The sequence below is a fragment of the Sulfitobacter sp. HGT1 genome, from assembly GCF_013282155.1.
Classification (GTDB): domain Bacteria; phylum Pseudomonadota; class Alphaproteobacteria; order Rhodobacterales; family Rhodobacteraceae; genus Sulfitobacter.
The window spans coordinates 115344-171183 of the sequence record NZ_BLWI01000005.1; the positions used below are offsets into that span (position 1 = coordinate 115344).

The 55840-nt window shown below is 52.4% G+C and carries 60 protein-coding genes (2 of these 60 only partly in view); 33 read left to right on the forward strand and 27 right to left on the reverse strand.

Features of this window, described 5'->3' with window-relative positions; translation table 11 throughout:
- Together HGT1_RS05040 and argE are read left to right on the forward strand one after the other, a co-directional pair.
- On the forward strand, positions 1-450 hold the 3' end of the coding sequence (locus HGT1_RS05040; RefSeq protein ID WP_176248835.1) for a M24 family metallopeptidase. It extends 732 nt beyond the left edge of the window; only the last 450 of its 1182 coding nucleotides appear in the window; its start codon lies off the left edge, out of view; its stop codon occupies positions 448-450.
- Positions 447-1601, forward strand: a complete 1155-nt coding sequence (argE, locus tag HGT1_RS05045; RefSeq protein ID WP_176248836.1) for an acetylornithine deacetylase — start codon at positions 447-449, stop codon at positions 1599-1601. Before HGT1_RS05040 ends, argE begins: the two co-directional genes overlap by 4 nt.
- Before the next feature lie 31 nt (positions 1602-1632).
- On the opposite strand, the gene HGT1_RS05050 is transcribed toward argE, so the two are convergent.
- Both HGT1_RS05050 and HGT1_RS05055 read right to left on the reverse strand, forming a co-directional pair.
- A complete protein-coding gene (locus tag HGT1_RS05050) occupies positions 1633-3063 on the reverse strand; it encodes an aspartate aminotransferase family protein (RefSeq protein WP_176248837.1) in 1431 nt (476 codons plus the stop codon).
- Positions 3064-3155: 92 nt separating this feature from the next.
- Complete coding sequence (locus HGT1_RS05055; RefSeq protein WP_255200098.1) at positions 3156-3818, reverse strand: GntR family transcriptional regulator; 663 nt, start codon at positions 3816-3818, stop codon at positions 3156-3158.
- Positions 3819-3983: 165 nt separating this feature from the next.
- Here HGT1_RS05055 and HGT1_RS05060 point away from each other — a divergent pair, with 165 nt between their 5' ends.
- From HGT1_RS05060 to HGT1_RS05085, 6 genes are all read left to right on the forward strand, one after another.
- Entirely contained in the window at positions 3984-5069 is a 1086-nt protein-coding gene (locus HGT1_RS05060) for a polyamine ABC transporter substrate-binding protein (protein WP_176248839.1), read from the forward strand.
- 87 nt (positions 5070-5156) lie between these two features.
- The gene (locus HGT1_RS05065; RefSeq protein ID WP_176248840.1) at positions 5157-6284 is read left to right on the forward strand and encodes an ABC transporter ATP-binding protein; all 1128 of its coding nucleotides are present in this window, start codon (positions 5157-5159) and stop codon (positions 6282-6284) included.
- A 2-nt stretch (positions 6285-6286) separates the two neighbouring features.
- Positions 6287-7162, forward strand: coding sequence for an ABC transporter permease subunit (locus HGT1_RS05070; protein ID WP_176248841.1), 876 nt, complete (start codon positions 6287-6289; stop codon positions 7160-7162).
- Positions 7159-7980: an ABC transporter permease gene (locus HGT1_RS05075; RefSeq protein WP_176248842.1), complete on the forward strand. Its 822-nt coding sequence runs from the start codon at positions 7159-7161 to the stop codon at positions 7978-7980. Before HGT1_RS05070 ends, HGT1_RS05075 begins: the two co-directional genes overlap by 4 nt.
- Entirely contained in the window at positions 7977-9305 is a 1329-nt protein-coding gene (locus HGT1_RS05080; RefSeq protein ID WP_176248843.1) for an FAD-binding oxidoreductase, read from the forward strand. Before HGT1_RS05075 ends, HGT1_RS05080 begins: the two co-directional genes overlap by 4 nt.
- 61 nt (positions 9306-9366) lie before the next feature.
- Complete coding sequence (locus HGT1_RS05085) at positions 9367-10686, forward strand: UDP-glucose/GDP-mannose dehydrogenase family protein (RefSeq protein WP_176248844.1); 1320 nt, start codon at positions 9367-9369, stop codon at positions 10684-10686.
- Here HGT1_RS05085 and HGT1_RS05090 read toward each other — a convergent pair.
- Together HGT1_RS05090 and HGT1_RS05095 are read right to left on the reverse strand one after the other, a co-directional pair.
- On the reverse strand, positions 10683-11348 hold the full coding sequence (locus HGT1_RS05090; RefSeq protein ID WP_176248845.1) for a flagellar hook capping FlgD N-terminal domain-containing protein: 666 nt from the start codon (positions 11346-11348) through the stop codon (positions 10683-10685). The two genes, HGT1_RS05085 and HGT1_RS05090, sit on opposite strands and share 4 nt — an antisense overlap.
- An 11-nt stretch (positions 11349-11359) precedes the next feature.
- Positions 11360-13417 (reverse strand): flagellar hook-length control protein FliK, encoded by a 2058-nt coding sequence (locus HGT1_RS05095; RefSeq protein WP_176248846.1) that lies wholly within the window; start codon positions 13415-13417, stop codon positions 11360-11362.
- Between the two features lie 116 nt (positions 13418-13533).
- Here HGT1_RS05095 and HGT1_RS05100 point away from each other — a divergent pair, with 116 nt between their 5' ends.
- The 6 genes from HGT1_RS05100 (at position 13534) to HGT1_RS05125 (ending at position 16843) form a co-directional block, all read left to right on the forward strand.
- The gene (locus HGT1_RS05100; RefSeq protein WP_176248847.1) at positions 13534-13818 is read left to right on the forward strand and encodes a rod-binding protein; all 285 of its coding nucleotides are present in this window, start codon (positions 13534-13536) and stop codon (positions 13816-13818) included.
- Positions 13802-14158: a flagellar biosynthesis protein FlgN gene (locus tag HGT1_RS05105; protein ID WP_255200099.1), complete on the forward strand. Its 357-nt coding sequence runs from the start codon at positions 13802-13804 to the stop codon at positions 14156-14158. Before HGT1_RS05100 ends, HGT1_RS05105 begins: the two co-directional genes overlap by 17 nt.
- A gap of 205 nt (positions 14159-14363) precedes the next feature.
- On the forward strand, positions 14364-15206 hold the full coding sequence (locus tag HGT1_RS05110) for a flagellin (protein ID WP_176248848.1): 843 nt from the start codon (positions 14364-14366) through the stop codon (positions 15204-15206).
- Positions 15207-15291: 85 nt separating this feature from the next.
- On the forward strand, positions 15292-15654 hold the full coding sequence (flaF, locus tag HGT1_RS05115; RefSeq protein WP_176249054.1) for a flagellar biosynthesis regulator FlaF: 363 nt from the start codon (positions 15292-15294) through the stop codon (positions 15652-15654).
- Positions 15651-16055 carry a flagellar biosynthesis repressor FlbT gene (flbT, locus tag HGT1_RS05120; protein ID WP_176248849.1) on the forward strand — a complete coding sequence of 135 codons (405 nt, stop codon included), beginning with the start codon at positions 15651-15653 and terminating at the stop codon, positions 16053-16055. The genes flaF and flbT overlap by 4 nt, the downstream gene beginning before the upstream one ends.
- Positions 16055-16843: a DUF1217 domain-containing protein gene (locus tag HGT1_RS05125; protein ID WP_176248850.1), complete on the forward strand. Its 789-nt coding sequence runs from the start codon at positions 16055-16057 to the stop codon at positions 16841-16843. Before flbT ends, HGT1_RS05125 begins: the two co-directional genes overlap by 1 nt.
- Here the strand turns inward: HGT1_RS05125 and HGT1_RS05130 are convergent.
- Positions 16840-18204: a FliI/YscN family ATPase gene (locus HGT1_RS05130; protein WP_176249055.1), complete on the reverse strand. Its 1365-nt coding sequence runs from the start codon at positions 18202-18204 to the stop codon at positions 16840-16842. The two genes, HGT1_RS05125 and HGT1_RS05130, sit on opposite strands and share 4 nt — an antisense overlap.
- Positions 18205-18287: 83 nt before the next feature.
- Here HGT1_RS05130 and HGT1_RS05135 point away from each other — a divergent pair, with 83 nt between their 5' ends.
- Genes HGT1_RS05135 through HGT1_RS05175 form a run of 9 tightly spaced genes read left to right on the forward strand, consistent with a single transcriptional unit; the run spans position 18288 to position 22852 of the window.
- Positions 18288-18674, forward strand: coding sequence for a FlgB family protein (locus tag HGT1_RS05135; protein WP_176248851.1), 387 nt, complete (start codon positions 18288-18290; stop codon positions 18672-18674).
- A gap of 8 nt (positions 18675-18682) precedes the next feature.
- Positions 18683-19075, forward strand: coding sequence for a flagellar basal body rod protein FlgC (gene flgC / locus HGT1_RS05140; protein WP_176248852.1), 393 nt, complete (start codon positions 18683-18685; stop codon positions 19073-19075).
- Positions 19076-19098: 23 nt separating this feature from the next.
- Positions 19099-19380 carry a flagellar hook-basal body complex protein FliE gene (gene fliE, locus HGT1_RS05145; protein ID WP_176248853.1) on the forward strand — a complete coding sequence of 94 codons (282 nt, stop codon included), beginning with the start codon at positions 19099-19101 and terminating at the stop codon, positions 19378-19380.
- Positions 19380-19649, forward strand: coding sequence for a flagellar biosynthetic protein FliQ (locus HGT1_RS05150; protein WP_176248854.1), 270 nt, complete (start codon positions 19380-19382; stop codon positions 19647-19649). The genes fliE and HGT1_RS05150 overlap by 1 nt, the downstream gene beginning before the upstream one ends.
- Positions 19650-20363 carry a flagellar hook-basal body complex protein gene (locus HGT1_RS05155; protein WP_176248855.1) on the forward strand — a complete coding sequence of 238 codons (714 nt, stop codon included), beginning with the start codon at positions 19650-19652 and terminating at the stop codon, positions 20361-20363.
- Positions 20364-20391: 28 nt separating this feature from the next.
- The gene (flgG, locus tag HGT1_RS05160) at positions 20392-21177 is read left to right on the forward strand and encodes a flagellar basal-body rod protein FlgG (RefSeq protein WP_176248856.1); all 786 of its coding nucleotides are present in this window, start codon (positions 20392-20394) and stop codon (positions 21175-21177) included.
- Positions 21174-21596 carry a flagellar basal body P-ring formation chaperone FlgA gene (flgA, locus tag HGT1_RS05165; RefSeq protein ID WP_176248857.1) on the forward strand — a complete coding sequence of 141 codons (423 nt, stop codon included), beginning with the start codon at positions 21174-21176 and terminating at the stop codon, positions 21594-21596. Before flgG ends, flgA begins: the two co-directional genes overlap by 4 nt.
- Before the next feature lie 9 nt (positions 21597-21605).
- Positions 21606-22334, forward strand: coding sequence for a flagellar basal body L-ring protein FlgH (gene flgH / locus HGT1_RS05170; RefSeq protein ID WP_176248858.1), 729 nt, complete (start codon positions 21606-21608; stop codon positions 22332-22334).
- An 11-nt stretch (positions 22335-22345) separates the two neighbouring features.
- On the forward strand, positions 22346-22852 hold the full coding sequence (locus HGT1_RS05175; protein WP_176248859.1) for a flagellar basal body-associated protein FliL: 507 nt from the start codon (positions 22346-22348) through the stop codon (positions 22850-22852).
- Between the two features lie 4 nt (positions 22853-22856).
- Here the strand turns inward: HGT1_RS05175 and HGT1_RS05180 are convergent, their stop codons facing one another.
- The 9 genes from HGT1_RS05180 to fliL form a co-directional block, all read right to left on the reverse strand.
- Complete coding sequence (locus HGT1_RS05180; RefSeq protein WP_176248860.1) at positions 22857-23279, reverse strand: hypothetical protein; 423 nt, start codon at positions 23277-23279, stop codon at positions 22857-22859.
- Positions 23276-24361, reverse strand: a complete 1086-nt coding sequence (flhB, locus tag HGT1_RS05185) for a flagellar type III secretion system protein FlhB (RefSeq protein WP_176248861.1) — start codon at positions 24359-24361, stop codon at positions 23276-23278. The genes HGT1_RS05180 and flhB overlap by 4 nt, the downstream gene beginning before the upstream one ends.
- The gene (locus HGT1_RS05190) at positions 24358-25131 is read right to left on the reverse strand and encodes a flagellar biosynthetic protein FliR (RefSeq protein WP_176248862.1); all 774 of its coding nucleotides are present in this window, start codon (positions 25129-25131) and stop codon (positions 24358-24360) included. Before HGT1_RS05190 ends, flhB begins: the two co-directional genes overlap by 4 nt.
- Positions 25128-27161, reverse strand: a complete 2034-nt coding sequence (flhA, locus tag HGT1_RS05195; protein ID WP_176248863.1) for a flagellar biosynthesis protein FlhA — start codon at positions 27159-27161, stop codon at positions 25128-25130. Before flhA ends, HGT1_RS05190 begins: the two co-directional genes overlap by 4 nt.
- 191 nt (positions 27162-27352) lie before the next feature.
- A complete protein-coding gene (locus tag HGT1_RS05200; RefSeq protein ID WP_176248864.1) occupies positions 27353-29233 on the reverse strand; it encodes a hypothetical protein in 1881 nt (626 codons plus the stop codon).
- Positions 29230-30099 carry a flagellar motor stator protein MotA gene (gene motA / locus HGT1_RS05205; protein ID WP_176248865.1) on the reverse strand — a complete coding sequence of 290 codons (870 nt, stop codon included), beginning with the start codon at positions 30097-30099 and terminating at the stop codon, positions 29230-29232. The genes HGT1_RS05200 and motA overlap by 4 nt, the downstream gene beginning before the upstream one ends.
- A 55-nt stretch (positions 30100-30154) precedes the next feature.
- On the reverse strand, positions 30155-30766 hold the full coding sequence (locus tag HGT1_RS05210; protein ID WP_176248866.1) for a MotE family protein: 612 nt from the start codon (positions 30764-30766) through the stop codon (positions 30155-30157).
- Positions 30763-31158, reverse strand: a complete 396-nt coding sequence (locus HGT1_RS05215; RefSeq protein ID WP_176248867.1) for a hypothetical protein — start codon at positions 31156-31158, stop codon at positions 30763-30765. The genes HGT1_RS05210 and HGT1_RS05215 overlap by 4 nt, the downstream gene beginning before the upstream one ends.
- 9 nt (positions 31159-31167) lie before the next feature.
- On the reverse strand, positions 31168-31656 hold the full coding sequence (fliL, locus tag HGT1_RS05220; protein WP_176248868.1) for a flagellar basal body-associated protein FliL: 489 nt from the start codon (positions 31654-31656) through the stop codon (positions 31168-31170).
- A 118-nt stretch (positions 31657-31774) separates the two neighbouring features.
- Between fliL and fliF the strand changes: the two genes are divergently transcribed.
- The 5 genes from fliF (at position 31775) to HGT1_RS05245 (ending at position 35990) form a co-directional block, all read left to right on the forward strand.
- Positions 31775-33418, forward strand: coding sequence for a flagellar basal-body MS-ring/collar protein FliF (gene fliF, locus HGT1_RS05225; RefSeq protein WP_176248869.1), 1644 nt, complete (start codon positions 31775-31777; stop codon positions 33416-33418).
- Entirely contained in the window at positions 33415-34005 is a 591-nt protein-coding gene (locus tag HGT1_RS05230) for a hypothetical protein (RefSeq protein ID WP_176248870.1), read from the forward strand. The genes fliF and HGT1_RS05230 overlap by 4 nt, the downstream gene beginning before the upstream one ends.
- On the forward strand, positions 34002-34295 hold the full coding sequence (locus HGT1_RS05235; RefSeq protein ID WP_176248871.1) for a FliM/FliN family flagellar motor switch protein: 294 nt from the start codon (positions 34002-34004) through the stop codon (positions 34293-34295). Before HGT1_RS05230 ends, HGT1_RS05235 begins: the two co-directional genes overlap by 4 nt.
- A complete protein-coding gene (gene fliP, locus HGT1_RS05240; protein ID WP_176248872.1) occupies positions 34292-35032 on the forward strand; it encodes a flagellar type III secretion system pore protein FliP in 741 nt (246 codons plus the stop codon). Before HGT1_RS05235 ends, fliP begins: the two co-directional genes overlap by 4 nt.
- Before the next feature lie 283 nt (positions 35033-35315).
- Positions 35316-35990, forward strand: coding sequence for a hypothetical protein (locus HGT1_RS05245; protein ID WP_176248873.1), 675 nt, complete (start codon positions 35316-35318; stop codon positions 35988-35990).
- On the opposite strand, the gene HGT1_RS05250 is transcribed toward HGT1_RS05245, so the two are convergent.
- The 6 genes from HGT1_RS05250 to HGT1_RS05275 all read right to left on the reverse strand — a co-directional run bounded on the left by HGT1_RS05250 (position 35987) and on the right by HGT1_RS05275 (position 42828).
- Positions 35987-37090, reverse strand: a complete 1104-nt coding sequence (locus HGT1_RS05250) for a flagellar basal body P-ring protein FlgI (protein ID WP_176248874.1) — start codon at positions 37088-37090, stop codon at positions 35987-35989. The two genes, HGT1_RS05245 and HGT1_RS05250, sit on opposite strands and share 4 nt — an antisense overlap.
- On the reverse strand, positions 37087-38091 hold the full coding sequence (locus tag HGT1_RS05255; protein WP_176248875.1) for a flagellin: 1005 nt from the start codon (positions 38089-38091) through the stop codon (positions 37087-37089). The genes HGT1_RS05250 and HGT1_RS05255 overlap by 4 nt, the downstream gene beginning before the upstream one ends.
- Positions 38092-38093: 2 nt before the next feature.
- Positions 38094-39548 carry a flagellar hook-associated protein FlgK gene (gene flgK, locus HGT1_RS05260; protein ID WP_176248876.1) on the reverse strand — a complete coding sequence of 485 codons (1455 nt, stop codon included), beginning with the start codon at positions 39546-39548 and terminating at the stop codon, positions 38094-38096.
- 43 nt (positions 39549-39591) lie between these two features.
- The gene (locus tag HGT1_RS05265; RefSeq protein WP_176248877.1) at positions 39592-40890 is read right to left on the reverse strand and encodes a flagellar hook protein FlgE; all 1299 of its coding nucleotides are present in this window, start codon (positions 40888-40890) and stop codon (positions 39592-39594) included.
- 101 nt (positions 40891-40991) lie between these two features.
- Positions 40992-41831: a flagellar motor protein MotB gene (locus HGT1_RS05270; RefSeq protein WP_176248878.1), complete on the reverse strand. Its 840-nt coding sequence runs from the start codon at positions 41829-41831 to the stop codon at positions 40992-40994.
- 97 nt (positions 41832-41928) lie between these two features.
- Positions 41929-42828 carry a rhodanese-related sulfurtransferase gene (locus HGT1_RS05275; protein WP_176248879.1) on the reverse strand — a complete coding sequence of 300 codons (900 nt, stop codon included), beginning with the start codon at positions 42826-42828 and terminating at the stop codon, positions 41929-41931.
- Between the two features lie 104 nt (positions 42829-42932).
- Here HGT1_RS05275 and pncA point away from each other — a divergent pair, with 104 nt between their 5' ends.
- Positions 42933-43535, forward strand: coding sequence for a bifunctional nicotinamidase/pyrazinamidase (pncA, locus tag HGT1_RS05280; protein ID WP_176248880.1), 603 nt, complete (start codon positions 42933-42935; stop codon positions 43533-43535).
- A 160-nt stretch (positions 43536-43695) separates the two neighbouring features.
- Positions 43696-44988 carry a nicotinate phosphoribosyltransferase gene (pncB, locus tag HGT1_RS05285; protein WP_176248881.1) on the forward strand — a complete coding sequence of 431 codons (1293 nt, stop codon included), beginning with the start codon at positions 43696-43698 and terminating at the stop codon, positions 44986-44988.
- Here the strand turns inward: pncB and HGT1_RS05290 are convergent.
- The 6 genes from HGT1_RS05290 to HGT1_RS05315 all read right to left on the reverse strand — a co-directional run bounded on the left by HGT1_RS05290 (position 44985) and on the right by HGT1_RS05315 (position 50664).
- A complete protein-coding gene (locus HGT1_RS05290; RefSeq protein WP_176248882.1) occupies positions 44985-45884 on the reverse strand; it encodes a DMT family transporter in 900 nt (299 codons plus the stop codon). The genes pncB and HGT1_RS05290 overlap by 4 nt on opposite strands.
- 88 nt (positions 45885-45972) lie before the next feature.
- Positions 45973-46395 carry an alternative ribosome rescue aminoacyl-tRNA hydrolase ArfB gene (gene arfB, locus HGT1_RS05295; RefSeq protein WP_176248883.1) on the reverse strand — a complete coding sequence of 141 codons (423 nt, stop codon included), beginning with the start codon at positions 46393-46395 and terminating at the stop codon, positions 45973-45975.
- Positions 46396-46781: 386 nt separating this feature from the next.
- Complete coding sequence (locus HGT1_RS05300) at positions 46782-47402, reverse strand: queuosine precursor transporter (RefSeq protein WP_176248884.1); 621 nt, start codon at positions 47400-47402, stop codon at positions 46782-46784.
- Positions 47403-47492: 90 nt separating this feature from the next.
- Positions 47493-48386 carry an esterase-like activity of phytase family protein gene (locus HGT1_RS05305; protein ID WP_176248885.1) on the reverse strand — a complete coding sequence of 298 codons (894 nt, stop codon included), beginning with the start codon at positions 48384-48386 and terminating at the stop codon, positions 47493-47495.
- Positions 48359-49294 carry a penicillin-insensitive murein endopeptidase gene (mepA, locus tag HGT1_RS05310; RefSeq protein ID WP_176248886.1) on the reverse strand — a complete coding sequence of 312 codons (936 nt, stop codon included), beginning with the start codon at positions 49292-49294 and terminating at the stop codon, positions 48359-48361. Before mepA ends, HGT1_RS05305 begins: the two co-directional genes overlap by 28 nt.
- The gene (locus HGT1_RS05315; RefSeq protein WP_176248887.1) at positions 49291-50664 is read right to left on the reverse strand and encodes an MFS transporter; all 1374 of its coding nucleotides are present in this window, start codon (positions 50662-50664) and stop codon (positions 49291-49293) included. Before HGT1_RS05315 ends, mepA begins: the two co-directional genes overlap by 4 nt.
- Positions 50665-50971: 307 nt before the next feature.
- Between HGT1_RS05315 and HGT1_RS05320 the strand changes: the two genes are divergently transcribed.
- The 3 genes from HGT1_RS05320 to yaaA all read left to right on the forward strand — a co-directional run bounded on the left by HGT1_RS05320 (position 50972) and on the right by yaaA (position 54237).
- The gene (locus HGT1_RS05320; protein ID WP_176248888.1) at positions 50972-51259 is read left to right on the forward strand and encodes a YggT family protein; all 288 of its coding nucleotides are present in this window, start codon (positions 50972-50974) and stop codon (positions 51257-51259) included.
- 122 nt (positions 51260-51381) lie between these two features.
- Positions 51382-53427 (forward strand): DNA helicase RecQ, encoded by a 2046-nt coding sequence (gene recQ / locus HGT1_RS05325; protein WP_176248889.1) that lies wholly within the window; start codon positions 51382-51384, stop codon positions 53425-53427.
- 30 nt (positions 53428-53457) lie between these two features.
- Positions 53458-54237 carry a peroxide stress protein YaaA gene (gene yaaA, locus HGT1_RS05330; RefSeq protein ID WP_176248890.1) on the forward strand — a complete coding sequence of 260 codons (780 nt, stop codon included), beginning with the start codon at positions 53458-53460 and terminating at the stop codon, positions 54235-54237.
- On the opposite strand, the gene HGT1_RS05335 is transcribed toward yaaA, so the two are convergent.
- Positions 54222-55840: the 3' portion of a response regulator gene (locus HGT1_RS05335; protein ID WP_176248891.1), read on the reverse strand. 553 nt of this gene lie beyond the right edge of the window; 1619 of the gene's 2172 nt are visible here — the last part of the coding sequence; the start codon falls outside the window, past its right edge; the stop codon is at positions 54222-54224. The genes yaaA and HGT1_RS05335 overlap by 16 nt on opposite strands.

Sequence of the window (55840 nt, forward strand, 5' to 3'; positions counted from 1 at the left end):
GCGACGTTTTTCGAGATTTCAGGCTGCTATCGCCGCTATCACGCACCGTTTTGCCGGACGCTGTTTTTGGGCACGCCGCCCGACTTTCTGAAGCGCGCGGAGGCTGCTTTGGTCGAAGGGTTGGAGGCTGGCCTGGAGAAAGCCCGTGCTGGCAACCGCGCTTGCGACGTTGCAAACGCGCTGGCTGCACCTCTGGAAAAGGCGGGAATCGAACGCGGTGCGCGCTGTGGTTACCCCATCGGGATCAGCTATCCGCCCGACTGGGGCGAACGCACGATATCGCTGCGCGCCGAGGATGAGACCGTGCTTGAGCCGAACATGACCTTCCATTTCATGCCCGGCCTGTGGATGAAGGATTGGGGCATCGAGATCACCGAAAGCATCCGCATCCGGGAAGATGGCGCTGCGGAAACATTCTGTAACCGTCCGAGGAAGATGTTCGTTAAATGACGTTGCAAGCCACTGTCGACCTGCTGGACCGACTGATCGCCTATCCGACCGTTTCGACCGATAGCAATCTTGAGATGATTGTTGACCTGTCCGGCAGGTTGCAGTCGCTTGGTGCGCGCACGCATATCTTTGGCGATGAAACGGGCACCAAGGCGACCCTGTTCGGGACGTTGGGGCCGGACGTGGCGGGGGGTATTTTGCTGTCGGGGCATTCCGACGTTGTGCCCGTCACGGACCAGGATTGGTCAAGCGATCCATTCAAGATGCGGCAGGCTGACGGGCTGCTTTATGGGCGCGGTACCTGCGACATGAAAGGGTTCATCGCGGCAAGTGTCGTGATGGCCGAACGCTATGCCGCGCTGCCGTTAAAGCGCCCTGTGCATTTCGCATTTACCTATGATGAGGAAACCGGATGTTTGGGGGGGCAGGCGCTGGTTCCTGAACTGAACCGCCTTGGCATCAAACCCGACATCGCCATCATCGGCGAGCCGACAGAGATGCGGGTGATCGAGGGCCACAAGGGCTGCTGCGAATATACCACGCGATTCGAGGGGCTTGAGGGGCACGGGTCGTCACCCGATCTGGGCGTGAATGCTGCGGAATATGCAGTGCGCTATGTCACGCGGTTAATGGCGCTGCGCGAGGATTTGCGGGCGAGGGTGCCAGTGGGCAGCCGGTTCGAGCCGCCCTTTACGACGATCAACATTGGCCGCATTCAAGGCGGTCATGCGCATAACGTGATTGTTGGCAAAGCCGAGGTGGATTGGGAATTCCGGCCTGTGCAAACCAGCGATTTGCGGTTTGTCAAAGACGCGATGGAAGCGTTTGTGGAACAGGATCTTTTGCCACAAATGCGCGCTGTCTATCCGCAGGCCGATATCTCGACCGAGACATTGGGCGAGGTCGTGGGCCTTGAGCCGATGACCGAAAACGCAGCGCGGGATCTGGTCGCGGGTCTGCTGGGGGCAAACAGCGCTGGCGTTGTTCCCTTCGGGACCGAAGCAGGGATTTTCCAGCAGATGGGTATGGATGTGATCGTGTGCGGACCGGGGTCAATTGCACAGGCGCATAAGCCCGATGAATTCGTCAGCCTTGATCAGCTTGAAGTCTGTCTGGGTATGTTGGAACGGCTTGGGCAGAAGTTGGTGTAGGGGCGCGTTTGCGTCGCGCCCCTGACCGTTATTAGCCCAATGGTGAATCTGCATCGTGGATGTGGTCTTCGGCGGCTTTCAACAGGCCGTCATCCTTGAGTGCGGTATAGGTTTCGTCCAACGCTTTCGTGGCGCGGGTCATGAAGATGTCGATTTCTTCGGGTGTGATGACCAGCGGCGGGGAAATGATCATCCGGTCGCCGACATGGCGCATCACCAGATTGTTGGCAAAGCACCGTTCGCGGCACATGTAGCCGACGGTGCCGGTATCGGTGGCAAATTTCGACCGGGTTTCCTTGCGCGGTGACAGCGGCAGGGATGCCATCAACCCGGACAGGTTCACGCCGCCGACAAGCGGGTGTTCGGACAGTTTATCCAGCCCCGCCTTGAGCGCCGGACCAGCGACATTGTTCACGTGATCCAAGACCTTCTCATCCTGCAAGATGCGCAGGTTTTCCAGCGCAACGGCCGAACACACAGGGTGACCGGAATAGGTGTAGCCGTGGTTGAATTCGCCCGAATTGATGACTTCGGCGATTTCATCACACACAATCGACCCGCCGATGGGCTGGTAGCCAGAGCTGAGCCCCTTGGCGATGGTCATGATATGCGGCTTGATCCCCATGGTTTGTGAGCCGAACCAGTTGCCGGTGCGACCAAAGCCACAGATAACTTCATCTGCGATGACCAGAACATTGTATTTGTCGCAAATGCGCTGGATTTCGGGCCAGTAGGTGCTGGGCGGAATGATAACGCCGCCAGCGCCTTGGATAGGTTCACCAATAAAGGCAGCAACATTGTCGGCACCAAGCTCCAGGATCTTCGCCTCAAGTTCCTGTGCGCGGGCAAGGCCGAATGCTTCGGGCGTCTGATCGCCGCCTTCGGCCCACCAGTCGGGCTGGTTGATGTGGTGAATGCCGGGGATCGGCATGCCACCTTGTTCGTGCATATAGGACATGCCGCCCAATGATCCCGACCCCATCGACGACCCGTGATAGGCGTTCTTGCGGCTGATAAAGTGGGATTTTTCAGGTTTCCCCTTCATTGCCCAATAGGTGCGGACCATGCGGATGTTGGTATCGTTCGCCTCGGACCCCGATCCGGCAAAGAACACATGATTCAGGTCGCCGGGGGCAAGGGTGGCAATTTCCTTGGCCAGCGCGATTGCGGGCACGTGCGAGGTCATGAAGAACGTGTTGTAATAGTTCAGTTCCAGCATCTGGCGCGAAGCTACATCGGCCATTTCCTGACGGCCATAGCCGATGTTTACACACCAAAGGCCAGCCATCGCATCCAGGATTTCGTTACCTTCGCTGTCGGTCAGGTACACGCCTTTGGCCTTGGTGATGATCCGCGCGCCTTTTGCGGCCAATTCGTCATTCGTGGTGAAAGGGTGCATATGATGCGCGGCATCCAGTGCCTGTAGTTCAGCGGTGGGCAAGTGATTTGTGATGTGGGACATTTGGATACCTCAAGGCATGAGAAAAAGCGTTGCTTCGGACAATATGATCAAATTGTGCCGAGTCAATCGAATCGCAGTCGTTGTTTTGAAATTTAAAGAGACGCTTTGATCTGAAGCATACCTTGGGCAACATCTTCGGCCATGGCATGGGCGGCAGAATCAGCATCCCGGTTTGAAAATGCTGCCAGCAGTTCGGCGTGTTTGTCGGGCAGGTTCGACGTGCCGAAGCGCCCGCAGACCACGCGCAGCGACGGCCCGAAACGCAGCCAAAGCCGGTCAACGGTTTCACTGATAATCGGCGCATCAGCGCAGGCGTAAATCTGGAAATGGAACTGGTAGTTTTGGGTCAGGTATTCCCCAATATCACCCCGTTCAATGGCCGAATTCAGCAAGGCATCTATCTGCGTCAGACGCTCCAGCACCTCGGGTGTCATGCGCGATGTGGCGCGGCGGGCCAGTTCAGGTTCCAGTGTTTCCCTAACAAATCCAAGCTCTTGGATGTTGGCGGCGGATAAGGTGGGCACAACAACACGCCTGTTGCCTTGATGGATCAATGCACCTTCAGCGATCAGGCGGCGCAACGCCTCGCGGACGGGGGTCATCCCGGCATTCAGCAGGCTGGTCAGACCTTGAATTGTGACCGCCTGACCGGGTGCCAGATCGCCAAACAAGATCAGCGTGCGCAGGTGTGAATAGACCAGTTGATGCGCCGGAATTTTGGATGCATTTTCCGGTGTTTGATCTGGTGTAATCATGATGTCTGCTATGGTCATCTTGTTTGCTCAAAATATAGTCAAAAGGGAATGCTTAAGAAGGATTGCCTTGTGGGGAGAAAAAAATCAACTTGTCGCAAGACGTAAAACTTGATCAAATTGGCGAAAGGCCGGGAAAAACCCAGCCTAACCAACGGGAGTAATCGAATGAAATACGGTATACTAAGCGGCGTGGCCGCAACAGCCATGATCGCAACATCGGCTTTTGCCGAAGAAGTACGTGTTTACAACTGGTCCGATTATATTGACGAATCCTTGCTGCAAAAGTTTGAGGATGAAACCGGGATCGACCTGATTTATGACGTGTTCGACAGCAACGAAGTGCTTGAGACCAAGATGCTTGCGGGCGGGTCCGGCTATGACGTTGTGGTACCATCGGGCACATTCTTGCAGCGTCAGATTTCTGCGGGCGCGTTCCAGAAGCTGGATAAATCCAAGCTGCCAAATATCGCCAACATGTGGGACGTGATCGACAACCGTGTGTCGAAATATGACCCCGGCAACGAATATGCGATCAACTATATGTGGGGCACGACCGGTCTGGGCGTGAACATTAACAAGGTCAAAGAGGTTCTGGGCGAAGACGCACCGGTGGATTCGCTGGCATTGGTATTGGACCCTGCAAACATGGAAAAGCTGGCCGCTTGCGGTGTCCAGTTCCTGGATGCGCCAGCCGAGATGATCCCGGCAGCGCTGAAATATATCGGTGAAGACCCCGATGCGCAGGACCCCGAAACCATCGCTAAAGCAGAGCCGGTGCTCGCCGCAATTGCACCGTTCGTTCAGAAATTCCACAGCTCGGAATATATCAACGCATTGGCCAACGGCGACATCTGTGTGGCTTTCGGCTGGTCCGGTGATATTTTGCAAGCACGCGACCGTGCAGCAGAAGCCGATAATGGTGTTGAGATTGAGTACTACGCCCCAAAAGAGGGTGCGTTGATGTGGTTCGACAACATGGCGATTCCAGTGGACGCGCCAAACCCGGACGCTGCGCATAAATTCCTGAACTTTATCATGGACGCGCAGAACATGGCCGCTGCGTCGAACTATGTTTATTATGCGAACGGCAACAAGGCGAGCCAGGAGTTTCTGGTCGAGGACGTGATCGGCGATACTGCGATCTATCCTGATGCGGCGACGCTGGATAACCTTTATACCACGTCGCCTTATGCGCCCAAAGTTCAGCGTGTTGTGACGCGTCTTTGGACCAAGGTTAAATCCGGCACCTAAGCTGGTTTTGAGGGGGCAAGGTCAATCGACCTTGCCCCATTTTTCCGCCCCCGCCCGGATGTCGGGCTGTGAAAAGGAATACCCTAAGTGAGCCAGAAAATATTTGCCCCTTGGGATGACCCGAACGAAAAGCCTTTGATTCGATTTGAAAATGTCACCAAGAAATTTGGTGACTTTACTGCGATCGATGATCTGACGCTGAACATTTACGAAAAAGAATTCTTTGCTCTGCTCGGCCCATCAGGCTGTGGCAAGACCACGATGATGCGCATGCTTGCGGGTTTTGAAAATCCGACCTCGGGCAAAATGGAATTGGCCGGAAAGAACATCGCCGGCACCCCGCCCAACAAGCGGGCGGTGAATATGATGTTCCAGTCCTATGCCTTGTTTCCGCATCTAAGTGTTTGGGAAAACATCGCATTCGGGCTCAAGCGCGGGAGTATGGACAAGCGCGCCATTGCTGCCCGTGTCGAAGAAATGCTGAAACTGACCCGATTGACCAAATTCGCGGGTCGCAAACCGCATCAGATTTCAGGTGGCCAACGGCAACGGGTCGCCCTTGCGCGGTCATTGGCAAAGGCACCAAAGCTGTTGTTGCTGGATGAACCGCTTGGCGCTTTGGACAAGAAGCTGCGGCAAGATACCCAGTTCGAACTCATGGATATCCAGGAAAGCACGGGAACGACTTTTGTAATTGTGACCCACGACCAAGAAGAAGCGATGACCGTGGCAAGTCGGGTCGCCGTGATGGACGAAGGGCGGATTATTCAGGTTGCGACCCCGGACGGCATCTATGAGGCACCGAATTCTGTTTATGTGGCTGATTTTATCGGTGACGTGAATATTATTGAAGGGACAGCCAAACCCGCAGGTGATGGGGTGTATTTTCTGGATTGGACAGAGAATGAACCGCCGTTCCTGGCAACGTCTGATGTGCCTTTCAGCGACGGTCAGAAAGCACATCTTGCGATCCGACCAGAGAAAATTTCGATCACGACCGAGAAACCGGATGATGCAAAAAATACGGTGCAAGGCACTGTTCTGGATATCGCGTATCTGGGCAACCTAAGTACCTATTATGTCCAGCTTGCTGACGGCAGGATCATCAAGGCACAGACGGCGAATACCCGACGTCTTTCACGGCGCAGCATTACTTGGGAAGACAAGGTTTGGGTCTCGTGGAACGCCACCGCCGGCGTGTTGCTAGAGCAATGAATATGCGGCGCTTTTTCCTCATCGCAGTCCCATATGTCTGGTTGTTGGCGCTGTTCCTGATCCCGTTTTTTATCGTGTTCAAGATTTCGCTGTCTGATCTGGCGCTGTCCATTCCGCCCTATACGCCGACGATGAAAGACGGCATCGGGCAGATGATCAAAGCCTTTGATTTTGAAAACTTTGTCTTTCTGACAACCGATGATCTGTATTGGAAGGCCTATCTGAGCAGTCTGAAAATCGCTTTGTTTTCAACGGTTCTGGCGCTTTTGGTCGGGTATCCGATGGCCTATGGCATGGCGCGTGCGCCCGAGGAATGGCGACCCACCTTGATGATGCTGGTGATCCTTCCGTTCTGGACCAGCTTTTTGATCCGCGTTTATGCCTGGGTCGGAATCCTGAGCAACGAAGGGTTCTTGAACCAGTTTTTGTTGTGGACAGGGGTGATTAGCACACCGCTTGCAATCATGAATACGACGACTGCGGTCTATATCGGGATCGTCTATACCTATCTGCCCTTCATGATCCTGCCGATTTACGCGGCGCTTGACCGGCTTGATGAATCCCTGATCGAAGCGGCCCAGGATCTGGGGTGTTCGCGCACCAAAGCGTTTTGGCTGGTGACCGTTCCGCTTTCGCGTAGCGGCATCATTGCCGGCTGCTTTCTGGTCTTCATTCCCGCGCTCGGTGAATTTGTCATTCCGTCGCTGTTGGGCGGGTCCGGTACGCTGATGATCGGCAAGGTGCTGTTTGAAGAATTCTTTAACAACCGCGACTGGCCGGTGGCCAGCGCTGTCGCCGTGATCTTGTTGCTGATCCTGATCGTGCCCATCATTCTGTTCCAGCGCAACCAGCAGCGCCAAGCGGAGGCAGAAACATGAGGCGTGCAAGCTGGTTTAACGTAACTGCGCTGACCTTGGGGTTTGCGTTTCTGTATCTGCCGATGGTTTTACTGGTGATCTACAGCTTCAACAGCTCAAAACTGGTGACGGTATGGGCCGGGTTTTCCACCAAATGGTATGGCGAATTGCTCCAGAACGAGGCGTTTTTGGATGCGGCGGTGATCACCCTCAAGGTTGCTGTGGCGTCTTCGACACTGGCAACGATTTTGGGGACGATGGCCGCCTATGTGTTGGTGCGCGGCGGGCGGTTCTTGGGCCGGACCCTGTTTTCCGGCATGATCTATGCACCGCTGGTGATGCCCGAAGTGATAACGGGTCTGTCGCTCTTGCTGCTGTTCATCGGAATAGGGTTGGACCGCGGCGTGCTGACAATCGTCTTGGCGCATACGACATTCTCGATGTGTTATGTTTCGGTCGTCGTGTCGTCGCGGCTGGTGTCATTTGACCGCTCTCTCGAGGAAGCTGCGCTTGATTTGGGGTGTTCGCCCTTTGATGCGTTTCGTCTGGTCACCCTGCCGATCATCGCACCGGCTGTTATTTCCGGCTGGTTGCTTGCCTTCACCTTGTCACTGGATGATTTGGTTATCGCCTCGTTTACCACGGGCCCGTCATCAACCACCCTCCCGATCAAGATCTGGAGCGCGGTGCGGCTGGGTGTCTCGCCAGAGATTAACGCCTTGTCGACGATCATGATTGGTATCGTGACGGTTGGTGTTATCAGCGCTTCGTTGGTGTCCAAGCGCAACGCGGTCAAGGCACAGCAGGACATGCAAGCGGCCGAACGTGGCGCAACGTGAAACGTGTTTATGACGGCTTTGCCTATAGCGATGCACCGCGCGCCAACTGTTGGTGGGATCAAACCTGTGCGACGGTTGACCGCCCTGCGCTAGAGGGTGACCAGAGCTGCGACGTTGCGATCATAGGCGGCGGATTCACCGGGCTTTCTGCGGCGCTGCACCTTGCCCAGGCGGGGGTAAATGTCACCGTCTTGGAAAGCCGGTATGTTGGATGGGGTGCTTCGGGCCGCAACGGAGGGTTTTGCTGTCTTGGCGGAGGCAGGCTGAGCGATCAAACGCTGGATAAGAAGTTCGGGCGTGCGGACCGGCTGGCCTTTCGTCAGGCAGAACTGGCCGCCATCAATCTGGTGGATACCTTGACCACGCAGCATAACATCCAGATCGACCGCCATTCAGAGGGCGAAACCGAACTCGCCCACCGGCCCAAAGATATGGATGATCTGCGGGGGCGGGTACAGGATATCAAAGAAAACTATGGTCTTGCGGCGACCCTGATCGAGAAAAACGCCCTTGCGGATCATGGGCTAAGTGGCCCGTTTCACGGCGCGCTGACCATTCCCGCCGGATTTGCGTTGAACCCCCGGAAATATGTTACGGGGCTGGCGCAAGCGGCAGAACAGGCCGGGGCGCGAATTCACCATGGCACAGCGGCGCAAAAGATCACCAAAACACCGGGCGGCTATCAAATTGAGACGGATAACTGCACGCTTAGCGCCGGGAAACTGCTGATTGCGACGAACGGGTACAGTTCGGAAGACGTCCCAAGCTGGCTTGCGGGTCGCTATATGCCCGCGCAATCAAGCGTGATTGTGACCCGCCCGTTGACTGATGCCGAACTGGACGCCGCTGGCTGGTTCAGCAACCAGATGGTCTATGACACCCGGCATCTGCTGCATTATTTCAGGTTGATGCCTGACCGCCGGATGTTGTTCGGTATGCGCGGCGGGCTGTTGACGGGGCCAACTGCTGAAAAACGCGCAATTTCAAATGTCAGACGGGATTTTGAAACGGTTTTTCCTGCGTGGAAAAATGTTGAGACACCTTTTGGCTGGTCGGGGATGGTGTGCATTGCGCGCAACCAGATGCCGTTTGTAGGGCAGGTGCCAGATAACAACGGCATGTTTGCAAGCCTATGTTATCACGGAAACGGTGTGGCAATGGGCACGTATTGCGGCGCGCTGGCGGCCAATGCCATTCTTGGAAATCCTGACGGGCGTCCCTATCCGAACGCCATGAAAACGCCGTTGTCGCGGTTTGAATTGGGTGGTTTCAGGCGGGCGCTTTTACCGCTCGCCTATCTGGGCTATGCTCTCGCGGATCGATAGAATACATTGGCAGAAAGTGGCCTTTGGCCCGGTTTATACGAGATATTAAGGAGTTAGGCCGATGAAAATTGCGATGATTGGGACCGGCTATGTCGGGTTGGTATCTGGTGTTTGTTTTTCGGACTTCGGCCATGATGTGATCTGTGTTGACAAGGACCCTCGCAAGATTGCGCAGTTGGAGCAGGGCATTGTGCCGATTTACGAGCCGGGTCTGGACGATCTGATGGCCAAGAATGTCAACGCCGGACGTCTTTCGTTTACAGTCGACCTGCACGCCGCAGTTGACGGTGCCGATGCAATTTTTATCGCGGTCGGGACACCCACGCGCCGTGGCGATGGCCATGCGGATTTGACCTATGTGATGGCCGCCGCCGCCGAGATTGCTGATGCAATGACGGGCTATGCGGTGATCGTGACCAAATCGACTGTTCCAGTCGGGACGAACCGGCAAGTGAAGCAGGCCATTTCAAAGGCCAACCCAAAAGCCGATTTTGATGTCGCATCGAACCCTGAGTTTCTGCGTGAAGGGGCGGCAATCGACGATTTCATGCGGCCGGACCGTGTCGTTGTTGGTGTGCAAAACGAGCGTGCGGCAGAGGTAATGGCAGCCATCTACCGACCGCTTTCGCTGCGCGAGTTTCCGATCATGTCCACCGATCTGGAAAGCGCCGAAATGATCAAATATGCGGCCAACGCGTTTCTGGCGATGAAAATCACCTTTATCAACGAGATCGCGGCCCTGTGCGAACGCACTGGTGCAGACGTCAAGATGGTTTCAAAGGGGATGGGCCTTGATAACCGGATCGGGTCCAAATTTTTGCACGCGGGCCCAGGTTATGGCGGGAGCTGCTTTCCAAAGGATACGCAAGCCCTGGCGCGCATGGGGCAGGATCATTCCAGTCCGATGCAATTAACCGAAACCGTGATCAAGGTGAACGACGAGGTGAAACGCAGGATGGTCGATAAAGTTGTCGACATTTGCGGTGGATCCGTGAACGGCAAGACTATTGCCGTTCTTGGTGTCACGTTCAAACCGAATACGGATGACATGCGCGATTCACCCAGCCTGACAATTATTCCGTCACTTGTTGGCAACGGGGCGAAAGTTCGGGTTGTCGACCCGCAAGGCAAGCGTGAAGGAGAGGCGTTGTTGCCCGGGGTTTCATGGTTTGATGACGCCTATAAAGCGGCACAAAATGCGGATGCTGTGGTGATCCTGACGGAATGGAACGAATTCAGGGCATTGGATTTGAAGCGGATGGCCAAACGAATGGCAAAGCCCGCGATGGCGGATTTGCGCAATATCTATACGCCAAAAGATGCCAAGCGGGCTGGTTTTGAAGCCTATGTGTCCATCGGCCGGGAGGGTTTCGGGGCTTAATCGGCGGCACGCAGCGCCGTGACTTCCGCTGCTGTGGTCTTGCTCCCGCCAGCAAGGATAAGGTGCGTCGCGCCGTTTTCGATCCGCGCTTCGGTGATACGGGAATAGGTGGCAGCGGCGGCAATATCTATACGTTCGCCAGCCTTAAAGCTTTCTACCTTGAAGCTGTAATTGCCATATGGAAAAGCCCCCCCATCCGAGGATACGCCAGCCCATTGAACAGGCTCTTCGGACAGCGGAACAAGGTTTCGTTGTACTTCGTGACCCCGCGCGTCGTAGATAACCAGTTCGGCCTTGTCCGCCGCATTGGAAGGGGTTGGCAGGACGGTGATAGGGGCTCCGTCGAATTGAACAGGAGCGGTGGATTTGGCTTCCATCCCAATCCAACTGGCAAATTGGCCGATGCCGCTGCCTCCCATCTGCGCGGACAATGCTGATAGCAGATCGTTGGAAAGGACCTGCTGCTCGACCATTGAAAACTGAGCAAGCTGCGCGGAGTATTGTGACGAATCGATAGGTTCTAGTGGGTCTTGATAGCGGGCCTGTGTGGTCAACATTTTCAAGAACGTTTCAAAATCCGACGAGATCACGCTCTCGGCTTTTCTGATTGCTGCTGTTGTCTTGGGGGTTGAGGTGGTTAACCCCGTCGCGGTGAGTGTCATAAGAAGGTTCCCTACAGGCGGATGTCGACGCCAGATTGAATTTTCGGATCAAGATTGCGGTCAGCCGTGGACGGGACGCGGGAAGCGCTTGCGTGTTCTTCAATTGGTGGAGGGCTCGTGATGGTTTTGTCCGGCGCTCTATCGGGCTCGCCGCCCTCGCTGCTGAATGAGAAACCCGGTTCTGCATATCCAAGCAGTTGCAATTCCTTGTCCAATTGCTCGATGTTCCGACGCAACATCTCGAGCGTTTCGGGCCGTTCCGCCTGGATGTTTACCAACAGGCCACTCTCGGCTTGCGTGATCGACAGCCTGACCCGGCCAAGCTCCTCTGGGCTTAGTGTGACGTCCACGGATTTGCTGCCGCTCGTATGGATCACTTCCGCCAATTGTTTTGGAATATGGTGCGGAACACCTGTCTTGATCGCAGTGAGTTGGGGGGATGCAGACGTGCCCCGAGATTGCTCAACCATCTGAACCGAGGTCAGCTCCTGATCCGGGCTTTCGTCGCTCAACCCCGTTCGTTGATCGTTGCTGATCGGCTCATCGAATAGTTGATCCGCACGGGGGGATTGCAGTGTCGGTAAAGTAATGGGTTTTGCTCGTTGGAGTTGGCTTTGGATTGAAGTCGTCGCCCCCTGCGCATCATCTTGCGCAGGTGCGCTAAATTCTTTCCTTTCAAGGCTCTTACTCAGGTCCGGAGCGGGCGAAATTGCTTTGGCCCGCGCAACAAAAGCCCCTATTTCTGGAGGATCACTTCGATTTGGCAGAAGCGGTGCTTGTCCCTCGGTCAGATCATATCGAGCCATGGGGTGTTGTCCAGTTCGCGCGGGGTGGTTGTCTGCTCTGCCCTCAATGCTGTTCCAAGCTTTGGGAACTGATTGACCGAGCTTGCTTTTTTCCACATCGGAAAGAGGTGTATTGGTCGGAAAAGAAGGACGAGGTGAAAGCGCGTCGCGCATTTGGTTCATGGTTGAGGTCAGAGAAGCATGAGGCCCCGAATGACCCGTCCCGATAGGTGGGTCCGAGACAGCGAGTTGAAGCGCCGATGGGTTTGTCGTTTTGGACGGCTGTTTGACGCCGTCCTGCGGGAGAATAGAAGGGGAAGCCGAAATTGCGCGGTCCTTCTCGCCTGGTCCATTTGATGGGGACAGTGATTTTTGCGTTTCTGTTGGATTTGAAGTGCTTACTGTTTCGGCTCGCCCATCTCGGACCAATTCTTTGTATTCGTGTATATCACGGCGGGCCTCTGACTTGAGGGGCATAGCGGAATGACCCTCCGGAATTCCAATTTTTTGGCTTGCCCCACCGACGCTGCGCTGGAACCCCTCGCCTTGTAAAAAAGATCGATCATGCAAAGATCCGCGGTTGGTTTTGACGCCATTGGCCTGGGGGGGCAGATCATCTTGAGCACGCGGCTTTTCTGAATTTAAGTTCTTTGTGGTGGCGGCTTTTGAAACAAGGTGAAGCTGGTGGTTCAATCGTGTCTCATCCGAAACGCGCATCGATTGGATACCGTTCTTGGACCTGGCCAATGAAACTGGGCCCCCCTGCCCGATGAATTCAGGATCAGTGTCGGATATGGGGGAATGTTGCCCTGTATCATTGCCCTGCCTATGCTCTTGAACTTGAGCAGCGCGCGGCGAGGCCGGTGTGTCAAATTGGCTTTGAAAATATCTTGGATGGGACAGGTTCGCGGATATGTTTGACGCGGTAGCGTTCCCTTGGAAATCAACTGCGGTCTTTGGCGCATTACCGTTTTGCCTTAGAATTCCACCCGCTTCATCAGAAAGATTATCCCCAGTCGATTTAGATCGCTCAAGATTATGGCCTGTGGGGGCTTCTTCTTTGTTTTGGGGGTCAAGCTGGTCAATTGGCTGATCGATCGCAGGGCTATTAGGTTCTTCAATTTTATTTTTGTCCGCTAGCTCCCTAAAGATTGTCGAAAAATGTTCGGACTGTTTGGGTGCCCTGAGTGAACTTTGGCCGTTCGAGTTCGTCGGGTTTTCCGAGGATGAAACGCCTCTCATCGCAACATTGCTTGATACTCTATTCGAGTCGGGCATCTGCATTTGGCTTCTCCATAGAGTGCTTCGATTTGAGCCAACTATGATGAAAGATAGTTACCGGTTATTTACTGATTTCTGCACATGATCATTAAAGTAGCTGCAATTTAAAGGATAATGGCATGGATATACCGGATGTAGGGAATAGCACGCGCCCCCAAAGTGGCCCGCAAAAACGTCTTTATGAAACAGCCCAGAAACTCGAGGCGGCGTTTTTGGCTGAAATGTTGAAGTCCGCCGGGTTTGGTCAATCAAGGGAAAGCTTCGGCGGGGGGGCAGGCGAAGACCAATTCGGTTCTTTTCTTTTGCAGGAACAAGCCATGAAAATTGTGAAGGCCGGGGGTGTCGGGCTTGCTGAATCCTTATTCGAAGCATTGAAAGACAGGGCAAATGACCAAAGAAATTGAACTATTAATAGCAGAGTTAGACCAGATTTTGGAATCTGAACGGACTGCGCTGATGTCGGGAAAATTGGATGTCCTCAGCGGTATGGCTGCGGAAAAGGAGGCGCTTATGGGAGCGATAGATCTCACAAAAGTCGATGATCCTGAGGCGCTTGAACATCTCATTGAAAAAGTGAAGCGCAACCAAGGCTTGTTAAATAACGCGCTTGAAGGAATCCGGAAAGTTGCGCGGCGGATGGCTGCCTTTCGTCGCGTGCAGGGGTCGCTCGAAACATATGACAGAAACGGCGAAAAGCGGGTTGTCAGTATGACACCCATTTCTTCAGTTGAACGACGCGCCTGATTTTAAATCAAATCCAGAGCATTGGACCCAGCTGCGTTAGGGGGCTGTTAAGCGAAATACGAACATGGTGCTCGTGCATCCGAGGTCGGATGGCGCACCATCCGGTAGTTGAATGTGTGCACAGGTCAGAATGACATTCTGGTCCAGCCCCAGGGGGGAGGGCCGCAAACGGGCGCAAAGCGTCCTTGACTAAAGGAACATGTTCATGTCGAGCATTAATACAAACAACGGCGCAATGGTTGCGCTTCAAACACTTCGTTCTATCAACAAAGATCTGTCTGCAACACAAAGTGCGATTTCGACGGGTAAAGACATCAACACTGCAAAGGATAACTCAGCAATCTGGGCGATTTCCAAGGTGATGGAATCTGATGTCGCTGGTTTCGAAGCCGTTCAGGATTCACTCGCTGTGGGTGAGTCTACGGTCGCGGTTGCTTCTGCGGGCGCTGAACAGATTGTTGAAACACTGAAGGAAATGAAGGCGCTTTCCGTTGCCGGGCAATCTGAAACTGCTGACTTTGCGAAGATTGACGCAGACATGCAGGAGAAGATCGCGCAGATTACAGCGATTACCGAGGGATCCCAGTTCAACGGTGTTAATCTGCTCAAGGCCGACATTGATGGGAACGCCAGTACAAGCCTGACGGTTGTTTCATCACTCGACCGTATCGGTTCTGGTACGCCTACAGTAACGACAATCGATGTCGCTACTGCTGACTTTACGACCAACCTGAATGCAACCACGATCACTGCGATTTCCGACACGGCTACCGCGTCGACTGCTTTTGGTGAGATTGAGGCTTTCCTGACGGTTGCCATTGACGGCGCTGCTGCACTTGGCGCGTCCTCTCAGCGGATTTCTGATCAAGGGGAATTCATGAGTAAATTGAGTGATGCTGTTAAGTCTGGCATCGGTTCTTTGGTGGATGCGGATATGGAAGCTGCATCTGCGCGGCTCCAAGCGCTGCAAACTCAGCAACAGTTGGGTGTTCAATCGCTCTCCATTGCAAACCAAGCACCTCAGACAATCCTGTCGCTTTTCCGGTAAAATGAACAGTCTCGGGCGCATCTTTCGCGCCCGAGACTATCGCATCGGAATTTCATGAAACAGGAAAGGCTTCTCAGTGAATGCAATGAATTTGGCTCAACGCGCTTATGCGCCTACGACCGCCCCCACAAAATCCAATAGAAGCATGGAATATGACGTGATCGCAAAGATCACTTACCGATTGAAAAAGGCTATTGAAGTAGATGAACTAGGTCCTTTGCTTGAAGCGCTTCATGAGAACAGAAAGCTATGGCGAACGCTGGCTGTAAACGTGGCGGATTCAGGGAATTTGCTCCCCGAAGAGCTTCGGGCCCGAATTTTTTATCTTTCAGAATTTACAGATCACCATACCAGCCAAGTCATTCGAAAATCTGCCTCTGCGGTTCCCTTGATTGAAATTAACACTGCAATACTGCGCGGCCTAAGAACAGAAGGGGCGGTATCATGAGCGGCCTCGTTCTCAAGCTTAGCCCTAAAGAGCGGGTCCTGATCAACGGAGCAGTAATTGAGAATGGAGACCGTCGCAGCAGACTGGCTATCATGACGCCTGATGCACATATTCTACGCCTCCGTGACGCGCTTCACCCTGAGGATGCGAAAACACCGGTAAGAAGGGTCTGTTACGCATTGCAACTGGTTTTGTCCGGCGACAGCAAGCCGAACGAAGCCTATTTGCAACTCCTCCGTCAAGTGGAAGAGCTTAGCCAGGTGTTTACGGATGCTGACAGTCGGGCCGTGTTGGCAGAGGCAAGTGCCGCGATAATTGGTGCTCAGCATTATAGAGCGATGAAAGCGTTAAGGTCGTTGTTCCCTCGAGAAGATCGGCTGATGGCTGTGGGAATGATGTGATGTTTCAGCCTGTATTGCCATTTGGGGGTCTTTCGGGTTGGCGTTTCCTCCAAGATACTTATGATCGTCAAATGGAAACGTTTACCAAGTCTGTCGAATTGAAGCGAGATTCAGATTATTTCGATTCAAAAATTGCGGATGTTGAAAACGCGGAGGACTTGGTAAAGGATAGACGCCTCCTGCGGGTTGCACTTGGTGCATTTGGTTTGCAGGATGACATAGATAATCGATATTTTATTCAAAAGATCCTTGAAGAGGGAACTTTGAATGATGATTCCCTCGCAAACCGGTTTGCAGATCCGAAATACGCTGAGTTTTCGAAGGCTTTTAGTTTTGGTCCGAATGAAATTCGAAAAACTGGCGACGTAAACTTCCCAAGCCAGATTATCGAGAAATTTCAGGCAAATAGCTTCGAGGTTGCAACCGGGGAACAGGACAGCAACATGCGAATCTCGCTATATGCAGCCCGAGAGATGGCGGAGTTGGCGAAAGACGAAGGCTCGATAGACACGAAATGGTTTACGATCATGGGCGACCCTCCCCTGAGGAATGTTTTCGAAAAAGCGCTGAATCTACCTGAAGCGTTCGGTCAAATTGACATCGACCAGCAACTTGGCGTGTTTAAGGAGCGGGCTAAAAAGAAGTTTGGGACCGATGACCCCTCTATTTTTTCAGACGCAGGGAAACTCGACAACCTAATTACAACGTTTATTGTTCGCGAGCAGGTCAGCAATCTCAATTCTAGTCTGTCGCCAGGATCAATCGCATTGACCCTATTACAAAGTTAACTTTCTGCTTTGATTGACCCGCGCTGCTTGGAATTCGCTTTTAACCTACGGATGATAAGCTCGAGCCGATTGAATGACTGGACTATGTCCCCACTGGTTTGGCTTGAAAAAAATTCCTCTAGCTGGGGTCTGGCGGTGATCGCTAAATCGACTTCTTGATCTGAGCCTGACGAATATAGGCCGGCACGGATCATGGTTGCATTGTTTTCATAAGCTGCAGTAAACCGTCGCACTTGTTGAATTGTCTGGTTCTGTGCATCAGTCGCGGCAGCGGGGAGGCATCGCGACACTGAACGTAAAACATCAATCGCTGGGAATCTGCCGCGTTCCGCGATCTCCCGATCCAGAACCACGTGACCGTCAAGAACTCCGCGAAGAATATCAGCGATGGGTTCCTCCATATCCGATCCGGCCACCAAGACGCTGAATATCCCGGTAATTTCTCCCTGATCATCTTGGCCAGGGCCAGCTCTTTCACATAGCTGCATAATTAGATGCGCGGTCGACGGCGGATGCCCCCTCAAGACCGGTGCCTCACCAGCGGCAACTGCCACCTCGCGATGCGCTTCGGCAAAGCGCGTAATGGAGTCTGCAAGGAAAAGGACCGACTTCCCTTGATCGCGAAAATATTCTGCAACTGCCATGGCCGTCCATGCGCACCGCCGCCGCAAAAGGGGCGATTGATCTGATGTTGCGGCGACAACCACAGCTCGTTTGAGACCACCATCGCCGAGAACTCTATCTACAAAATGCCTGACCTCTCTTCCCCTCTCTCCTATCATTGCAATAACGACCACATCCGCTTCTACTTTTGCTGCAAGATTTCCCAACAAAGTCGATTTTCCGACCCCTGATCCGGCAAAAAGCCCGATGCGCTGGCCTTTGGCTATCGGAAGAATCGTGTTGGTAATCGCAAGACCGGTCTCAAGCCGAGCGCCAAAGGGTTTGCGTGTCGCTGCTTTCGGCGGGGACGCGCGCAGGTTCTGAACCTTGGGACCCGACATGAGTGGCCTCCCATCCAGCGGCTCTCCATTTGCGTCGACTATTCGGCCAATCCATTGATTAGATGGTGAAATAGACCCAGGTTCCCCAAGCGCAATCCGGTCATTTAGAGCGATGCCATCAAGAGAATCGTCGGGCAGAATGATCACCGAATCGCCGTCCAATTGAACGATCTCGCCAGAAAGAACCCTACCGTCGCGGAGGTGGGTTTTGGTCCAGTCGCCGATTCTCGCGCAATCGCCCAAGCCGGAAGCATGTATGACGCCTGAATCTACGCGCGTTACGCGCCCGATCGGGACTGCCACCTTGATATTCCTGATTTGCTGGACGACGGCCTGAACGCCTTTGCTGTAGGTCATAAAAAATCTCTTCATTGCGCAAACTGTTTCTAAAGGAATCAGGGTTAAGCCTTGGTTGAAATTCAACGAAGGAGAATCCTTTGATGTTTGAGCAACTAGAAGTTTTCAAAATGTCGTCAGCGATGGCGGCGCATGCAGGTCAACGTCAGGCTGTGATTTCGGAGAATGTGGCGAACTCGGATACACCGGGTTTTGTTGCAAAAGACTTGCCCAGTTTCCAAAAAACCTATCACGCCGATCAAATATCACCGATGCAGCGCGCTACCCGGGCTGGCCATCTTCATGGGGCGGCGGATAGGTCACAGCGCGTTGAAAGCTTTGAAGTGCGTGCAGAAGCGTCACCCAACGGCAATACAGTTTCTTTGGAGACAGAGATGCTAAAGTCTGTAGCTGCAAAGCAACAGCATGATCGTGCTTTGGCAATCTATAAGTCGGCCCTTGGCGTTTTACGCACCGCAATTAGCAAATAGGGGCAGGGATGAGCGATTTTGCCAAATCACTGGAGGTTTCTTCGAGCGGATTGCGCGCGCAAGCGAACCGGCTGCGCCATCTGTCCGAGAATATCTCAAATGTGGATACGCCAGGTTACAGAAGGAAATTGGTTTCTTTTGAAACCGCTTTCGTCTCTGACGATATGCCAGCAACAGTCAAAACCAGCCCTGTTCGACTGGATCAGAGCGAGCTGGAGACAGTCTATGACCCGTCTCACCCGCTCGCGAGCGAAGCGGGGGAGTATCAGGGCTCCAATGTGAATCTTCTAATTGAGCTCGCCGACGCGAAAGAGGCGCAGCGAAGTTATGAAGCAAATCTGAAAATGTTCGAACAAACGCGAAAGATGTCAGCTGGCCTGATGGATCTGTTGCGACGCTAATCTGAAATCAAAGGAGATCCAGAATGGATATCAAAGCAATTTCTGCGGCTCAGAAGTATTCTGCTGCGAAACCGGCTGTCCTCGCTGAGGAAACTGCCACATCTTTTTTTCGGGACGCGGCATCGGATTTTGCGCAGGTTCTTGTGAAAAGCGAGACGGTGGCCAAAGAGTCAATGATTGGTGACGCTGATCCGCATGCGCTGGTTCAAGCGCTTGCTCAAACGGAACTGGTCGTGGAAACCGCAGTCGCGGTGCGCAACAAGGTCGTAGAGGCATATCAGGAAATTCTAAGGATGCCTGTCTAGTGCTGGACGAGGCCGTTTTCTATGACACGATGCGCCAAGGCCTTTGGGTCGCCTTAACCATCTCGGTCCCCATCTTGACGGTTGCGTTGATAACGGGCGTCGCGATCGGGTTAGTTCAGGCGCTGACCTCTATTCAAGAAATGACATTGACGTTTGTGCCGAAGCTCGCCGCGATTGGCGCGGTGTTTTGGGTCTCGATGAGCTTCATGACAGAAACACTTGTTTCATTCTTTCATGACCGCATCATCCCGCTGATCGTCGGAGGATAAATGGACAATTCTAGCTATACCATTCTGACACGGCAATCCGGGCTTGCGCGGGAGTTGCAGGTCGTTGCCAATAACATTGCGAACTCAGCCACTACGGGTTTTCGATCTGAAGGGATGATCTTTTCCGAGTACGTCCAAGGTGTTGAGCACGGCCAGTCATTATCCATGGGTATGGGCAACGTGCATAATACGGACTTTGCCCAAGGTGCGTTGACCCAAACGGGCGGCAGTTTTGATTTTGGAATTGAAGGTGACGGATATTTCCTGATCGAAACACCTTTGGGCGAACGGTTGACGAGGGCAGGAGCCTTTGCCGCGAATGCAGAAGGTGAACTGGTTACAAACGACGGATTTCGCGTTTTGGATGCCGGAGGTGCCCCAATATTTGTGCCGGCTGATGCGGGCCCGCTTTCGGTATCTTCAGACGGGACTTTTAGCGTTGGCGGGGCACCTATCGCCAGATTGGGTATCGTCCAGCCCAATGCCCCGCTGGATATGGTTCGCGAAGACGGGGTGATGTTTCGCGCGGATGCGGGGTTTGAGCAAGCCCAAGATGCGCGCGTCGTTCACGGCTTCACCGAAGGTTCCAACGTCAATGCGGTGGGGCAACTTTCACGAATGATCGAAGTCCAACGCGCCTATGAGTTGGGTCAAAGTTTTCTTGAGAGTGAAGATGAGAGAATGCGGACAGCGTTAAAATCACTTTCTCAATAGTTTTATCTACAGATATTGGAGCAGCGATATGCGTGCCTTGAAAATTGCGGCCACCGGGATGAGCGCCCAGCAAATGCGCGTCGAAACCATTTCGAACAACCTCGCGAATATGAGTACAACCGGATATAATGCGCGTCGGGCAGAATTTTCTGATCTGCATTATCAGCAACTTGCGCGGGCAGGGTCAATCAACGCGTCAGACGGAACGGTGCTGCCGACCGGCGTGCAGCTTGGTCTTGGGGTTCGACCGGCCGCAGTTTCAATGCAACTGGCACAAGGTGCGTTGTCCGTGACAGGTGGCGATCTGGATATTGCTATCGAAGGTAAGGGTTATTTTGAGGTCACCCTTCCGTCTGGCCAGGCGGCATTTACGCGCGATGGCGGGCTAAAGCGGACTGGCGAGGGTTTGATCGTGACATCTGACGGTTTTCCGGTCGCACCGGAAATCGTCATTCCAGAGGATGCCCGCAGCATATCGGTTAATGCCGATGGTGAAGTCTTTGCCTATTTTGACAGAACGACTGGCGGTCAGCTTTTGGGACAATTTACCTTGACCGGCTTTAGCAACGTGAAGGGGCTGGAGGCATTGGGAGGCAACTTGTTCGTTGAAACCGAAGCTTCCGGACCTGCTCTTTCTTCGACGCCTGGACTGAATGGTTTGGGAACATTGCGACAAGGTTACCTCGAGGATAGCTCGGTCGATGCGGTCAGGGAGATAACTGAACTGATTGAAGCGCAGCGTGGCTATGAAATGAATGCAAAAGTCATTTCTGCAGCGGACCAGATGATGGGCGCAACGACGCAAATCCGATGATCAGTCTGGCCCGGTTTTCATTGCCCTTGATTTTTGCGTCACCCCTTATGGCCGACATCGTGGTGCCGACCCGAACCATCCGGGCAGATGCTGTCATTCTTGAGAATGATGTAACGCTAAGCGGTGGCCAGGACGCCGATGTGTTTGATCAGTTAAACCAGGTGATAGGTCAGGAAGCCCGCGTTGTGCTCTATGCCGGCCGGCCAATCCGGTTTGACGAAATTGGACCGCCCGCGATAGTTTATAGAAATCAAATCGTTAGCGCTTATTTTGAGAGCGCCGGAGTGCGTATCGCAACTGAGGTGCGTGCGTTGGAGAGGGGTGGAACAGGCGACATTATCCGGGTTATGAACCTGGCCTCACGCGCTACAATTTTTGGTCAGATTGTACCTGACGGATCAATTCAGATTAAGAACTGAGAACGGAATATGAAGAAGTTCATTTTACTTGTTGTGACAGCGTTTTTTTTGACGGCCTGCGCTCGGATAGATCATATGGGAAGTACGCCAACCTTTAGTGAGGCACTTCAAGGTCCCGAACACAGCGCAATGGTTTATGATGCCTTGCCTCTGCACCTTGAACCGGACCGTTTAGTCGATCAAGCGTCGCTTTGGTCCGGTGGGCGGAATTCGCTTCTAGGCGATCGTCGGGCAATGCAGCGCGGAGATATCATGACTGTTGTCATTGAAATCAACGAAAATGCCGAAATTTCAAATCAAAGTGACCGCTCCAGGACGGGGTCGGAAACGCTTTCTGTGCCGGGTCTGTTCGGTATCCCGCAGCGGTTGGACGAAAAATTACCGGAAGGCGCGAGTTCTGTGGATCTGGTTGGCTTGAGCTCGAACAGCGCGGCTTCGGGTGACGGGTCCGTTAAAAGAAAGGAAAAACTGACGCTCCGAGTCGCGGCTACGGTGATTGATGTTCTTCCGAATGGGGTTCTTTCGATCATCGGGACGCAAGAGCTGCGGGTAAATTTCGAACTTCGAGAACTTCTGGTGACAGGCTTTGTTCGACCTGAAGATGTGTCGCGGCAAAACGAAATTACGTATGACAAGATCGCATCCGCGCGCGTGTCCTACGGTGGACGTGGGCAGATAAGCGACATGCAGCAACCAAGACTGGGCCAGCAAATCCTAGACGCCGTCATTCCATTCTAGAAAGGTCCAAGATGAAAAAAATTTTACCGATTATTTTCCTGATCATATCGGCTGCAATCGGGGTTGCTGCGGGCAAGTTTTTAAGGCCCGAGCATGTGCCAGAGGTTGCGGAAACATCAGAAGAGGAGGGACAAGATGATCATACGCAGCATTTGAACCCGCCAAACCAGACGCCCAGAGACCCGAATGAAGTGGTTGATTATGTTAAGCTAAATAACCAATTTGTCGTGCCGATCGTAGAAGAGGAGCGGGTTGCATCACTCATTGTGCTTTCATTAAGCATTGAAACACCGGATGGCAGGCAGGAAGAAATTCTGCGCAAAGAACCAAAACTACGTGATTCCTTCCTGCAGGTGCTTTTTACGCATGCTAATTTGGGCGGTTTCGATGGTGAGTTCACAAGAGCGGATAAGCTAAATAGCTTGAGGCGCTTGCTTCTTGAGGTTGCCCAACGTGATGTTGGAAAAGACGCGGCCTATGATGTTTTGATACTCGAGATCGCACGCCAAGACTATTAGGGCGCTACTTTCGATTAACAAATGAAGTCAGAGCAATAACCTGGGCCAAGGTTCTCTCCTTGAGTTCCCTTGCCTTGATATGGTGCCGCTCCCTGTTACTGTCCTGAATTGCCAAAAGCCTTCCAAAGGCCTCGCGGATTTGCCCAATCTTTCGTTCCTTTGTCGAAAGAACCTGTGCAAGTTCGATATTCAGGTGTGTCTTCTTTCGCGACACCCAGGCCTGCCACGCGACATCAGCCCCAACAGACCGCATTTTGAACTCTGCATTGTTCACTTCACAGCTCTCGCGATAGTGGCGGTCAAGGTCAGATATCTCCGTCCGTAATTGGGCTTCTCGAAGAAGGGTCTTTTGAAATTCCTCTTGTTGTTTTTCGTATTTAAGTTCAAAAATCCTCTCTATTTCCCGTAATTCCTTTCCTCCCTTCATGCCTTACCTCGTGCCTTGAGGCGCATAGCTTCTGCGAAACGAACAGCTGCTGCTACTGCAGAAAAATGATCGGGTGTGATCATTTCGCCGATATCCGTTGTCGCGTAAAGCGCCCGAGCCGTGGGTGGGTCACTGTGGATTGGGACATTCGCTTCGGTGGCCACCAAACGTATTGCCTTGGCAATTTCATCGACGCCTTTGGCAACGCAGACTGGTGCCTCACCGGGAAGTCTGCTCCATGTTAGTGCAATAGCGTAATGCGTTGGGTTAACTATCACTACGTCTGCCCCGGGGATATCAGACATCATTTTTCTTTTTGAAATCGTCAAAGCCCGTTGGCGGCGTTCTTGCTTGAGTTGCGGGTCCCCCTCGGAGTTTTTCTGTTCATCCTGGACTTCCTTCCGGGACATCATGTTTTTCCGACGGTGTTCAGAATGCTGCCAGACAGCATCCGCAAAGCCGATCCCAGCGGAAACGAGAATGGCAATGAACAAAAAATCCAAGCCAATTTGAACCATAAAAGAAATAGTGGTTTGGTAGCCGGCATGCAGAATTGAGATGATCTCGTCCAGACGGGACGAAATAAACATTGATAGGATCGTAGCGTAAATGAGGAGCTTCAAAAAGCTTTTTGAAAACTCAAAAAGTCCACCTCGGCCAAACTTGTTTTTGGCATTCGATATAATCGAAATGCGAGACAGTTTAGGGGCAAGTTTAGAAGGGGCAAAAACGAGTGCCCGCTGCGCAAATACAGCCGCCAAGACGCATGCCGCAGGTACGGCAAAAATGGGAAGTGTTGCTAGGAAAATAACCTTTAAAAGTCCACCAGTCGTATTGAAGGAAGAGCCACCAAAGAAGAGCGGAACAAGGCTAGGAGCCTGATCTAGCAGAGAAACCAGCGCCGCAGTCAATTTGTCAACTGAACGTTGCCCCAGAAAACTAAATGCAACGAATAGCCCTGCATATGCAGATGCGGTGAACAGATCCACCGACTTTGGAACATCACCCTTTTTCCGCGCGTCAGAGAGTTTCTGCTCGGTCGCTTCAAAGGATTTATCTTGATCGCCGTCTTCGCCACTCATTGCTGACCCTGAAAAGGGTTTGTTAAAAATAAGTTGAACGCATCCAACCAGGTTTGAAGCAAGACCGGTGTCGCAATGTACAGCATGAACAAACCCCCTGCAGTAATGAGCGGTGCGCCGACGAACGCGACCATCAATTGAGGCATCGCTTTGTTTATCGCGCCAAGAGCAAGGTTGTAGATTAAGGATAGCACGACGAATGGGGCGGAAAGCGAGAAGGCTAGCGAGAATGCCATGCTGACCCGATGGACACCCCACATGGAAAGATCAGCGGCGTTGGGATAGGTTCCTCCGGGAAGAAACTGATATGAGAATATTAACAATTGAGCTGCTTTGACGTGAAGCCCGGCTGTGACTGCCAAAGCAAATGCAGCAAAAACAAATATATACCCCATTGCCGGGACCGGCTCTGCTGCGGCCCCACCCAAGATTTGCGACAGGGATGTTGATTGTGCCGCTATCGATCCTGCGGTTTGAAGGGCATGAATGAACAGTCGCATGCCAATGCCAAGCAAAAGGCCATTCACCGTCTCTGCTAACGCATAGCCAAAATAAGAGTCGATCCGCGTCGGTTGGGCCGCCGTCGCAACTGCAGGCGCGACGATTAACGTAAAAGAGAATATGATGAAAATCTTTACTCTAGCGGGTATTACGGTTTCCCCGAACGCGGGGAGAAGTGATACAAAGCCGCCAACTCGGAGGAAAACAATAAAGACGTGCCATGCGCCCTCTTCCAAAACACCATAAATCGATGCCGGTAATTCGTTCACGCTTTAACCACGCCAACAAGCGCAGGGCGGGCATCGAGCCCGATTTCTTCGAAGGATAGGACTGGATTTGAGATGCCACGTGACTGCATCACTGTCTTTAGAAATCTGCGCCTCTTGGTATTGGTTACGGCCGCAGCGAAAATTCCGTCGTCACTTGCCGCCGACAAGCATTTTGCTAATCCATCCGCAAGCTTATTAAAGACATCGGGGGGCAGGGCGATGTCCATATTTCTTTCCGATCCAATCTCGTATTCTTCAAACATATGCTCCCACTCCGGAGAGAGTTGGATAAGTGGCAATGTTCCATCTTCCCGTCGCAATTGCGCGACCAACTGAAAGCCGAGTTTTTGGCGTACATGTTCGCAGATTGCTTGCGTTTGTGAATTTGTTGCGCGTGCCTCCGCTATTGCCTCCAGGATCAGCGGTAAGTTTCGAACGGAAACCTGTTCATCCAAAAGTAGCCGCAAAATATTATGCAGGACATCGATCGGTACCTTGTCCGGAATTAGCTCATCCAAAAGCCGCCTGTTAGCCTCCGAGCGGGTGGGGTTGGAAAGACTGGTCATTTCAGAAAGAAGTCTGCGAAGGGATTTGAGCGTCAAAAGCCTACTGAAATTCCGCTTTACGATTTCCAGGAGGTGCGTCGCCAAAATCTCAGTAGGTGTAACGATGGTAATACCAGAAAGAGCCGCCTCTTCCTGATCGCGGCTGTTAATCCAGCGCGCTGGCGCACCGTACACAGGCTCATGGGTGTCTTTACCTGCTGGTAACCTAATTTTCTTGTCCGGCACCAAGGCAAGCACTTGCTCCGGATTGAGCTGTGAACGCGCCTGTTCTACTCCCTGTATTTTGATTACATAAGTTCCAATCGGAAGGCTTGACCGATCCGTGATCCTTATCTCCGGCAAGATGACTCCATAGGACGTCGCAATATGATTCCGCATATTGCTAATGCGAGCATCAAGCCCTGTGCCGGGGTCTAAGACCATATTGATCAAGTCAGGCGCGAACTCCACATGAATATCGTCTACTTCTAGAATATCGCCGATCTTGTCTAATTTTTTTTCAATTTGGTCATGGTCGTCGGTTGTCGACGTTGCCAGCAACCGTGTTTCATTCTTGTAGCTAAAGAATCCCAGTACCGATAGCAAAAATGCGCCGGCAATAAACGGTATGACGGGAAGGCCGGGAATCGCCGCAAAAAATAACATTAGAGCCGCAACTGTTCCTAATGCAGCTGGATATTTGCCGAGCTGGCTAAATATTGCAATATCTGTGGCACCTACGTTGCCTCCCCTTGCAAGCAATAAAGCTGACGCAACCGAAATAATGACTGCTGGAATTTGTGTTACTAAACCGTCACCAACGGTAAGTATCGCGTAAGTTTCAAAAGCTTTGCCGACAGGCATTTGGTGGACAACTGACCCCATTATCAAACCAGCAATTAAATTGAGCAACGTGATTAGAAGACCAGCAATCGCGTCACCTTTCACAAATTTGGAAGCGCCATCAAGAGATCCGTAAAAAGTTGTCTCTAATTGTTCTTTTTCTCGACGTATTCGCGCCTCCTCATGCGTAATTGCTCCGGCTGATAAATCACTATCTATCGCCATTTGCCTGCCTGGCATACCGTCTAATGCAAATCTCGCACCGACCTCGGCCATCCGTGTTGCGCCCTTATTTATAACCATAAAGTTCACAATCAAAAGAACCGTGAAAACTACCAATCCCAGGAACACAGATCCGCTCATAACGAATTTAGAAAATCCTTCGATTACATTTCCTGCAGCGCCGGTGCCAGTATGGCCATTGCCAATAATAAGTTTGGTTGATGAAACGTTCAGTGATAATCTCAACATCAGTGATGCGAGTAGTATTGTTGGAAAAGATGAGAAATCTAACGGACGGTCAATAAAGAGTGTCAACGAAAATATGAGGATTGCGAGCGCAAAGGAAGCGGCGAGGCCGATGTCGAGCACCCAAGGCGGCATTGGCAATACCATCATGATGATTATCGCCATTAAGCTCATAGAGAGAACGACCGTTGGGCTAAATCTGAAATTTGTCCAAATTGAAACTGCCACTAGTGTATCTCAATTTATTAAAGTTGGTATGAGTAAATTCTGAACATCATTTTCGTATAATTTGATTGCCGAAATATTAAAATAATAGAAACAGGAGCCAAAAAGTCTTGCAATCTACCGGAAGCTCGTGCACCGCTCTAATTTCCTAGAAGATGATCTAGCGAACTTTTGAAGTCGGCTCCAGCATCCAATACTTCCTTTGGTGTAGGAGGCTTCTGCCCAGTATTGCCTGCATTTATTTTCGATTTCGCAGCGCTCTCAGTTACCAGATATTTACTCGGCCGGGATGCAGGGATAGAAATTCCGTTCGCAGAAACGCCATATTTTATTTCGCCGTCGCGAAGCGGTGAAAAAAGTTTTCCCTGCCGAGAGGAAATCTCTTTGATAAGTTGGGCGTCCAGAACGCGGTTTAGCGCAGCACCAATCGACGTAGTAAATTCAATGAACTGAAGGTCGTTTGAACTTTCCGTCACCTTTCTGAAAAATATATTGGTCATATTTACAAAATTCTTCTGATTTGAGGCCACTCCGCTTCTCAATACATCAAATGCTGCGCTAAGGTCTTCGTCTTCAATAAGGCTATCAAAAGCAGCGGCGATCTCTTGTGGGCTATTTCCATCGGATAAATTGGGTGGGTCAGTTTCCTTGACGTTGAACGAAGCATCAAATTTTACTAAGTCACGCCGTGGTGTTATGTCACTGTCCCTGAAAGGTGGGTACATTTTTGAGTATTCGGAAATGCCATGGTTACGCCCTGGTTCTGGGTCAGAAGTCGATTTTTCTTGGACCGCGGATTTTCCTCCGGCGCTGCCATCTGGATTAGCGCTTTTATAGCCAGGGGAATCAGGGGCTGCTTGGTTTTTTAGCATTGCTTCTCGCCCCCCTAACCGAGTCTCTAATAATGGAAATAGTAATTTTCTTAGATGAGGCGGGAATTGAGAAGCTGATAGCAGGCTGGCTTTGACTTCACTCTCTACGGGGTACTCTTCGCGTGGCTGCTCTGCAGCTAACTTCCATATCTTTAGGTCTGTGAAGCAATCAAAAAGTTTCGCAAGTTGTTGTGTAGGGCGGGCATGGCCATATTCCAGAAGTTCACCGACCATCGTTAAAAATGAAATATCATCTGTATTTTCGTTTAGAATTTCCGTTAACTGTATTGCTTCTGCACCGAACCCGTTATGTAAGAGCCATAAGATATCAACAGTTTCAGAGCGCAAGAGGCCGGTTCTTGAACTCTTGGAAACTTCTGTAAAATCTCCGCTGATCATTCCAGCATTAAGTATACGAATAGATTTCGCCGCGTTACAATCAAACACAGCGTCAGGCACCTCCTTGTCGTCGACGTTTTGGGTCGACGCGGATACTGCGGCATTATTAAAACTTCCTAATTCGAGTTTTTGTCTAAATAGTTGCTTTGGTGATTTTGTGTATTTTTCATCATCTCCGTCAATGTCCGTTTCCCTTTCTAATATGTCTGTTGTGATAAGTTCGGAAAGGGAATGGGAAATGTTGAATCGGAACGCGGCGACGTCTTTCAGAGATTCTCTTGTTTTAAATGGATTAGAATCTGGTTTTGAGATTTGTAATTCTCTTTGGCTGAGATTTCGACTACCGGTGCCAGTTAGGCGGGTTAGGTTTCCTATAAGAATTGGTGTTTGAAGTGCGGTGCCAGGTGACGCGATATCTACAACGATCATTCCTTTGGCTGCAGAGAATAGAGACGCATTGCAGTCACAGGATGTATCAATTCTCACAGCGTTTCCAGACACACTAATCGACCGGATTCGAACTCGAGAGATTCTTCTGTAGACGTCTGAAATATCGAATGAATTATTGGCTCCTATGACTTTAATCTCAATTTGGCCGTCGGCATGGGTGGCCACCCAGCTGGAATCCGAGACAGAGTGAATTACAATTCGTGTAAAACCGTCGTGATCACCCGACGCAACAAACATTGGTTCAGCAGAGAGGAATGAACCAAAAAGACAGATCGATATGACTATAATGATTTGTTTCATGCGGCAACTTGTTTAATTTCTTTCAATACTTCTTCTAGCTCTGCAAAAGATGGGCGACAGTGTGAGGGAGTGTTCTGTCGTCCTACCTCAATGCAGATGTTCGTTGCGTGGTTATGTAAGTTCGCGACCAAAACTTCTTTTATTAACAAATAGAAATGGCCATCTTCCTTGGTAACATCAGCGACTTTGGCCGCAAATGGCCCGACGATTCCATATGCCAAAAACACACCTAGAAATGTACCGACTAGAGCGCCGCCAATAAGCCTGCCCAGTATTTCTGGTGGCTGGTCGATTGATGCCATAGTCTTAATGACGCCTAAAACGGCGGCAACAATGCCCAGCGCAGGAAGGCCATCGGCTACGGTTTGGAGCGCATGACTAGAGTGCATTGAGTGTTCGAGGTTTGCATCCATGCGCTTTTCCAAAACCTCTTCAACTTGATGGGGGTCGTCGTAGTTCATTGAAGCCGAACGCATCGTGTCGCAAATTAAAGCAATAGCCTCCTCATCGTTGAGGATTTTTGGATACTTTTGAAATAGTGAAGACTCCTTTGGTGCTTCAATGTGTGCTTCAATCTCAATGGGATTTTGGCGCGCAAGGCGAATGAGCTCGAAAAGTAGGCAGAGTAGATCCCGATAATCAACGTGCTTCCAACGAGTTCCTTTGAAAACCTTTCCAAGGTCTTTTAACGTATGTCTGATTGCCGGCAGATCGTTACTGATAAGGAAAGCGCCGACAGCAGCTCCGCCGATCATTGTGAATTCGAATGGTAATGACTTTAAGATTATCCCCATCTTGCCGCCAGCAGCAAGATACCCGCCAAAAACCATTACAAATATCGTAATTATCCCTATTATACCAATCATAGATCCACCAATATATGTATCAATTTAACATTAGCTTAGCGGCGTGCCGCTTTACCTAATTGAATCTGCCAGATTTTGCATTTCTACCGGCAAGCACAACACTTATTGAATAAGAGAATTCCGGTTTTAGGCCCGACATTATTTTAGCGGCTGCATCCGGACGCATTCGCGCAAGAAACCCTGCTGCAAAGTCCGGCATCATAGCCTCAAAAAGGGGGGCCGCATCCTTGGGTTTCATATTTTCATAGACAGCAGTCAGGCGGGCTAGGTCGTCTTCCGCGGCAGTGCTTGAGAGTGCCAGAGTTTCACGTAATTGTTGTTCGGCGTCTGCAATTTCGACTAGGCGCGCCTCGATTCTTGCAGTAGCTTCGTCTAGTTTTCTTTGACGGTCCTCCTGTAGTTTTTCACGTTCGGCCAACTGAACTGATCGTTCCTGCAATGTTTTCAACAGTCTATTCAGTCGCGTACGTTCATCAGGCAACGAACCGCTCGCCGTGTCGTCGCTGCTCGGCTTATTGATGGCTTGTTCGTGAGACTCGTTTACCTGGGCAAAAGCATCATTTGCATGGAGGCCGATGCGGATCGCCCCGGATATGAAAAAGACAATAGAAATTATAGTTAGGTACTTTATACTGCGTGGCCTGAAAGGTTGTATAATACGCTTCATGTTACTTCTTTCGATTTGGAGTAACGCATGAACATTGGTTTGCTTGGTGGTTTCTCTTGAGGCGCAGCAGTTGTTTTGGCATTTTCGGTTTGGTCTTCTTCCTCGGTCAACGGGATATCATGTAGGGACGCCATTCTAAGTTCCATTCTCCTAGAGCTTTGCTCAGCCTTTTCGGTTAGTTCAAGAAGGGTCTCCGCTGAACCTGCGGCAGTTGCTTGTGCGGATGAAAGTGCTTTAGTGAGGTCATCAACTCTCGAAGATAGGACGGCAACAGCTCCGCCAACACCTCGCTCCAAGCTGTTAAAGTGCTTCAGGCGTTGGCCAAGGATATAGCAATAGATAGCCGCAGCCATTGCGCCAGAAGCCAGTAATATGTCGGAAATTAATGCCATTTTTTCCCCTTAGGTTAGTACAAATTCCATTACTAGGAATTTGTTAACACGTTCTTCCCCTAGGATAATTTCAACGCGATGCAGCATTTGGGTTCTTAGGCGAATAAGAATTTCCGGGTCGTCAAAGTCTGTGACCCTAACGGCACGTAGGTAGGTATTCAGAACATCAGTGACGCGCGGCATCATCTTTTCAACATCGTCCCTGAATTTTGCTGGGACCTCCAATTGCGCGCGAAACCTAAGATGTTTGGATTTTGAAGGTCTGTGAAGTGAGATCACCAATGGATCGATAGGAATATATACAACATCATCAATTGGATGTGGCTGTTCCTCTACATTGATATCGGCCCCGCTGTTTTTCTCCGCGAGAATGATTTCGCTATAGCTGAGGAAAAAACCAGCACCCCCACTGATCAATCCGAGGAATAGGCTTAGGATTGGGAGAAGTTTTGACTTCTTTTTATCCACTTTTTCATCACTGGAATCATTGGTTTTCATACAGGCCCACTTTCTTGGTGAATGCTGTATAACTCTGATTGCACTAACTAAATGTTAATCCAGTTGCCTCATTTGTACTTTATGTTTCGAGCAGAATGTTCGACGAGATGGAGGCACTGTGCAGCAGATAGTAGACATTTGGATTAAGCTTACCTTTCGAAGAAGGATCTCAATCCTCATCGCGACAGTTTTGATGTTTTTTGGGATATTGTTGATGTCCAGGATCGTCACTTCGCCGAATATGGCGCTTTTATATTCGGGCTTGGACAGCAGTGCCGCAGGAGATGTTGTCCGCACTATCGAGCAGCAGGGCGTTGCTTTTGAAGTTCGGGGGGGGGCGATATTTGTCGATTCTACAGTGCGGGACGAACTCCGTTTAACGCTGGCCAGCGAGGGCTTACCTGCGAACGGAAGCCGTGGTTACGAACTTCTTGATAGTCTGACCGGTTTCGGCACCACGTCCCAGATGTTCGATGCAGCGTACTGGCGTGCCAAGGAGGGGGAGCTCGCGCGTACCATTGTTGCCAGCCCTCAAATTTCCCTGGCTAGGGTTCATATTGGCGGTACTGGCTCCAATCCTTTTCAAAGAAGCGTCACGCCGAAAGCCTCTGTGTCGCTGACACCCAGGGCAGGTGAGATATCGACCTCTCAGGCAAAGGCAGTCCGGTATCTTGTTTCATCGGCGGTTGCGGGCCTTTCACCTGAGGATGTTGCAGTGATTGATTCGAATGGCAGTCTGATTGGCTCAGGTGACGACCCTGAGCCCGGAATCCAAGGCGATGATAAGGCCGCCATGCTGAAAGATAAGGTTGAGCGCCTATTGGAAGCACGTGTAGGGCGTGGAAACGCGATAGTCGAAGTGAGCGTAGAGACTGTTACGGAGAGTGAATCTGTTCGTGAGCGGCGGTTTGATCCTGACGGACGCGTCGCGATCAGTACCGACACTGAAGAGCGGAGTAATAGTTCATCAGATGCTGGAAATGGGGCGGTAACAGTGGCGAGTAACTTGCCTGACAAGAACGCTTCGGAGGGCGGCGGGCGTTCATCATTGTCAAATTCAGAGACGCGAGAGCGGGTGAATTACGAGGTGTCTGAGACTGAAAGGGAAATTATTCGCATACCAGGTGCGGTCAAGCGCCTGACAGTCGCGGTGTTGGTGAACCAGGAAACGACAACTGATGCGAATGGTGAATCGACTTCCCAGACCCGAGGGGATGCAGAAATAGAGATTTTGAGGGAACTCGTGTCATCTGCAGTCGGTTATGACGAGGGTCGAGGTGATGTCATCACGATAAAGTCGATGGCGCTCAAGTCAGTGCCTCCAGTCGGCACGCAGGTAAGTTCTTCTCTCATCGACCGCCTTAATCTTGATTTGGTGTCCGCCATCCAAATGGTTGTTCTTGGCCTCGTTACAGTAATCTTGGGTCTCTTTGTTGTCCGCCCCTTACTATTGAAGCCTGTTCTGCCGATACGGTCAGAGGTAACACCTCCGTTACTCTCTCAAGAAGTCGAGGTCGGTATTCCCGACGACACTGGGCCACAATTTCCAAATGATTTCAGTCAGGCCCCTCCGATGTTCGAGATCCCTGGTTTGGCCGACCAGACTGGGACAAGTCCCGGGATCGGCTTGGGCCAACTGAGTAATTTTTCCCAATCTGATAGCCCAGTTGAACGCCTTCGGAGCATGATCGGGGATAAACAAGAAGAGACCATTGAAATCTTGCGAACCTGGCTTGAGGAAAAGGAGGAAAATGCTCAATGACACTCGCTCATCGGTACAATGAATTTCAAGAAGACCCGACCATAGAGGATTTGAATGCCCGCGAAGCTGAATCAGCAGAAGAAAGCCTGCGGGCATTTGAGAATGGTTACCAAGCAGGCTGGCAAGATGCGGCGAGCGCACATGATACAGAGCAAGAAAGACTGTTGTCTGAATTAGTGCAGTGTTTTCAGGTCATACAGTTTACGTATCAAGACGCCAGAAATAAATTAATATCAGATCTGCGTCCAATTGCTAAAGAATTTCTGGAAAAGATTTTCCCAGGTGTCTCGCGGGCATCGCTTCGCGCGAACTTGTCGGAAAATATTGGTGATATTGTTTCGAAATCGACGCGGGAAACTATTGAAATAAGTGCATCACCTAATAGTGTAAAAGAAATTCAAGATCTGTTAAAGGATACGAAAAATATCCCCATTATCCTGACTGAAAATACAGGTCTGGCTCCTATGCAGGTTTCTGTCAAAGTAAGCCAATCCGAGAAATTTATAGATATCAATGACATCTGCGATCAAGTCTTGAGATCGTTGGAAGCCTTCTCTCAACAATCAGACTCTGGGGATTATCAATGAGTAGTGCAAATCTTACAGCGCAAACTGCAGCTGACCCGTCCAACGCATTCACGTCCGTACCAATCGAGATTTTGGTTTGTGTCGGAAAAGCAAGGCCGCTCATTCGAGACTTGGTGTCACTTGGTGAAAATGCAGTTTTGGGATTGGATCGTAGGGTTGATGATCCCGTGGAATTATATGTTGGCGAAAAATTAATTGCACGAGGAATATTAGAAGAGTTGGAGTGTGACGGAGTGGATCAGCTATCTGTTCGCCTGACAGAAGTGATAGACATGCAATCAATGCTATGAAACTGCGCCCATCAATATTTTTCTTGATAGGCGTAGTGGTGACGACATTTCACCCGGCGGCTGCAGATGCGCAAGATATGGCGTTCTCGCTTTCTGAAAATGGTGCGATATCAGCTAAAACAATACAGTTATTTCTCCTGCTGACTGTACTTAGTCTAGCTCCCGGCATTGCAATTATGGTAACTTGCTTTCCATTTTTAGTAACAGTTCTTTCAATTCTTCGGCAGGGGATAGGTTTACAGCAGTCGCCGCCAAACATGGTGATCGTAAGTCTGGCTATGTTCTTAACCTACTTCATCATGGAGCCAGTCTTCCTAGCAGCATGGGTGGGCGGCATCCAGCCATTGGTCGCAGAAGAAATAAGTATAGAAACGGCATTTATAAATTCCATTCAGCCATTTAGAGAATTTATGATATCCAGAATAGATGAAGAAACGTTCACGGATTTGTCTGAATTGCGGGGTGCCAATTCAATTCATGGATTGGATGGCCAGGCACCGCTATCCATTCTCGTTCCCAGCTTTATGCTATCCGAAATCACTCATGCGTTTCAGATTGGATTTCTGATTTATTTGCCTTTTCTCATTATTGATTTAGTAGTCGCCGCAATTTTAATGTCGATGGGTATGATGATGGTCCCACCTTCCGTTGTGTCCTTGCCTTTTAAGCTTGCGTTTTTTGTTGTTGCCGATGGATGGAGCTTGATTTCAGGAAGTTTGATTCGCAGCTATTTTTAAATTATTTTGAGGTTTGTGACCATCATTGGACCAATTTCCAAGGTGGCGCGACCACTTTTCAGATGTGTAGTCGTATCAGGAGATAAACTACCTTTCGGGAGGACGTGACACCCGAAAGGACTCTTCCAATGGGTATAGGTTCAGAATGAGTTTCTTATTTTGGCGTGTTATTTTTGGCTCAACTTCCGGGGGTGTTTAAATTATTTATGGATATCGACCTAGGGCGGAGCGTCATTAATTTTTACTGTAATTTTTTTGATTGTTCAATAGTAAGGGCGCGAAGGTGGATATGGGAAAAGACCCCTGTGACTGTGGCCCGCGTGCGGCCTTGGAGAAAAGATTTAATAACTTCCTTCAAAGAGCAATTGTTAGGCTTGATATTTTGATTGTTCCATTTTTTCTTGATTCTAAAGAGATAATTATATACCTTGTTGTCTGTTTTATCTCGCTTCCCTCTCTCCTAGCCCTTGGTTTCTTCCTAAAGAGTGGAGAGAAGTTATTAAGCGCGGGATTCAGATCGCACTCCAAGCGCGAGTTCAGGAAAGTCGCCGCTCGAGTCAATTTGGGATACTTTTTGGTAGGGGGTGGTTTGGCGATGATCCCATTAGCCCTGGGAAAGATTTGTGCGCCGCTTTTGGGAGAGGAACAGCACTTGTTCTCCATCTGTTTGGCGCTTTGTGTTGGGTCGCACTATGGGGTGAGTTTGTTCGGTGCAAGCGAGCTGATAAATAAGGTTACCGGCAGACGAAAAGAGACAATATATATTAGTAGTGCATTTGCGCTCTGTTTTCTTACCTATTGCCTTTTAAGCGTGGAGCTTGGCTTGCGAGAGTTCGCGACGGGTTTGGCTGCGATGCATTTGGGAAAGGCTTTTCTTTCCGCGGTGATTGTTGCTCTTAGATTTGGGATTTGGCCTGGTCCGACCGCCATCTTATTCGGGAGGATCAGATTAAGTTAACGCACTATGAACTCAGCATGCAGGGCTCCTGCGGCTTTAATACTTTTCAGTATGTCGATCATATCCATTGGCGAAACACCTAATGCATTAAGGCCAGCGATCACTTCAGAGAGTGATGTGCTGCTTGGAACGTCAGCTAGTCCGATGCCGGGCTCTTCTTGAATATCTGCTCGGGTGCGGGGAACAACGAGTGTTTCGCCTTCTGCAAACGGATTAGGCTGAACGACGATCGGGTCGTCTTGTATTCTTACGGTCAGGTTCCCCTGTGATACGGCGACCCGTGAAATTCTGACGTCTTCCCCCATAACGATAGTTCCCGAGCGTTGATCAACGACCACTCTTGCTTTGCGTTCGGGCTCTACTTTAATATTTTCAATGCGTCCAAGTGCGTGTGCGACGGACCCCATCTTGGTTTCTCCGATACTCAGTTGTACAGTTCCACTATCCAACATGACTGCGACACGGGTGCCAAAACTCTTGTTTATAGCCGCTTCAATCCTGCTTGCAGTTGTGAAATCTGCTTCTCGAAGCGCGATCCGTAGATTCATCAAACTCGCGAGTTGAAATTCGATTTCTCGCTCCACCCGTGCGCCTGAAGGGATAACGCCCGAAGTCGGAACGCCTTGTGTTACCTGCCCAGCATCACCTTGCGCCACTACGCCGCCGGCGATTATTGTTCCTTGGGCGACTGCGTAAATCTCTCCATCAGCTGCGTTCAATGGAGTCATGACCAAGGTCCCGCCCATCAGGCTTTTGGCATCACCAATTGCTGATACGGTGACGTCGATTTGATTGCCGGTTCTTGCAAAAGCAGGCAATGTTGACGTCACAAATACTGCAGCGACATTCTTGGGCCTGAACTGTTCACCTGTAACATTGACACCCAACCGTTCCAAAATATTGGTCATGATATCTTCGGTAAAAGGCGCATTCCGAAGCCCATCGCCCGTGCCATTCAGCCCAACTACCAGACCATAGCCAACCAAGTCGTTGTCACGTACGCCGTCAAAGTTAACAAGGTCTTTGATCCTGACGGGCCCTGATAACGCAGGGCTAGACAATGCAAATGCGGCAATCAGCGCGATTAAAAAATGTTTCATAGAAAGTTTGCAAGGGATAGTTGAGACATTCTTACGGTAACGGCATAGATGCTTTGGAGTTGAAATTGCACATCCTCAAGCTTTGTCGCGGCCTCGTATGGATCGATTTGCAGTAAAGCCGATTTTTCATATTCCATCGCGGTCATTTCAGTTGCATTCCGTGTGGCTGTTCCATCGATCTGCGCTTCAAAAAAACCTACTCTCGCTCTTAAGGATGTAATTGAATCTCGGGCCCCCAAAAGGGATGTGCCTGCCTGAGTAAAAATCTCTGCTTTTTGCTGTTCATCCAGGGCAAACGCTGGATCATCAGCAATGGCGGCCAAGCTCGCGAAAAGGAGCATTTTCTTGAAGTTGGGATCAGTTGCGCGGATGTCAAAAGAGATTTCTTCTGTATCGGAAATGCGCAGTGCCGAAAGACTTGATGCCCCCCCGCGATAGAATGCAGCATCATATCCAGCCGGATCGTCAAACCATGCGTCGGCCGCTGCGATGATATCGTTAGGAGAGGTCGCTCCGGTTAATGCAGTCTTAAGCTCAGAAAGAAGTACATCTGAAGATTCCGTCGGCGATCGGTCAGTTGCGGTTCCGCCGAATATGCTTCTTCCCGCTGACCTGGTGTTAAGCACGCCCACCAAAATATCGACTGCGGTCCTAGCTTCCGCCGATGTGTCGCCAGATGTCGCCCCGACGGCAGAGCCACCACTGACAATCAAACTATTCGCAAGCTTTTCGCCGACATCTTGAAAGCGGCCAAGTGTTGTTTGAATACTTGTTGCAAAGATACTCGCCTCTGCCGTGACGACCTTATAGCCGCTCAGAACTTCGAGGTTTCGTTCAACTTCCGTCAAGTAGCTGTAATTTCCTTTGAGCGCTTGGCGCACGTCGGCGACTTGGCCCGTGGAGAGCTCTTGTGTAAGGCGTGTCATCTCTTGTTTGAGTTCAGCATTTCGATGGCGCAGCACGAAAGACTGGGCGAGATCCCCAATTGAAGTTAAGCTCACTGTTATATCCTCAGCAGGGTTTGCATTAACTCGTCAACGGTCTGGATGACGCGGGCATTCGCTGCAAAAGCTTGCTCTACCAACAACAGCTTTTGCAGCTCTTGATCGCTGTCTACCCCGTCACCAAGCAGGCGTTCCGTCAGTTCGCTCACTTGGGCTGCGCTGAAGCTAAGGCTGTTTTCAGCTTCGTTTCGTTTCGCGCCAAAATGCGAGGTCAGAGTGGTGGTCAGGTCAATGGCTGAATATGATCCGCCGCTAAACATACCGCTTGCGGCAGGCCGCCCGTCCTTCAGTGCATCCATCAATCGGTTTAAGAGCGTCCCATCCCCGACGTCCCCGGGTGCGGCGGCGGAAATCCCGTCCCTAAGCCGCCAGGGCTCGCCGCCTTTTTGGGGGTCTACAGCCGTGTTAACCGCTATTCGTTGCGCGATACCGATTTCGTCAGCAGGGTCAAAAGCGGCGTTTTCGTCAGTGAACAAGCCAGGGTCATTCACGCCAAGGGTTGTATCGATCGCGGGGTCTTGAAAGCGAACAATCAAATCGCGGGCCAAGGCATCAAGCTGTGTTTGAGCATTGACTGCAATGTCATCGCGTATCGCAAATTGCGCTGCAATCGATCCGCCTGACAAACCGCCATGATCTGATTTGGTGGTAACTGGGTACCCGTTAACGGTAATCCCGGAAAGGGCTCCGTTTTCCTTGGTAAGATAAGGGGTGATTGTGTTGGATCTTTGAAAACCAACTTGTGCGGCTGAACCATCAAGCAGGACAACACCGCCTGTCGAATATAGGGCAACTTGTCCATTATCGCGAGGTATCGTGCGAACTGGCACAAGAGTGCTTATCTCGTCGATCAACACCTGCCTTTGATCAAGCAATGCGTGGTTCAGGTTGCCTTGAACCTGTGACTTTGTGATTTGCGTATTCAGTGCCTTAACTTGCACCAATGCGGAGTTGAGCCGGTCAACTTGGGTTCCAATCGTGCGGTCGGCGTCACTTCGTGCATCCTGCAAGGTATTAGACGCTTTTACAAAACTATTGGCCAAATTCCGCGCTGATGCGACAGCTGTCGAAAGTCTTTCTGGCGCGTCGGGTCGGCTGGCTGCTGTCAGCAAATCCGTCTCGAGGGTTGCAAGTTGTGCAGTGAGCGATGATGGCTCGTCAGGTGCGCCGATCATATTCTCGATTGTTGAATAGAGACTGTGGATGACAGACGCATTTGCATTGCCGGCTTCCGCCAATCTTTTGTCTTGGATTAGGCTTTCGTTTACCTGCCGACTGATCCCATCAACCTTTACGCCGCCGCTGGACGATGTCGCGTTTGATGACAAATCAAGAACCCGCAGGCCATATCCTGGCGTTAGCACATTTGAAAGGTTGGCTGCGATGACCTCTGATCCGCGCCCGGCGGCTTGAAGGCCTTGCATTGCGTTCGATAAAGCTCCGGTAATACTCATGAGACCCTCGCATTCAATTTACTGGGGCGTTGACCGTTAGGTATCAACGTTTGATATTCGTGGTTTCCTGAAGCATCTCATCAACCGTCTGGATGACTTTCGCGCTTGAAGAATAGGCGCGCTGTGTGCGGATCATCGTGGTCAATTCAGTTGCCACGTCGGTTGTGGATTCTTCACGCGCATAGCTTTTGATGTCGCCCGTCGGCCCGTCCCCGGCATTCCAAAGGAAATATGCGCCGCTCTCAGGAGAGATTTCGTAAGTCTGAGCATCCACAGAAACCAGCCCTTCGGCGTTCGGGAGGTCGACCAACGGAACCTGATAGATTGTTTTGCGCAAGCCGTTGTCGTAGATCGCGTTAACATATCCATTCGCGTCTACTTCAACTGCGGCCATGTTCCCGACAGGCGACCCGTCTTTGCTAAGCGCGATCGGGGCAAAGCTGTCGGACAGTTGGGAAAGACCAAAGGAACTGTTGACGGCACCGATGTTGAATTCGATCGGGCCGCTGGCAGCGTTGATGATCATCTCGCCAGTGACGGGATCATAGGCACCACCTGAGACTGTGGTCACAGACGCAATCGTCCCCCCCGCCTGGCGACTGTCATCGAAGGTAATGATGTATTCGCCGACGACAGCATTGTCTTGAGCAGAATCCGCCAATGTCGCGGTCCACTCGTTGGAACTGCCGGTCGCGGGCACGGTCGGCGTGAATTCCATCGTTATACTTTTCGACGTGCCAAGGTTGTCGAAATATTCGATCGAAAGTACCTGAGCTTCGCCGGACGCGCCCGCGGTTGTCGATGTCGCAGGCAAGTTCAGGCTCATATCGACCTTGGTCGTTGGATCACCGCTCAGGTTGAGGGCAAACTGTATCGGGCGCAGGCCGTCATTCGTATCGCGCGGGAAATTTGGCATGGTGCCATCTTGATTGGCGGGCCAGCCAAGCAATAACAGGCCACTTTCTGTTGTCAGCAAACCGTCTGCATCCAATCGGAACGAACCCGTTGTGGAAAGCATCATTTCATTGGCGGTTTCATTGGCCTCAAAACCACTTTTGGTGGTGACAGGCAAAAATCCACGTCCGCGCACAGCAAGATCGGTAGAGTTCGAGGTGCTGATCAAAGCGCCGCTTTCGCTGATCAACCGTTGAGAAGAGGCCCGAACGCCGCCAGCAGTATAGCCGCTGACCCCGTCACTTAGCACCAGTGAATTGAAGTCGGTTACGACGCGCTTATAGCCATATGTGGAGGAGTTTGCGATGTTATCCGAAACCGCTGCCAATCGGGTTGCGTTTGCTTGAAGTCCCGCAACCCCTGCATTGAGCGAAGATGAAATAGTCATGCGCTAGCCTTTTTGCTGTTCCAATCGAAGTTGGATCAACACATAGGCCCCTCAGGCTTAACACCCGACTAACAGATAAAATGCGCCATAGTTTGCAGCTATTATTCCCGCAAAAAGATGACCTCAAGGCGATTGTTCCGGACATCCATCTTGTTCACTGTTTCAGGTTTTCTATCCGCATAACCCGTGACTTTTTGCACTCTTTCCCGATTATTCAGATATTTCTCAAGCAAGAGCCGCCCACGGGTCGCGCGTTGGGATGAAAGATCCCAAACAGGGTTTTTGATCGCTACAATTGGGTTGGAACGGACATGCGCCGTCACTGCTATGTCATTTTTGACGATTTTGGCCGCATCCGCGATGACGTACATGAGCGTGTCAAGAAGCTCCGAAGGGGTATCCGTGCCGGGCGCAAACAGCGCCGTTTCTTCATCATCGAAGAGTTCGATCACCATTCCCTCGTTGGTCACTTTTGTGACCACGTGGCGCTTTAGCTCGTCCATCACCATGGATTCACCACCGCGCCCCATCAACGCGGCATCAACAACCTTGAACAGTTCATTGATACCTTCAGCATCTGGTCCGTCGCTGCCATTCCCCGCGCCGGTGCCTTCCTGACCTTCTGTCGGTTGGTCAGGCGTCGTGGCACCGGTGCCATTTTTTGGCAAGGTCATTTCCGAGAAAATACTGTCGCCCGAAAACGCCCCATTGCCACCACCCGATACCCGCATAATCGGAATCGTGGGGGAAAAGTAATCCGCAAGCCCCTTGCGTTGTTGTTCTGTTGTCGCATTCAGCAGCCACATCAACATAAAAAAGGCCATCATCGCGGTCACAAAATCCGCGTAAGCGACTTTCCAGGCACCGCCATGGTGCCCGCCGCCTTTGATAATCTTCTTACGTTTAATGATGACTGGTGCCGCATTTGCCTGCGCCGCCATTCTCACCACCCTTATTCACCCGAAGTCAGGTGTAGCGGTGCAGGTGTTACGGCCAGCTTAACATCTTCAATTTTCAGTACTTGCCGCGCGAAGCAGGTCAGCTCAGGTGGTCTTCACCCCGGCTGCGTGCCAGCGCGATCTGATGCTGGCGCTCGCGAAAGCGGGCTTTATCTGCATCGGATGTCTCATCAACGCATTGGTGGCAGCTGACGCCAGCCTCATAGCCTTCGCGCGATGTGTCTTGCGGCAATATTGGCCGGCGACACCCGTGGCACAGCATATGCGGGCCTTCCTTCAGCCCGTGGCCGACGCTCACACGATTGTCAAAGACGAAACATTCACCCTGCCAGTTGCTGTCTTCCTGCGGTACTTCTTCGAGGTATTTCAGAATGCCGCCCTTAAGGTGAAACACGTCCTCAACCCCTTGCCCGACAAGGTAATTCGTTGATTTTTCGCAGCGAATACCACCCGTGCAGAACATCGCGATCTTTTTGTTGTGGAACCGGTGCTTGTTTTCCTGCCACCAGGCCGGGAACTCGCCAAAGCTTTTGGTCTGGGGATCAATGGCACCATCAAAGGTCCCGATGGATACCTCATAGTCATTGCGGGTATCGATCACAGCCACATCGTCGCGGTTGATCAGCTCGTTCCAGTCGGACGCTTCGACATAGTGGCCAACCCGCGCGGTCGGGTCGACATCGGGCTGCCCCATCGTGACGATCTCACGTTTGAGCCGGACCTTGATTTTTCCGAAAGGCGGGGATTTTGCGGTGCTTTCCTTCCGCTCTAACGCGCTGCAACCGGGCAGTTTCTTGATGTGGGCAATAACAGCATCTATGCCGGCGCGCGGGCCTGCGATGGTGCCATTGATCCCTTCGCCAGCAACGAGCAAAGTGCCTTTGACGTCCTGCGCCTCGCACAGCGCCTTTAGCGGTGCGCGCAAGCCATCAGGATCGCTGAATCGGGTGAAGTGGTAGAGAGCGGCAATAATATACATGCGCGCTCAGATACGCCCCCTATGCGCATCAGGCAAGAGGGTGGTTTCACCGCTGACCTGATCGCGAAGTTGTGGTATCGCGGCACAAACAAGGAGACAGCAGCATGACCAGAGCATTGATCGTGATCGACGTGCAAAACGACTTTTGCCCGGGCGGCGCGTTGGAGGTTCCCCAAGGCGATGAAATCATCGCCCAGATTAACGATCTGATGAAGGATTTTGATGCGGTCATTCTGACCCAAGACTGGCATCCTGCGCGCCACTCGTCATTTGCGTCTTCGCATTCCGCAAAGGGTCCGTATGAAGTGATCGAAATGCCCTACGGCCCACAGGTTCTGTGGCCGGATCATTGCATTCAAGGCACGTCCGGGGCCGAATTCCATCATGATCTGAATAAGGTGCCCGCCGATCTGATTATCCGCAAAGGCTTTGACCCCGCAATTGACAGCTATTCGGCATTTTTTGAAAACGACCGCACAACGCCAACCGGTCTTGAGGGGTATTTGCGAACCCGTGGCATAACCGAGCTGGTATTGGTCGGGCTCGCCTTGGATTTCTGCGTCAATTACTCGGCGGTTGATGCTGCAAAGCTTGGGTTCAAAACCGAAGTCAGACAAGATCTGTGCCGTGCCATTGATCTGAACGGGTCGCTACAATCAGCAATCGACGCAATGACGACTGCGGGTGTTATTCTGACCCGGGTTTAGGTTTCGCAGCGCGCAGCAATTGGAACAGACCGGATATTATCGCCCCGTTGATCGGAATGCTTGCAACTATACCATAGGTTTATATTAAACTCAGCGGCAATTCCCTTGCCCCGTCAATCGGGATGGGCCACAAACACACCGCCTAAGGGAGCCTAGGATTATGGTCGATATCGCCAGCCGCGTCTGGAATCACAAGTGGAAGATTGACCCGATTGTACGGTCGTTGATTGATACGGATTTCTACAAATTGCTGATGTGCCAATCGGTATTTCGCAATAAACCTGAAACCCAAGTCACCTTCAGCCTGATCAATCGGTCAAAGCATATTCCCCTTGCCGATCTGATCGACGAAGGCGAATTGCGCGAGCAACTTGATCACATCCGTTCGCTTTCCCTCAGCCGGGGAGAAAGCACCTGGCTGCGCGGCAATACGTTTTATGGCAAACGCCAGATGTTCCGTCCTGATTTTATGGAATGGTTCGAAGGGCTGCGCTTGCCCCCCTATCACCTTGAGCGCAAAGGCGACCAATACGAGCTGACATTTGAGGGCACATGGCCCGAGGTGATGCTTTGGGAAATTCCCGCCCTTGCGATTCTGATGGAATTGCGCGGCCGCGCGGTGCTGGACCGGATGGGTAAATTCGAACTGCAAATCCTTTACGCCCGCGGCATGACCCGTGTCTGGGAAAAGATCGAAGAGCTGCGCAAGATACCTGATCTGTCGATCGCCGACTTCGGCACGCGCCGCCGCCATTCGTTCTTGTGGCAGGACTGGTGCGTTCAGGCGATGCAAGAAGGGCTGGGCCAAGCCTTTATCGGGACGTCGAACTGCAAGATCGCCATGGACCGCGAGGTCGAGGCGATCGGCACCAATGCACATGAATTGCCAATGGTTTATGCCGCCCTTGCCGAGGATGATGCCGCGCTTGCGAAGGCACCCTATGATGTTTTGCAAGACTGGCACGACGAACACGATGGCAACCTGCGCATCATTTTGCCTGATACCTACGGGACCAAAGGTTTCTTGGAAAATGCGCCTGATTGGCTGGCGGGTTGGACCGGCATCCGCATCGACAGTGGTGATCCGGCCACCGGTGCCCAAACGGCAATCGATTGGTGGAAATCCCGGGGCGAGGACCCCAGCAGCAAGCGGATCATCTTTAGCGATGGCCTGGACGTGGCCAAGATCAAGGAATTGCATGGTCAGTTCGCGGGCAAGGCGAGGATCTCTTTCGGCTGGGGCACCTTGTTGACCAATGATTTCCGAAATCTGGTCCCTGATGATGCGCTTGCGCCCTTTAGTCTGGTCTGCAAGGCCGTTTCAGCAAATGGACGTCCCACCGTTAAACTGTCGGATAATCCCAACAAGGCGATGGGCCCGCAAAGCGAGATCGAGCGCTACAAGCGGGTGTTCCATGTTGGTGCGCAAGATACGCAAAAGGTCATCGTTTAGGCGGTGACCTTTGCCTTTGTCGCGCGATTTTGGCCTTCCCGCCAAACGATGAGCAAACCGCCGACAATGATAAAGAACGCGCCGGGAAACAGATCAGACCACGGTGCCTCGCCGTAAAAGACCCAGCCAAGGACAAAGGCCAGCGGAATGCCGAAATAGCTGAACGGGGCGAGGTTGCTTTGTTCGGTCATGCGGTAGGACATGATCAGGAACAAAACCGCCGTTCCGCCAAACCCGCCCATGCCGATGATCCAGAACAGATCGGCGCTTGACCCCAGCGGGTTGAAACCGCCGGTCACAAACGCAAGCGCCAGCGACCCGATGGCGGCAATGCCGGACGAATACAGATTGATCAGCGCGCTCGGGACATCATCATCGACCATGCGGGTTGTCACAGCCACCAAAGCATAGCAGACAGCCGCCGCAAGCGGCAAAAGCGCAGCGGGTTGGAAACTGTCGCGCCCTGGTCCCACGACCATAATCACCCCGACAAACCCCAAAAGCACAGCCCCCCACCTGAGCGCGCCAACCTTTTCACCAAGCAGCACAACAGCAAGCGCAACCATGATCGGCGCATTGGCATAGGTGATCGTCGATGCCGTGGCAAAGCTGAGCAACCCAAGCGACAGATAAAAGAAATACTGCGCAAATGTCAGGATAAAGCCGCGCAAAAGGGCGAACCGCCACTGACGTATCTTTATGATGCGACCACGTTTATGCCAGTCCGGCGATACCCAAAGCGCAATGCCTGCAGGAATGAGGCCCGCTATATTGCGATAGGCTGACAGCTCGGCAGCGCCGAAATGCGGGGAAAGATGTTTGATGATCAGCCCCATCAGATCAAACAAAACCAACGCCAGTAATGAAAAGATGATCGCGAGGGTAGTGCGGTTCATCGGCACATTTTTGATCCTAATGGGTTCCAGCACCGAGGCTAACAGACGCTGGGCGTTTGACCATCATAATCCCGACCGTAGGATCAGGTTATTTGGCCGGATCGACCTTGCCGCGCAGCGCTTTGACCTCTCCGCGGACTTTCTTTTCCTTCAGGCGACGTTTCTTGGACCCCAAGGTGGGGCGGGTCGGAATGCGGCGTTTGGGCGGGGTGAGCGCCGATTTTATCAGCTCTTTCAGCCGGTCACGCGCAATCTCGCGGTTGCGGGCCTGGCTGCGGGTCTCGTCGCATTGAATGACCAATGCGCCTTCGTTGGTCCATCGGCGGCCTGCAAGCCGACGCAGACGGGTTTTGACCGGGTTGGTTAACGAAGGGGAAGTCGCGGCCTCGAAGCGCAATTCGACTGCGCTGGACACCTTGTTCACATTTTGCCCGCCCGGCCCCGATGCCCGCATAAAGCTTTCGGTCAGTTCCCAGTCTTGGATGGCGATATTGTCGGTAATGTGCAGCACTGCGGTCTCCTTGGGGGCAGTATCGCATTGCAGCCTGCCAAGGGAAAGAGTGGCGGGAAAATGCGAAAAGGGCCGCCCTGAAAAGAGCGGCCCAATCGAATGGCTTACGGAGGTGGGATCGGTTAGATCATCGATCCACCTGGGGTTCTGACCGCCATGGGCTGCCCTAGCGGTTATCCTCCCAAGCTGTTCCGACACCTCGCTCCAATACCGTTCTTGACACTGGATCACCTCCTTTACATTTGTTGAACTCACCCAAAGTTTTGCACAGGAATTTAAAAAGGCAAAATGTTTTTTTTGTTACCGTTAACAACCATGGGCGCAAAGTGCCGCCGGACTGGCAGGAACTTTGCGCCCTCATAAATTTGGTGCATGGAAAAGGGTTTTTACCGGCCAGACAGCAGCCGCGCCGTGATCAACCTGAACGGAACCAATGCGATCAATGCAAGGCTTAGCTTGACCGCCCAGTCTGCCACAGCCAGCGATACCCAAAGCGGCGCAACAGGCCCGCTGCCCAGCAGTGGCAATGTCTCGGCAGCCCAAGACACATCCGTAGACGGGCTGAGGAACGACAATGCCCCCGAAAACGCGATCGAGAAGAACAAGATCGTGTCGACTGTGCTGCCGATCAGGGTGCTGGCGAGCGGCGCGCGCCACCATTTGCCGTCCCGAAGGGCTGAAAAAATCGCGACATCAAGCAGTTGCGCGATCAGGAAGGCCAGACCGGACCCGATCGCGATACGGATTGTCACCATTGGGCCGAATTCGCCCACAATCTGTGTGCCGATCAACGAACAGATCAGCCCGACAACAAAGCCCACCAGAACCACGCGCCGCGCGGCGGCTTGGCCGTAAACGCGGTTCATCACGTCGGTCACGAGGAATGCCAAAGGATAGGTGAATGCGCCCCAGGTGAGCCATTGACCGTAAAGGAATTGAACAAGGATATTGGAGGCCACAACGATGGCAGCCATGGCAATAATGCCGGGAAGATATGTGCGTGTCATGTGTTAACCGTTTTTTGCAAGGGTGCGGCGACTTGGCCTGCGGGAATCGCAGACAAAGCGGCCTTAAGGGGTTGCACAGGGTCTTGCAAGCTAGTCGGTAACTGAAAACTCGATGATCTGGGTGCTTTGGAACGGCAGGAAATTATCGTCTGACACCAGTGTCAGGTGGGTTTGCCCTGAGCCGTCCCGCCAGACCGTGATCCCTTCGAGGTTGTCAAACCGCGACGGCAGGCTTTTCAGCAAGGTGATTTCTTGCGGTACCGGGGTGTCCAGATCGAACCGCCTGATCTGCGTCCTGAAACCCAACGGGGTCACGGTGCGTTCCAACAGGTAAAGCCGCCCTTGTCCGTCAAAATCCGCGCCAACGGGCACAAAGGGCCGATGCTTGGGCAGTTGTGCTGTCACCACCCGCGCCCCGTCTTTAAAAGCGTAAAGCGGAAAGTGGTCGCCATCGGTATCTTCGGGAATGGCAAAAACAGTGCCATCAGGGCCGATTGCAAGCGCCTCAAGGCCGCTATTCTCGCCCAGAAACTCCGATTTCGCGAGGCTGGCATAAGGCGTGGTCACCCCATTTACGACATCAAGCTTGGCAATCCGGTGCTGGCCTTCAAAGCTGACATAGTATTGACCTTGTGCATCGACGGCCAAGCCTTCCGCATCGGTAAACGGCTTTCGTAATATGGTACCCGCCGCGTCACGGATTGCGACAGAATGGACGATCTCGACCGAGGTGATTGACCCAGCCTCGCGATGCACGATCGCTTGAAGGGCGCGCCCTCGGTCTGTGACAACGGTCATCATCCGGCCATCAGACGAAAGCTCGACACCCGAAAGGCCACCGAACCAATTGGCGCTATCTTGCCAGAAAAATTCAGAATCCAGCTGCAAAACGCGTTCATCCCCGACCGCCATAACGGCCGAGATTAAGAATAATGTAACGATCCAGCTAATAAAGTTCAGTTCGCTTCCAGTACCGATTGGCATTGGGCTGGCAGGTCCGCCAAGACCAGTTCGCGTTTGGGTTTGCGTTTTGGCGCATTTGGATTTGGCGGGGGCGGGTTCAGGATATTTGCCTGCCATTGTCTGGCATCCGCACAGCCATCACCGGGGGGCGGTGGTGCTTGGTTAACGCATCCGCGCGCGCCCTTGGGGCAGCTTAGCCGGACGTGGAAATGATAGTGATGCCCGTACCACGGGCGGACTTTTCGCAACCAGCTGCGGTCGCCTTTTTCATCAGCACACATTTGGACTTTGGCACCGGGGAAAACAAAAATGCGGGCGACGCGGGGGTCGGATGCGGCTGCTTTCAGGACCTCGTGATGTTGACGTGTCCAGCTGCTGTTAACGTAAGCTCCGTTTGACCGCCGCATCGAGATCGAAGAGATTTTCTCGCGCTCGGCGCGGCTTAGCTTTAGCGATTTGGGGGGGAGCATCCAGATGTCTGCGTCCAACCCCATTTGGTGGCTGGCATGTCCGGTCAACATCGGGCCGCCGCGCGGCTGGCTGATATCGCCGATGTAAATCCCTTCCCATCCGGGCTGCTGGGCGGCTTTGGCGCTCAACTTTTTGACGAAATCAATCATCTCGGGATGGGCCCAGTTGCGGTTGCGCGACAGACGCATTGCCTGCCAGGTCGGCCCGGTTTCGGCCAGCTGCTGTGCACCTGCAACGCAGCCTTTTGCGTAGCTGCCAAAGGGGGCGGCGGCTTGCGGGGAACCGTTGCTTTTTGCGCCGAACAGCTTTTTGGCCTGAACATTGCCAAGCGCCCCACCGGACGATCCGATTGTCGGTAGAATTTTGGACGCTTCACGGTTCGGCTTTGATGGTGATCCGCCGCAAGCGGCGACAGCCAAGCCAAGGACCAGAGCTGTAAGAATGCGGGAAAAGTTCATTTCGCGAAATCTCCTTTCGGCTTGACCCATGCTAGCAGAACCAGACCGATGATGAATAGCCCCACAACAGGTGTAATGCCGAGTCTTTGACTTCCCGTTAAATCGCTCGCAATCGCGATCAATGCCGGGGCCAAAAACGATGTCGCTTTGCCCGACAGCGCATAAAGGCCAAATGCTTCGGTCATGCGATCGGGATTCCCCTGTAAGGTCAACATGTTGCGCGAAGATGCCTGCAACGCACCGCCCGCGGCTCCGATCAATGCGCCTGCAACGTAAAACAAGATATCAGGCAGCGCAGACCCTTCGCTTAGGGTGATCCCCATTGCGGATGTCGGGGTAAGCGAAATGATCAGACAGGCGGTCGCGATCAGGATAACGCAGCACGCGACGATCACGGGCATCGGTCCGATTGCACGATCCACCCGACCGCCAACCCAACAAAAAACAGCACCTGAAATGGCTGCCAGTATCCCGAAAATACCGATGTCGATAATCGACCAGTTCAACACGCCAAGCGCATAGATGCCACCAAACGTATACATGCCATTCAGGGCATCGCGGTAGAACATGGACGATCCCAGATAGGCCAGAAGCGAAGGATGCTGCGGCAGCTTTCCAAGGGTGCGCGCCAAGTCTGACAAGGCTTTGCCAACCTGATATTTCGGGGCATTCGGGTTTGGCGTGTCGCGGATGTACAAGAAAAACGGGACCATGAACACGGCATACCAGATCGCGGTTAACGGCCCGACAATACGTGTGTCGGCTTTGGTGGCCGGATCAAGGCCAAATGCGGGGTCAAGACCCAGCATGGTGAGCCCGTTGCCGCCGGCCTGAAACAGGAACACCATGATGATCAAGGCAAATACGCCGCCGACATAGCCGAACCCCCAACCTGATCCCGAAATACGCCCCCGCTCTGCAGGGTCGGGGGCCAGTTCCGGAAGGTACGAGTTCGTGAAGATTGTCGCGAATTCCATCCCGATCAGGCCGATCCCAAAGAAAAACAGCGCCCAAATGATCGAGAAATCTTGTGGGGCGGTCCACCAAAGCGCGGCGGACCCGATGAAATAGAGGGCGGAGAATAGCCATATCCATGGCATGCGCTTGCCTGACGAATCCGCGACGGCACCCAGCAAAGGCGCAAGAATAGCAATGGAAATGCCAGCGACGGTCAACCCATACCCCCAATAGGCCTGGGCCTGCGCTTTAGCGGCGTCCAGATCCATACCGCCATCGACCAAAGCTGCTGTTGCTGTTTGTGCAAAATACGGACCGAAAATGAATGTCAAAAGCAATGTATTGAAAGGTTGGCTTGCCCAGTCAAAGAAGTACCACCCCCAGATTTTCTTGCGCGCTGAAATCTTCGACATATGCGTTCTCCGGTTTTGAATGGACGGTAGTGCAGGGGGGTGGTGCCATGCAAGGCGCGTTTTACCCAAGCCGTAGGGGGCTCAGGTATGGTCGCGTGTTTTAGGTCGGAGGGTGGACCTTTGCAGGGGCATTAAGATGCATTGGAAGAGATCAAAGCGCGCCAATTTCCGGACTGACCGAAGCAATTGGTGTAGAAGTTTGATTTTTAGGTCGTGCTTAATTTGATGCAGGTATAGAAGGGGTGTTGCCCTTGTTCTTTCATGGGCCGCTGCTTAACTGCGTCTAAATCAATCGAGAGGCCACATTATGACATCGTTGTTCCAGATCCTGATGCTACTTTTGAATATCGTGTGGTTTGTCATTATCGCCCATGTGATCATGAGCTGGTTGATTAACTTTCAGGTATTGAATTTGCGCCAACCTTTGGTCGCGCAGATTTGGGATGGATTAAATCGCTTGCTTGAACCGGTCTATAGCCGCGTGCGCAGCTTCCTGCCTCAGATGGGCGGGCTTGATCTGGCACCGCTTGTTGTCCTGATCTCGGTCGCGATTTTGCGTATTCTTTTGATAAACAACGCCGCACTGTTTTATTGACCGACCCTTCGGGGAGGATATTTGGAAAGCCAGAGAAGCAGGGGCCAGAGAAGCAGGGGATTGTCCCCGGTTTCTGAGTGTGGGAGTCTGCCCGCGAAGAGCAGATAATAGTTAGGTTTTCCATGTCAGGCGCTGCCACGCTTTTACGTGACGTATTTGGTTTCGACGGGTTTCGGCCCGGTCAGCAAGAAATCGTTGAAGCGGTGATCGCGGGCGAAAATGTCCTTGCCATCATGCCGACCGGTGGCGGCAAATCTCTTTGTTTTCAAATGCCTGCTTTGTTGCGCGAGGGGGTGACGGTTGTCATCTCTCCTCTGATTGCATTGATGCGGGATCAGGTCAGAGCCCTTCAGGAACTGGGCGTTGGCGCTGGTGCGCTCACGTCGGGGAATACTCCCGAAGAGACTGACGCGGTCTGGGAGGGGCTTGAGGCGGGCACTCTTAAGCTTTTGTATATGGCACCGGAACGTTTGGCGGCGGGGTCGGTGATTGGCATGCTAAAGCGCGTTGGCGTGTCGTTGATCGCCGTGGACGAGGCGCATTGCGTCAGCCAATGGGGGCATGATTTCCGCCCTGACTATTTGCGTATCGGTGAATTGCGCAGGGCGCTGGACGTGCCTTTGGCAGCGTTCACAGCGACGGCGGATGCGGAGACCCAGATCGAGATTGTTCAAAAGCTTTTTGACGGGGCGGCCCCGCGTGCGTTTTTGCGTGGGTTTGACCGGCCGAATATCCATCTGGCCTTTGCGGCCAAGAACTCTCCTCGTGCGCAAATCCTTAGCTTTGCGGCGGGGCGGAAGGGGCAGTCCGGCATCGTTTACTGTGGCACACGCGCCAAAACCGAAGGGCTTGCCAAGGCCTTGCGCGACGAGGGGCATGTTGCCCTGCATTATCACGGTGGGATGGAAGCCGAGGACCGGCGCATCGCCGAACGGCGTTTCCAGCAGGAAGACGGTTTGATTGTCGTGGCGACCGTTGCCTTTGGCATGGGGATCGACAAGCCGGACATCAGATGGGTGGCCCATGCCGACCTGCCAAAGTCGATCGAAGCCTATTATCAGGAAATCGGCCGCGCCGGTCGGGATGGGTCCCCGGCTGAGACCCTCACGCTGTTCGGGTCTGATGACATCCGACTGCGCCGGAGCCAGATCGACGAAGGGATCGCCCCGCCAGAGCGGCGGGCTGCCGATCATGGACGGTTGAATGCATTGTTGGGTCTGGCGGAGGCGTTGGAATGTCGCCGGAAAACCTTGCTTGGTTATTTTGACGAGGCCGAAATAACCTGTGGAAACTGCGACTTATGCGATACGCCTGCGGATGTTTTTGATGGGACGACAGCCGTGCGCAAGGCCCTTTCGGCCATGCTTCGGACGGAAGAATGGTTCGGATCGGGTCATCTGATCGATATTCTGCTTGGCAACGAGACCGACAAAATTCGCGAACGGGGTCATACCAGCCTGCCAACCTATGGGGTGGGCACCGAATATGATAAACGGCAATGGCAAGCGGTGTTCCGGCAGATGATGGGGCATGATCTGGTGCGCCCCGATGCCGAACGTCATGGCGCGCTGCGGATGACGGACGCTGCTTTGCCGATCCTTCGGGGCGAAGCGCAGATTTCATTGCGGCGCGACAGTATTCGTGCGGCGGGTGCCATGCGCCGACCGGCCGTCAAAATGCTGGTCAGCGAGGAAGACGCCCCGCTGTTGTCTGCCCTGAAAGCCAAGCGGCGCGGATTGGCCGAGGCGGCTAAAGTGCCTGCCTATATCATCTTTAACGATCGTACTTTGATTGAAATGGCCGAAAAACGACCCGACAGTCTGGATGCGATGGCGCGGGTTGGTGGCGTTGGCGCGAAAAAGCTCGAAAGCTACGGGCGGGCGTTTCTTGATGTTATCAATGGGGCCTCTGAAGGCATGCATCCGACGCGCCGCAAGCTTGCCGGGCGCGACGCTGGCACAGTTTATGACCGACTGCTTGAGGTGCAGGCAGAATTGGCGCGGGGCGCTGCGGGCACCGAAAAACCACTGAGCTGTTCTGCGTCGCTATTGGCCAAGGTCGCGCAGATGCGAAGCCCTGACGATGCAGCGCTGGAACGCGTGCTGGGGGATAAGCGCGCCGAAAGGTTTGGCAGCGCATTTCTGGACGTTCTGAGGGAGGCGGGCTAAGTCAAAGCTCATGCCAGAAAGAGGATGACCATGCTCACTGTTATTTCGCCCGCCAAAAAGATCAATTGGGACGCCCGCGATGTGGCAATGACGACGCCGGATATGTTGGGCAATGCCGCTGACCTTGTGCGGTCAGCGCGTGACTTGAGTGTGGATGACCTGAAATCGCTGATGCATCTGAGCGAAAATCTGGCCAGGCTGAACCGTGATCGTTTCGCCAGCTATCAAGACAACCCGAATGACGATGCGCTGCGGCCTGCAGCACTGGCCTTTGCCGGCGACACGTATCAGGGTCTGGAAGCAGCCAGCCTCGACGCCGATGAACTTGTATATGCCCAAGATCATTTGCGTATTCTTTCAGGACTTTACGGGGTTTTGCGTCCGTTGGACGGAATCCAGCCTTATCGCCTTGAAATGGGCAGCCGGCTGAAAACGCAAAAGGGCAAGAACCTGTATGAATACTGGGGCTCAAAAATCTCGGAGGCATTGAACGCGCAATCTGATGCGACGGGCAGTGATATCTTGATCAACTGTGCCAGTCAGGAATATTTCGGCGCTGTTGATCTGAATGCTTTGAATTTGCGCGTCATTACCCCCCAGTTCATGGAGGATAAGAGCGATGGCAAAGGCCCGAAAATCGTGAGCTTTTATGCCAAAAAGGCACGCGGTGCGATGGCACGGTTCGTCATCCAGAACCGGCTGAAAGAACCGGGGTCCATTCGCGATTTCGACATCGGTGGCTATGCCTGGAACAAAGACATGTCGACACCTGAAAAGCCGGTTTTCCTGCGCCCTTATCCTGCGGCTTGATGTTCGCTTTGCGGGGTTAACGGGACGGTGCCCGCGGGTTGATGTTTCCTGATCTGGGCAATGATATCCGGTTTTCGCAGTGGCTTGGTAAGATAATGATCAAGGCCGGTCGCAAGGATAGCCGTATCGTCACCATTCATTGCATGGGCCGTGAGGGCGACGATCGGACAATGGCTGCCAATCTGGCCTTCGAGGTTTCGAATGGCAGTGGTCGCCTCGTTGCCATCCATCTTGGGCATGGAAATATCCATAAAAATCATATCGGGCTGAAAGGTTTCAAACAGCGCGACCGCCTCCTCGCCGTTGTTGGCAAGCTTTAGGTCGATATCAAGGCTCTGGATCATTTTGGTGAAAACAAGCTGGTTCGTCTTGTTATCCTCGGCGGCCAATATCCGCATTTTGCGCGCTACGGCCTTGTCGCGCGGGGCCTCGGGCACACAGATTGTCGCCAATTGCGCAAGCAGATCACTGCGCGGGATCGGCTTTTTCAGGACAGCTTTGACCAGTTTGCGCGCAGGATCGTTTTCAGCGAAGGCCGGATTTGAACTGATAACGATGACCTCGCACAGCTGGTTCATCTTGCGCAGCTCTGTGGCAAGTTCAAAGCCGTCCATCTTTGCCATGATGTGATCGGCGATGATAAGCCCCACGTCAGCATCGACCGCCTTCAAAGCGATTTCCGCAGTGTCACAGCAGGTTACCTTGAGCCCAAGCTGTTCGAGTTGTTTCACCAAAATCGAGCGGTTTATCGTCTCGGACTCCACCACCATGACGTGGCGCAGTTGTTTCGGCAGGGGCGGGTGCGAGGTGTCAATCTGGCCATCCGCTTTCAACGGCAATTCAAATCCAAAGCACGACCCGACCTGTTCTTGGGAGGTTACCCAGATTTCGCCCTCCATCATCTGGATCAGACGTTGGCAGATCGCCAGCCCCAGACCGGTGCCGTCAAATTTGCGATTGCGTTCGTTTTCGACCTGATTGAATTCACCGAATATGTGGCCAATCATGGCCGGAGCGATACCGATGCCGGTGTCTTCTATCGCGATTTTCACCAAAACCTTGCCGGTTTCGGCGTCAGGCACACCTGTGACACGCACCAGAACATGGCCGTGGCCGGTGAATTTGACCGCATTCCCCATAAGATTGGTCAAGACCTGCCTGATACGCCCGGGGTCGCCAACCAGGTGGGTGGGCATGAACAGATCATAATCCAGGGCAAGACCCAGACCCTTTTCCCGCGCCAGCGGCTGCAGCAACATGATGACCTCTTGGATCGCGCGTTCGAGGTCAAAGGGTTCGACGTGAAGATCGAGTTTTTTGGCTTCGATTTTCGAATAATCCAAAATATCGTTGATGATCACCAACAGTGCTTCGCCGGAATTCTTGATCGTATCAACATAAAGCTGCTGGTCTTCGGTCAGTTCCGTGTCACGCAAAACATCTGCCATTCCGACAACGCCATTCATCGGTGTCCTGATTTCATGGCTCATGTTGGCAAGGAACGCCGATTTCGCGCGGTTGGCGCTTTCGGCGATGGCGCGGGCCTCTTGCAGCTTGCGCTCGTATTCGACGGTTGCGGAAATATCCAACCCCAAAGATACCA

Excerpts from the sequence above, each read along its gene's own strand:
- argE (WP_176248836.1), top strand. The coding sequence starts at position 447 with ATGACGTTGCAAGCCACTGTCGACCTGCTGGACCGACTGATCGCCTAT.
- HGT1_RS05050 (WP_176248837.1), bottom strand. The coding sequence starts at position 3,063 with ATGTCCCACATCACAAATCACTTGCCCACCGCTGAACTACAGGCACTG.
- HGT1_RS05055 (WP_255200098.1), bottom strand. The coding sequence starts at position 3,818 with ATGATTACACCAGATCAAACACCGGAAAATGCATCCAAAATTCCGGCG.
- HGT1_RS05060 (WP_176248839.1), top strand. The coding sequence starts at position 3,984 with ATGAAATACGGTATACTAAGCGGCGTGGCCGCAACAGCCATGATCGCA.
- HGT1_RS05070 (WP_176248841.1), top strand. The coding sequence starts at position 6,287 with ATGCGGCGCTTTTTCCTCATCGCAGTCCCATATGTCTGGTTGTTGGCG.
- HGT1_RS05075 (WP_176248842.1), top strand. The coding sequence starts at position 7,159 with ATGAGGCGTGCAAGCTGGTTTAACGTAACTGCGCTGACCTTGGGGTTT.
- HGT1_RS05085 (WP_176248844.1), top strand. The coding sequence starts at position 9,367 with ATGAAAATTGCGATGATTGGGACCGGCTATGTCGGGTTGGTATCTGGT.
- HGT1_RS05090 (WP_176248845.1), bottom strand. The coding sequence starts at position 11,348 with ATGACACTCACCGCGACGGGGTTAACCACCTCAACCCCCAAGACAACA.
- HGT1_RS05095 (WP_176248846.1), bottom strand. The coding sequence starts at position 13,417 with ATGCAGATGCCCGACTCGAATAGAGTATCAAGCAATGTTGCGATGAGA.
- HGT1_RS05100 (WP_176248847.1), top strand. The coding sequence starts at position 13,534 with ATGGATATACCGGATGTAGGGAATAGCACGCGCCCCCAAAGTGGCCCG.
- HGT1_RS05105 (WP_255200099.1), top strand. The coding sequence starts at position 13,802 with ATGACCAAAGAAATTGAACTATTAATAGCAGAGTTAGACCAGATTTTG.
- HGT1_RS05110 (WP_176248848.1), top strand. The coding sequence starts at position 14,364 with ATGTCGAGCATTAATACAAACAACGGCGCAATGGTTGCGCTTCAAACA.
- flaF (WP_176249054.1), top strand. The coding sequence starts at position 15,292 with ATGAATTTGGCTCAACGCGCTTATGCGCCTACGACCGCCCCCACAAAA.
- flbT (WP_176248849.1), top strand. The coding sequence starts at position 15,651 with ATGAGCGGCCTCGTTCTCAAGCTTAGCCCTAAAGAGCGGGTCCTGATC.
- HGT1_RS05125 (WP_176248850.1), top strand. The coding sequence starts at position 16,055 with ATGTTTCAGCCTGTATTGCCATTTGGGGGTCTTTCGGGTTGGCGTTTC.
- HGT1_RS05130 (WP_176249055.1), bottom strand. The coding sequence starts at position 18,204 with ATGACCTACAGCAAAGGCGTTCAGGCCGTCGTCCAGCAAATCAGGAAT.
- HGT1_RS05135 (WP_176248851.1), top strand. The coding sequence starts at position 18,288 with ATGTTTGAGCAACTAGAAGTTTTCAAAATGTCGTCAGCGATGGCGGCG.
- flgC (WP_176248852.1), top strand. The coding sequence starts at position 18,683 with ATGAGCGATTTTGCCAAATCACTGGAGGTTTCTTCGAGCGGATTGCGC.
- fliE (WP_176248853.1), top strand. The coding sequence starts at position 19,099 with ATGGATATCAAAGCAATTTCTGCGGCTCAGAAGTATTCTGCTGCGAAA.
- HGT1_RS05155 (WP_176248855.1), top strand. The coding sequence starts at position 19,650 with ATGGACAATTCTAGCTATACCATTCTGACACGGCAATCCGGGCTTGCG.
- flgG (WP_176248856.1), top strand. The coding sequence starts at position 20,392 with ATGCGTGCCTTGAAAATTGCGGCCACCGGGATGAGCGCCCAGCAAATG.
- flgA (WP_176248857.1), top strand. The coding sequence starts at position 21,174 with ATGATCAGTCTGGCCCGGTTTTCATTGCCCTTGATTTTTGCGTCACCC.
- flgH (WP_176248858.1), top strand. The coding sequence starts at position 21,606 with ATGAAGAAGTTCATTTTACTTGTTGTGACAGCGTTTTTTTTGACGGCC.
- HGT1_RS05175 (WP_176248859.1), top strand. The coding sequence starts at position 22,346 with ATGAAAAAAATTTTACCGATTATTTTCCTGATCATATCGGCTGCAATC.
- HGT1_RS05180 (WP_176248860.1), bottom strand. The coding sequence starts at position 23,279 with ATGAAGGGAGGAAAGGAATTACGGGAAATAGAGAGGATTTTTGAACTT.
- flhB (WP_176248861.1), bottom strand. The coding sequence starts at position 24,361 with ATGAGTGGCGAAGACGGCGATCAAGATAAATCCTTTGAAGCGACCGAG.
- flhA (WP_176248863.1), bottom strand. The coding sequence starts at position 27,161 with ATGAGCTTAATGGCGATAATCATCATGATGGTATTGCCAATGCCGCCT.
- HGT1_RS05200 (WP_176248864.1), bottom strand. The coding sequence starts at position 29,233 with ATGAAACAAATCATTATAGTCATATCGATCTGTCTTTTTGGTTCATTC.
- motA (WP_176248865.1), bottom strand. The coding sequence starts at position 30,099 with ATGATTGGTATAATAGGGATAATTACGATATTTGTAATGGTTTTTGGC.
- HGT1_RS05210 (WP_176248866.1), bottom strand. The coding sequence starts at position 30,766 with ATGAAGCGTATTATACAACCTTTCAGGCCACGCAGTATAAAGTACCTA.
- HGT1_RS05215 (WP_176248867.1), bottom strand. The coding sequence starts at position 31,158 with ATGGCATTAATTTCCGACATATTACTGGCTTCTGGCGCAATGGCTGCG.
- fliL (WP_176248868.1), bottom strand. The coding sequence starts at position 31,656 with ATGAAAACCAATGATTCCAGTGATGAAAAAGTGGATAAAAAGAAGTCA.
- HGT1_RS05230 (WP_176248870.1), top strand. The coding sequence starts at position 33,415 with ATGACACTCGCTCATCGGTACAATGAATTTCAAGAAGACCCGACCATA.
- HGT1_RS05235 (WP_176248871.1), top strand. The coding sequence starts at position 34,002 with ATGAGTAGTGCAAATCTTACAGCGCAAACTGCAGCTGACCCGTCCAAC.
- fliP (WP_176248872.1), top strand. The coding sequence starts at position 34,292 with ATGAAACTGCGCCCATCAATATTTTTCTTGATAGGCGTAGTGGTGACG.
- HGT1_RS05250 (WP_176248874.1), bottom strand. The coding sequence starts at position 37,090 with ATGAAACATTTTTTAATCGCGCTGATTGCCGCATTTGCATTGTCTAGC.
- flgK (WP_176248876.1), bottom strand. The coding sequence starts at position 39,548 with ATGAGTATTACCGGAGCTTTATCGAACGCAATGCAAGGCCTTCAAGCC.
- HGT1_RS05265 (WP_176248877.1), bottom strand. The coding sequence starts at position 40,890 with ATGACTATTTCATCTTCGCTCAATGCAGGGGTTGCGGGACTTCAAGCA.
- HGT1_RS05270 (WP_176248878.1), bottom strand. The coding sequence starts at position 41,831 with ATGGCGGCGCAGGCAAATGCGGCACCAGTCATCATTAAACGTAAGAAG.
- HGT1_RS05275 (WP_176248879.1), bottom strand. The coding sequence starts at position 42,828 with ATGTATATTATTGCCGCTCTCTACCACTTCACCCGATTCAGCGATCCT.
- pncA (WP_176248880.1), top strand. The coding sequence starts at position 42,933 with ATGACCAGAGCATTGATCGTGATCGACGTGCAAAACGACTTTTGCCCG.
- pncB (WP_176248881.1), top strand. The coding sequence starts at position 43,696 with ATGGTCGATATCGCCAGCCGCGTCTGGAATCACAAGTGGAAGATTGAC.
- HGT1_RS05290 (WP_176248882.1), bottom strand. The coding sequence starts at position 45,884 with ATGAACCGCACTACCCTCGCGATCATCTTTTCATTACTGGCGTTGGTT.
- HGT1_RS05300 (WP_176248884.1), bottom strand. The coding sequence starts at position 47,402 with ATGACACGCACATATCTTCCCGGCATTATTGCCATGGCTGCCATCGTT.
- HGT1_RS05305 (WP_176248885.1), bottom strand. The coding sequence starts at position 48,386 with ATGCCAATCGGTACTGGAAGCGAACTGAACTTTATTAGCTGGATCGTT.
- mepA (WP_176248886.1), bottom strand. The coding sequence starts at position 49,294 with ATGAACTTTTCCCGCATTCTTACAGCTCTGGTCCTTGGCTTGGCTGTC.
- HGT1_RS05315 (WP_176248887.1), bottom strand. The coding sequence starts at position 50,664 with ATGTCGAAGATTTCAGCGCGCAAGAAAATCTGGGGGTGGTACTTCTTT.
- HGT1_RS05320 (WP_176248888.1), top strand. The coding sequence starts at position 50,972 with ATGACATCGTTGTTCCAGATCCTGATGCTACTTTTGAATATCGTGTGG.
- recQ (WP_176248889.1), top strand. The coding sequence starts at position 51,382 with ATGTCAGGCGCTGCCACGCTTTTACGTGACGTATTTGGTTTCGACGGG.
- yaaA (WP_176248890.1), top strand. The coding sequence starts at position 53,458 with ATGCTCACTGTTATTTCGCCCGCCAAAAAGATCAATTGGGACGCCCGC.